The organism is Acrocarpospora catenulata (assembly GCF_018476525.1).
GTDB lineage: Bacteria > Actinomycetota > Actinomycetes > Streptosporangiales > Streptosporangiaceae > Acrocarpospora > Acrocarpospora catenulata.
On the sequence record NZ_JAHCST010000054.1, the window covers coordinates 1 to 56,617 of the forward strand.

Consider the following 56,617-nt stretch of genomic DNA (forward strand, 5'->3'; position numbering starts at 1 on the left):
GGTCCGACCGAAGGTCAAAACGGGCGGGTGGGTGGGACGACCACCGCAATCGGGCGGGTGGGGGGAACAACCAACCCGCTGAGCGATGTCTAGGCCTCGATGCGGTCGATCACCAGGGGCAGCAGGTTCGGGTCTCCGGCGGGGGTGACCGCGTAGCCGTTTTCCAGGGCCTCCAGGGCTCGGGTGAATCTGGCTGTTTCGTCGGTGTGCAGGGTGAGGAGGGCCTGGCCTTCGCGGATCAGGTCGCCGGGCTTGGCGTGGAGGGTTACTCCGGCGCCGAAGGAGACCGGGTCCTCCTTGCGGGCCCGGCCGGCGCCCAGCCGCCAGGCCGCCACGCCCACCGCGTACGCGTCGAGGCGGGAGAGCACGCCAGAGGCGGGCGCGGTGAGCGTCATGGACTCGGCGGCCCGGGGCAGCAGGGCGTCCGGGTCGCCGCCCTGGGCGGTGATCATGCGACGCCAGGCGTCCATGGCGGAGCCGTCCTTCAACGCCTCCTCGGGGTCCTTGCCGGACACCCCGGCGGCCGCCAGCATCTCGCGGGCCAGCCGCACGGTGAGCTCGACCACGTCGGACGGCCCGCCACCGGCCAGCACCTCGACCGACTCCTCGACCTCCAGCGCGTTGCCGATCTTGCGGCCGAGCGGGCGGTCCATGGCGGTGAGCAGGGCGACCGTGCGGACGCCCGCGTCGGTGCCGAGGGCCACCATGGTCCTGGCCAGCTCGCGGGCGTCCGCCACGTTCTTCATGAACGCCCCGGAGCCCACCTTGACGTCCAGGACCAGCGAGCCGGTGCCCTCGGCGATCTTCTTGGACATGATCGAGGAGGCGATCAGCGGGATCGACTCGACCGTGCCGGTGACGTCGCGCAGCGCGTACAGCTTCTTGTCGGCGGGGGCCAGCCCGGCGCCGGCCGCGCAGACCACCGCGCCCGCGGCGCGGAGCACGCCGAGCATCTCCTCGTTGGAGAGGCTGGCCCGCCAGCCCGGGATGGACTCCAGCTTGTCCAGCGTGCCGCCGGTGTGCCCGAGCCCGCGCCCGGACAGCTGCGGCACGTACGCGCCGCAGGCGGCGACCAGCGGGGCCAGCGGCAGCGTGATCTTGTCGCCGACCCCGCCGGTGGAGTGCTTGTCGGCGGTGGGCCGGTCAAGCCCGGACCAGTCCATCCGCTCGCCGGTGCGGATCATGGCCTGGGTCCAGTCCGCGATCTCCCGCCGGTCCATTCCGTTCAGCAGGATGGCCATGGCCAGCGCCGACATCTGCTCGTCGGCCACGTCGCCCCTGGTGTAGGCGTCGATCACCCAGTCGATCTGGGCGGTGGACAGCTCGCCCCGGTCCCGCTTACGGCAGATGACGTCGACGGCGTCGAATCCCATGCTCTCCCCCACTTACCTGGACAGGTCCTCGGGCCCGAACGCGAACGGCAGGATGTCCGCCATGCGCCAGGGCCCCTCCGGCGTCTCCACCAGCAGTTCGGGCCCGCCGTGCTCGTACAGCAGCTGGCGGCAGCGCCCGCACGGCATCAGCAGCTCGCTGTGGCCGTCCACACAGGTGAAGGCGACCAGCCTGCCGCCGCCCGAGGCGTGCAGCGCCGACACCAGCCCGCACTCGGCGCACAGGCCCACCCCGTAGGAGGCGTTCTCCACGTTGCAGCCGACCACGATCCGCCCGTCGTCCACCAGGGCGGCGGCCCCGACCGGAAACATCGAGTACGGCGCGTACGCGCGCGTCATCGCCTCGGCCGCGTGCGCCCGCAGCCCATCCCAGTCGATCGTCATTTGGCCTGTCCCCTCCGGTACGGCAATCCGTCCGCAGCGGGCATCCGGAGCCGCTGCGAGGCCAGGGACAGTACCAGCAGCGTGGCCAGGTGCGGCGTGAACGAGGTGAACTGCTCGGGCACCGTGTCGGTGAGCATGAACACCACGAGCACGGCCACCGCGGCCACCCCGGTGAACAGCGCCGCCCGGTTGCGGGACAGCCGGACCAGCTGGTAGACGGCCACGGCCGCCAGCAGCAGGGCGACCACCAGCAGCAGCGCGTGCACGGACACGCCGCCCTGGCGCAGCTGCAACGCGTCGGTGTAGCCGAACAGGCCGGCCCCCGCGGCGAGCCCGCCGGGCCGCCAGTTGCCGAAGATGACCGTGGCCAGGCCGATGAAGCCCCGGCCGCCGGTCTGCCCTTCCCGGTAGGTTCCGGCGGCCACGATGGACAGGAACGCCCCGCCCAGACCGGCCAGCGCGCCGGAGACGATCACCGCCGCGTACTTGTAGTAGTACACGTTGACGCCCAGCGACTCCGCCGCGACCGGGCGCTCGCCGCAGGAGCGCAGGCGCAGCCCGAAGGCGGTCCGCCAGAGCACCCAGAAGGTGAAGGGCACCAGCAGGATGGCCAGGATCGTGAAGAGCGAGACGTTGGTGGTCAGGCCGCGCAGCAGCCCGGCCAGGTCGGAGACGAAGAACCAGTGCTGGCTCTCCAGCGTGCGGAGCGGGTCGACGCCTTCGAACAGCACGTACTTGTTCTGGCCGCCCGGCCCCCACAGGCCGACGGTGTCCATCTGCGGCACGCGCGGGGACTGGGTGTCGCCGCCGCCCTTCATGTCGGCGAAGACCAGCGTGGACAGGTACTTGGTGACGCCGGTGCCGAGCAGGATGATGGCGACGCCGGAGACCACGTGGTCGACGCCGAAGGTGACGGTGGCGACCGCGTGCAGCAGCGCGCCCAGCGCGCCGCCCGCCGTGCCCGCGAGCACCCCGACCCACGGGTTCCCGGTCACGATGGCGCCCCAGGCCCCGAACCAGGTGCCCAGGATCATCATGCCTTCCAGGCCGATGTTGACCACACCGGCCCGCTCGGACCAGAGGCCGCCCAGACCGGCCAGGCCGATCGGCACGGCCAGGCCGAGCGAGGCGGTCACGGTGCCGCTGGAGGTGATGTCGTTGGCCCCGGTGACCAGCCTGGCCACCGAGAGCAGCACCAGCAGCCCGGCCACGCCGAGCAGCAGGATCGGCCAGGTCAGCTTGAACTTGCGCTTGGGCGGGACGACCTCGGGCGCGGGTGCGGTGATGGTGGTCACACCCCTGCTCCTTCCACCTGAGCCTGGGCCGGGGCCGACAGCTCCCTGCTGACACGACGCTGCTCGGCCGAGATCCGGTACCGGTGCACCAGCTCGTACGCCACGACAACGCACAGCACGATGACCCCTTGCATGATCGTGATGATCTCCGGCGAGACCTTGTGGAGGTTGAGGATGTTGCTGGAGGTGTCCAGGAACCCCCACAGCAGCGCGCCGAACGCCACGCCGACCGGGTTGTTCCGGCCGAGCAGCGCGATGGCGATCCCGGTGAAGCCAAGACCGGCCGGGAAGTCGAGGCTGTAGGAGTAGGACGAGCCGAGCAACTGCGGCATGCCGACCAGACCGGCGACGCCGCCGGAGATGACCATCGCCCAGACGATCATCTTCTTCACGTTCACTCCGCTGGCCACGGCGGCGCTCTCGGACCGGCCGGTGGCCCGCAGGTCGAAGCCGAACCTGGTGCGGTTGAGGAGCAGGTGGAAGCCGATGCCGACCAGGACGGCCAGCAGCAGCAGGCCGAAGACCTTGTTGGGCGCGCCGGGAATGAGCGAGATGCCGGGCACGTGCGCCGACTCGGGGATGGGCTTGGTGCCGATGTTGTTGCTGCCCGCCACCGGGACCGCCCACTGGGTGAGCAGCCAGGCCCCGAGGCCCGTGGCGATGGTGTTCAGCATGATCGTGGAGATGACCTCGCTGACCCCGCGCCGCGCCTTGAGCAGGCCCGCGATGCCCGCCCAGGCCGCGCCCACGGCCACCGCGACCACGATGATCAGCAGGATGTGCAGCGGTCCCGGCAGCGACACCGCGCCGCCCACGGCGGCGGCGATCAGCGCGGCCAGCCGGTACTGGCCGTCCACGCCGATGTTGAACAGGTTCATCCGGAAGCCGAGCGCCACCGCCATCGCCGACAGGTAGTAGGTGGTGGCGGCATTGACGATCAGCGTGAGCGAGCGCGGCGTGCTGCCGTAGTCGATCATCAAGGTCAGGGTTTCGATCGGCGGGTTGCCGGTCACGACCAGTACCACCGCGGTGATCAGGCCGGCCATCAGGATGGCCAGGACCGGGGCGGCCAGCGACAGCAGCCCGGTCAGCTTGACCCGCCCCAGCAGGCGGTTGGTGAAGGTGTCGGGGACCGTCATGCTGCCTCTCCCGCGCCGGTCATGGCCGAGCCGAGTTGCTGCGGGGTCACGTTCGCCGGGTCGACGTCCGCGACGATCCGGCCGCGCAGCAGGACCTTCAGGGTGTCCGACAGGCCGATCAGCTCGTCCAGGTCGGCCGAGATGAGCAGCACCGCCAGGCCGGCCGCCCGGGCCTCGCGCAGGTGGTCCCAGATCGCGGCCTGCGCGCCCACGTCCACGCCCCGGGTCGGGTGGGCCGCGATGAGCAGCACCGGATCGCCGCTCATCTCCCTGCCGACGATCAGCTTCTGCTGGTTGCCGCCGGACAGCGCCGCCGCGTCCACGTCGATGCCGGGGGTGCGCACGTCGTACTGCTCGACGATGCGCCGGGTGTCGGCGCGGGCACCCTTGCGGTCGATCCAGATGCCCTTGGTGTTGGGGGCCTGGGTCTGGTGGCCGAGGATCCGGTTCTCCCAGAGGGGGGCCTCCAGCAGCAGGCCGTGCCGCTGGCGGTCCTCGGGGATGTAGCCGACGCCGGCCTCGCGGCGGCGGAGCGTGGTCCAGTCGGTGATGTCCTTGCCGCCCAGGATGACGGTGCCGGTCGAGGCACGGATGCCCATGATCGCTTCGACCAGTTCGGCCTGGCCGTTGCCCTCGACCCCGGCGACGCCGAGGACCTCGCCCCGGTGGATGGTGAGGGAGATGTCGTCCAGCAGCGGCCGCCCGCCGGTCTCGGCGGGCATGCACAGGCCCTTGACCTCCAGCGCCACCTCGTCGGTGACCGTGGACTCCCTGGTCTCCGGGCTGGGCAGTTCGGAGCCGACCATCAGCTCGGCCAGTTGCCGTGCGGTCACCGTGGCCGGGTCCACGCTGGCCACCGTGGTGCCCCGGCGGATGACCGTGATCGCGTCGGCGACCTTGAGCACCTCGTCCAGGTGGTGCGAGATGAAGATGATGGTGATGCCCTCGCGGACCAGGCCGTGCAGGTTGTCGAAGAGCTCGTCCACCTCGTGCGGCACGAGCACGGCGGTGGGCTCGTCCAGGATCAGGATGCGGGCGCCCCGGTAGAGGACCTTGAGGATCTCGACCCGCTGCCGCTGGCCGACGCCGATGTCCTCCACCAGCACGTCCGGGTCGACGCCCAGGCCGTACGCGTCGGAGATCTGCTTGATCTTCTTGCGGGCGGCGCCGAGGTCGAGCGCGACCAGCGCTTTGCGTGGCTCGCTGCCGAGGACCACGTTCTCCAGGACGGTCAGGTTGTCGGCGAGCATGAAGTGCTGGTGGACCATGCCGATGCCGGCGGCGATGGCGTCCGCGGGGGTGTGGAAGGAGACGGGGGAGCCGTCGACGCGGATCTCACCCTCGTCCGGCCGCTGCATGCCGTACAGGATCTTCATGAGGGTGGATTTGCCTGCGCCGTTCTCACCGACGATGGCGTGGATGTGACCTTTGGTCACGCTCAGATGGATGTCGCGGTTGGCGACTACGCCGGGGAATCGTTTGGTGATTCCCTCCAGCGCGACCGCGGTCTGGGTGCTGATCTCGGCCTCCCTGCTGGAATGGCCCCGATTAGGACATGGCCGTGGACCCAAATCAGGCCATGTCCTAATTACATACAGTGATGGGGACAGTAAACCAAGGGCCCGGGGCTGACGCCACCGGGCCCTTGCGCGTCATCGTCAGGCGCCGGTCGGAACCGTGATCTCACCGCTGATGATCTTGTTCTTGTACTCGTCGATCTGGGCCTTGATGTCGTCGATCTTGCCCCCGGTGAGGGAGTAGTCGACGCCGCCCGCCTTCAGGTCGTAGACGGTGGGGCCGGCCGTGGCCGAGCCGGAGGTGGCGTTCTTGATGAAGTCGAACACCGCCACGTCGACCTTCTTCAGCATCGAGGTGATGATGACGTCGGCGACGGTCGGGTCGGCGGTCTTGGCCTGGTCGGAGTCGACGCCGATGGCCATGGCGCCCGCGGCCTTGGCGGCCTCGAACACACCGGCCCCGGAGCCGCCCGCGGCCTGGTAGACCACGTCGGCGCCCGCGTCGTACATGCCCTCGGCGGCCGTCTTGCCCTTGGCCGGGTCACCGAAGCCACCGAAGTCCGGCGGCTGGGTCAGGTACTTCTTCTGGATGGTGATGTCCGGCTTGACGGCCTTGGCGCCGGCCTCGTAGCCCGCGTAGAACTTCTTGATCAGCGGCACTTCCACGCCGCCCACGAAGCCCACGTTGTTCTTGGTGGACTTGAGCGCGGCGGCCACGCCCACCAGGAACGAGCCCTGCTCCTCGGCGAAGAGCAGGTTGGAGATGTTCGCGCCCTTGGCGTCGGCGTCGTCCACGATGGCGAACTTGACCTCGGGGAACTCCGCGGCGACCTTGCTGATCGCGCCGGAGTAGGCGAAGCCGACCGCGATGACCGGGTTGAAGCCACCGGAGGCCAGCAGTCGCAGGCGCTCCTCCTTCTGCGCGTCGGTCTCGCCGTTGGCGGCCTCCACCTCGTTGACCTCGACGCCCAGCTCGGCCTTGGCCTTGTCCAGGCCGGCCGCGGCGGAGTCGTTGAAGGACTGGTCACCCCGGCCGCCGATGTCGTACGCCAGGCCGACCTTGGCCGCGGTGGCGGCCGGAGCGGAGGAGGCGGCGGAGGACGGCGCGCCGCTGGGCGCGGCGCCGGTGTCGTCACCACCACAGGCAGCGGCGGCCAGCAGCATGGCGCCCGCCGCGGACCCGGCGACGAACCTGCCAAATCTATTGCGGAGCAAGTGGAACTCCCCTTCCGTGACGTCCAACTTCCGTCGCACGCGCGAAAGGAACGCACGGCAACCCTGCACGGAAGATAGTTCTTTGACCTGCAAGAACCCAAGCCGCGAACAAGTCCGCAACAGGTCCGTTATGCAGCTCACGCCACCTTGTGACCCGATGGTCAGTGCGTGGGGACCTTGATCCGGCCGTCGATGATCTGCCGCTTCAGCTGGTTGAGCTGGGGGACGATGTCGGTCAGATGTCCGCCGGTGGTGGCGTAGTCGACGCCCCCGGCCTTCAGGTCGTAGACGACCGGGCCGGAGCGGAAGTCGCCCTTCACCACGCCGTGGATGAAGTCGAAGACCGCCACGTCCACCTTTTTCAGCATCGAGGTGAGGATCGACCCGCGGACCTCCGGGTCGGCGGTCTTGGCCTGGTCGGAGTCCACCCCGATGGCCCAGTCGCCCGTGTCCCTGGCCGCCTCGAACACGCCGCTCCCGGAGCCGCCGGTGGCCTGGAAGACCACGTCGACGCCGGAGTCGTACATGCCCTGGGCGGCGGCCCTGCCCTTGGCCGGGTCGGTGAAGCCGGACAGGTCCGGCGGGTCGCTCAGGTACCTGCTCCGCACCTCGGCCGGTTTGACATGCTGGATCCCGGCCCGGTAGCCGGCCTCGAACTTGTGCAGCTGCGGCACGTTCACGCCGCCGACGAAACCCAGCTTGTTGGTCCTGGACTTCAGCGCGCCCGCCGCGCCGACCAGGAAGGAGCCCTCGTTCTCGGCGAAGAGCAGGTTGCTGATGTTGGGGCCGCGCGCCCCGGGGTCGTCCACGATGGCGAACTTGACATCGGGGAACTCCGCGGCGACCCTGCTGACCGCGCCGGAGTAGACGAAGCCCACCGCGATCACCGGGTTGTGGCCCTCCTTGGCCAGCGCCCGGAGCCGCTCGGCCCGGTGGCCGTCGGTCTCCCCGTTCCCCGCGGGCATCTCCGTGGTCTCCACGCCGAGCTCGGCCTCGGCCCGGTCCAGGCCGAAGGCGGCCGAGTCGTTGAAGGACCTGTCGCCGCGGCCGCCGATGTCATAGGCCAGCCCGACCCTGGTGGGGGGTCCGTGGGTGGGGATCTCCACGGGGTCGTCCTCGATCGCGCACCCGGCCGCGACCAGCGCGGCCAGCAGTGTGGTCGACGCAGTCGCTCCGATCGGGCGCACCTCACCACTCCTTCGCGGGCTCTCCTGTCCAGCGTCGCCAGCCGGAGACCATGGCGAGCCCGCGTGGAGTCAAAGTTTCGGACTACCCCCGGGTCCCCGCGGTCACATCGCGGTGAGGGCGGTGAGCGCGGTGGCGGCCACGACGCGCACCCCCACCCCGATCGCGCGTTCGTCGATGTCGAAGGCCGGGTGGTGGATGTCGCGGATCGCGCCCACCCCGGGCGGGGTCACGCCCAGCCGGGCCAGCGCGCCCGGCACCGACTCGACGTACCAGGAGAAGTCCTCGCCGCCCAGGCTCTGCGGGGTGGGCACGGCGGCGCTCTCGCCGACGTACTTGCCGACCGCGTCGCTCAGCATCTGGATGCTCTTGGCCTCGTTGACCGTGGCCGGAGTGCCCCGGCGGTAGTCCAGCTCCACCTCAAGCCCGTACGGCGCGGCCACCGCGTCCACCAGGGACCTGATCAGGTCGGGGGCGGTGTGCCAGGCGTCCTCGTTCAGGGCACGCACGCTGCCCTGGGCGTACCCGACGTCGGGGATGGTGTTGAAGGCCGAGCCCGCCGAGATCTGGCCCCAGACCAGGCTGAGGCTGGAGCGCGGGTCCACCCGGCGGGAGAGGATGGCGGGCAGCTCGGTGACGATCTTGCTCAGCGCGTACACCAGGTCCACCGTGAGGTGCGGCCGGGCGGTGTGGCCGCCCGGTCCGGAGACCTTGAGCTGCACGTTGTCGCAGGAGCCGGTGATGGCGCCGGTGCGCAGGCCCACCTTGCCGACCTCGATGCGGGGGTCGCAGTGCACGGCGAAGATCCGCTCGACCCCGGAGAGCCCGCCGTCCTTGATGACCTCCAGCGCGCCCCCGGCGATCTCCTCGGCCGGCTGGAAGATCAGCCGGACCCGGCCGGGCAGCAGCCCGGCCTCGGCCTGGTTCTGCAGGAACAGCCCGGCGCCCAGCACGATCGCGGCGTGCGCGTCGTGCCCGCAGGCGTGGCAGGCGTGCGGGTACCGCGAGCGGTAGGGAACGTCCTTCTCGTCCTCCATCGGCAGCGCGTCGATGTCGGCGCGCAGCGCGATCAGCGGCCCGTCGCCCCGCCCGAGGTCGGCCCAGAGCCCGGTGCCCCGGGAGAGCCGCCGCGGCTCCAGACCGGCCTCCTTGAGCCGCTGCGCGATGGCGTCGGTGGTCCGGTGCTCGTTGAACGCGGTCTCCGGGTGGGCGTGCAGGTCGCGCCGGAACTCGATCAGTTCCTCGTCGTGCTTGACGAGGAACCGGGCCAGCTGATCAGCGAGTTCGGTCCCCTCCGCTAGTGAGGTCGTCACGGGCGTTCCCTTTCACGTTCCTATGTGGTCAGACGGTTCACGGGAGGAGTGGCGGCCGGACGTCACGAACCGGTTCTCGGCGAACTCGGTGATGGTGGCGTCCACGACGTCCTCCAGGGTGCCGCCGTCGGCGCGGACGGCTCGCTGGCGCTCGCAGGAGCTGCCCTGCTCCAGCACGTCGGTCAGCACGGCCAGCTCGTCGGCGCAGCCGAGCCGGTCGGCGACGGGCTCGAGTTCGCGGCCCAGCTCGTAGAGCATGTCGCGCATCGGCGCGGTCGACCCGCGGTCATCGGTGATCACGATGGCGTCCAGGCCGTACCGGGTGGCCCGCCACTTGTTGTCCCTGACCACCCAGGCGGCCGGCTGCGGTAGCGTGTAGCCGCGGTCCAGCTGCTGGTCGAACTGCTGCACGAGGCACTGCGACAGCGCGGTCACCATCCCGACCTCCCGCAGGGTGGGGATGCCGTCGAACATCCTGATCTCGATCGTGCCGAAGTCGGGGTGTGGCCGAACGTCCCACCACACCTCTTTGATGCTCTTGATGGTGCCGGCACGCACCAAGGTGTCCATGTACTCCTCGAACTCCGCCCAGCCCGCCAGCAGATGCGGCGGCCCCGCCGTGGGCAGTGCGCCAAAAACGATGGCCCGGCTGGAGGCGAGCCCGGTGTCTTGGCCGCCCCAGTACGGGCTGGAGGTCGTCAGCGCCAAAAAATGCGGCAGGTAGGCCGCAAGTGCGTTGACTATGGGAATGACTTTATCTCTTTCCCGGACCCCCACGTGGACATGTACGCCAAATGTTTGGATGCGCCAGGCCAGCCACTGCAACTCTTCCACCAGCTCGGCGTAGCGCTGCATGGGCGCGTAGTCGGCGTCCCGCCACTCGCTGATCGCGTGCGTGCCCGTGCAGGCAAGCGCGATTCCCCTGGGCTCCACCACGCTGCGTAACCGCCGGATGCTCTTCTCGAGGTCCTGTACGGCCTCGGCCGCGGTGTGGCAGACGTCGGTGACGATCTCGATCTGTGACTGCATGAGCTCGTGCATGGCCTTGGGCCGCGGCCCCTCGCTCAGGTCGGGGACGTCGGCGAGCACGTCACGGGCATCCTGCCGGAGGCGCCGGGTACGGGTGTCGACCAACTGAAGCTCCCATTCGACACCAAGCGTAGCGCCGCGCGACGGATTAAACTCAATCGCCACAACTACCTCCAGAGTCCATCGTCTCAGGCACTGTCACTCCACGTGGCAAAAATCGGTCATCCCGAATCCCTCACCACGCTCGATGACCTTTAGTGCATGGTCACTCAACGCCTAACAACGTCCAATAGCCGCAAACGTTGACACAACGCTCAGACACCTATGCCCGTCCCAGACGGGACTGCACCGGTATGGTCGGCGTGTCGAGATGCGTACGAGTGAGTGCTTTGGGGGATGTGTCGCGACATGCGAATAGGGACGCGCGCCCTCGGGGTCGCGGCACTGACATGTGCGCTGGTCACCGGCCAGGTGACCCCTGCCAGAGCGGAGACCGTGGGCGGTGAGCGGCTGGCCGGGCGCGGCTTAGTGCTGCCGGACGGGGTCAAGGCGCCGGAGAGCAAGGCCGCCGCGTTCGTGATCGCCGACGCCGACACCGGCCAGGTGCTGGCCGCCAAGAACCCGCACGGGCGCTTCCTCCCGGCCAGCACGCTCAAGGCGCTGACCGCCCTGACCCTCATCCCGAAGCTGGACCGCAAGAAGCTGGTCCGGCCCAGCCAGGAGGCGTGCAACATCGAGGGCAGCGCGGTCGGGCTGGTGCCCGAGCCGATCTACAAGGTGGACGACCTGTTCCGCGCCCTGCTCATGGTCTCCGGCAACGACGCCGCGCACGCCCTGGCCGAGGCCAACGGCGGCCTCACGGTCACCCTGGCCGACATGAACGCCGAGGCCCGGCGGATCCAGGCGCTGGACACCGTGGCCAAGACGCCCAGCGGCCTGGACGAGCCCGGCCAGAGCAGCTCCGCCTACGACCTGGCGCTGATCGCCCGGGCGGGCCTGAAGATCCCCGCCTTCCGCTCCTACATCTCCACCAAGACCGCGCACTTCCCCGCACCCGAGGGCTACTACGAGATCGGCAACCACAACAAGCTGCTCTGGAAGTACGACGGCATGGTCGGGGTCAAGAACGGCTGGACCTCCAAGGCGCTGGGCAGCTTCGTCGGCGCGGCCCGGCGGGACGGGCACACCGTCATCGTCGCCATCATGCGCCACGAGGGCTACTTCTGGGAGGAGGTGGCCGGGCTGCTGGACTGGGGCTTCGCGAACCGGGGCAAGGTCACCCCGGTCGGCACCCTGGTCGACCCGGTGCCGCCGCCCGCGCCGACCCCGCAGCCCAAGCCGAAGCCGGCCCGCATCCCGGCCTCCGGCGCCGCCGCGGCGGCCAAATCCACCGAGAGCGGCAGCGGCATGCCCCTGGTGGCCACGCTGGTGCTGGGCGCCGGGCTGGCCGGCGGCCTGATCTGGCTCGGGATCGGCCTGCGCCGCCGGAGCCGCCGTCAGTAGGCGCCCGTCGAGGGCATGGGGCTGGGTTCCGGCGGCGGCCCGAGGCCGGCGGTCGCCGTCCAGGACGCGGCGTAGAGGATCACCCGGGCGGACAGGTTGATCCACACCAGCAGCCCGACCACCACCGCGAACGCGCCATAGATCGGATTGTGCAGGGTGCCGGCGAGCACCAGCGCGGCCAGCTGCTTGAGCACCCCGAACAGCACGGCGCCCAGCAGCGCCCCGCGCAGCAGCACCCGCGGCGGCTGGTCCAGGTTGGCCACCCAGCCCAGCAGGATCAGGAAGAGCAACACGTCCGCGCCGAGGCTGACCAGCAGGCCCACCACGGCCACGCCGAACCCGGCCGGTGCGGAGCCGGCCAGGCCCAGCCAGCCGGTGACCGTGGCGGTGGCCCCGGTGGCGAAGCCGGAGACCAGCACCGAGGCGAGCATGGTGATCCCGCCCAGCAGCAGCGCCACCAGGTCCCGCAGCTTGGCGACGAAGAAGTTGGGCTGTGGCTCGGCGGTCATCCAGATCCGGCGGAACGCGGTGCGCAGCGCGTCCATCGCCCCCAGACCGGCGTAGAGCAGGCCGAGCAGGCCGATGGCGCCGGCGCCGGCCCGGGCCTCGGCCAGGCGGTCGAGCTGGAGCTGGTCCGCCAGGCCGGGCAGCTGCTGGTTGATCGCGGTGGAGATGGTGGCCTTGGCGCCGGGGGTCAGCCAGCCGAAGCTCACCGCGTACCCGAACAGCGCGAAGACCAGGGCGATCAGCGGGAAGAAGGACAGGAAGGCGAAGTAGGTGACCGCGCCCGCCAGGTGGTCACCGTCCTGCACCTGGTACCGCTGCACGGTGCGGATCAGGTGGTCGATCCAGTGGTACCGGATGCGGGCGCGCTCGGTGAGGTCGCGACCGCGCGCCTTGAGTGCTTCGAACCGTTCCTGGAAGCGCGCGATCACACTGCGCTCTTTACCCCGCGGTGGGCAGGAATCCCACGTTCGCCCTGACCTTCTCCATCGTCTCGGCCGCCACCGCGCGGGCCTTGGCGGCGCCGATCGCGAGCATGCGGTCCAGCTCGGCCTCGTCGCCGAGGAGCTTCTCGGTGCGCTCCCTGATCGGCTCGAAGAGCTCGACGATCGCCTCGGCCACCTCCTTCTTGAAGGTGCCGTAACCCTGGCCCGCGTACCTGGCCTCCAGCTCGGGGATCGGGGTACCGGTGATCGCGGACTGGATGCGGAGCAGGTTGGTGATGCCCGGCTTGTTCTCCTCGTCGGCCACCACCTCGCTGCCCGTGTCGGTGACCGCGCGCATCACCTTCTTACGGAGCGGGCCCGGCTGCTCCAGCACGTCCAGGATGCCCTGCGGGCTGGAGGAGGACTTGGACATCTTGGCGGTCGGGTCCTGGAGGTCGGTGATCTTCTCGACCTCCTTGAGGATGAACGCGCTGGGCACCGTGAAGGTCGGCCCGTACCGGGTGTTGAAGCGCTGCGCCAGGTCGCGGGTGAGCTCCAGGTGCTGCTTCTGGTCGGCCCCGACCGGGACCTGGTCGGCCTGGTAGAGCAGGATGTCGGCGGCCTGGAGGATCGGGTAGGTGAACAGGCCGACGCCGGCCGCGTTCTCCCCCGCCTTGGCGGACTTGTCCTTGAACTGGGTCATCCGCCCGGCCTCGCCCATGCCGGTCTGGCAGATCAGGATCCAGGCCAGCTCGGAGTGCTCCCGCACGTGGCTCTGCACGAAGACCGACGAACGCTCCGGGTCCAGGCCGCAGGCGAACAGCTGCGCGGCGGCCACCCGGCTGCGGCGGCGCAGCTCGGGCGCGCTGGGGTGCACGGTGAGCGCGTGCAGGTCGACCACCATGTAGAAGGCGTCGTGCGAGTCCTGCAGCGCGATCCACTGGCGCACCGCGCCCAGATAGTTGCCGAGGTGGAAGGAATCGGCAGTGGGCTGGATACCGGACAGTACGCGAGGACGGGCCATGACACCTGATTCTGTCAGGAGTCGCCGGGCGGTAGCGACTTGGAATCGTCAGCGAGGGGTCGAGGAGTGACCCGGACCAGGGCGACCCGGCGGCCGTCCAGCTCGGTCACGGTCAGTGTGGCCCCGGGGCCGTCCACCGACTCGCCCACCGCGGGCAGGTGGCCGAGCACCGCCATCATGTAGCCGCCGAGCGTCTCGTACGGCCCCTCGGGCAGGCGGATGCCGGTCTCCTCGGCGAAGTCCACCAGCCGGACCAGGCCCTCCACCTCGATCTCCCCGGCGATCCTGCGGACCGAGTGGTCGTCCACGTCGTACTCGTCGCGGATGTCGCCGATCAGCTCCTCGACCAGGTCCTCCAGGGTCACGATGCCGGCGGTGCCGCCGTACTCGTCGACCACGATGGCCAGGTGGTGGCCCTCGTCGCGCATCTCGGAGAGGGTGATCAGCACCCGCTTGCTGCCGGGCACCAGCTTGACCGGCCGGATCGGGACCACTTCGCTGATCGGGTCCACCCGCCCGGTGAGCACCGGATCGAGCAGGTCCCTGACGTGCACGAACCCCACCACGTCATCGTATGACCCGCGGAACACCGGGAACCGTGAGTACGGCATGCTGGCCGCCAGCACCGCCGCCTCGGCCAGCGTGGTGTCCGCGGCCATGAACTCCACCTCGGTCCTGGGCAGCATGACCTCGCGGACCTGCCGTTTCCCCGCCGCGAAGACCTCGCCGACGATGCGCCGCTCGTCGTCGGTGAGGTCGGTGTGCCCGGCCACCATGTCGCGCAGTTCCTCGGTGGAGACCTGCTCCCTGTCGGTCTCGGGGTTGCCGCCGAGCAGCCGGACCACCCCATCGGTGGATTTGGAGAGCACCCAGATGACCGGCCGGGAGAGCGTGGCCACCAGGTCCAGGAAGGGGGCGACCACCAGCGAGAGCGACTCGGCCCGCTGCCTGGCCAGGCGTTTGGGGGCGAGCTCCCCGAGCACCAGGGAGATGTAGGAGATGGCCAGGGTGACCAGCGCCAGCGAGATCACGGGGGTGGCCTGGCCGGCCAGCCCCCACTGTTCCAGCACCGGGTCCAGCTCGCCGGTAAGCCGGTCGGCACCGAAGGCGGCCGAGAGCACGGTGGCCACGGTGACCCCGATCTGCACCGCCGACAGGAACCGGTTGGGGTCGTGGGCCAGCTTGGCCACCCGGGCGCCGCGCCGGCCCAGCGTGGCGAGCCGGCGCACCTGGCTCTCCCGTAGCGAGACCATGGCCATCTCCGCCGCCGCGAAGAACCCGCCCACCAGGATGAAGAGCAGCACGATGGCGATGTTGACGAGAACTGTGTTCACGGGATGCTTCCGGCGCCGACAGATCGATTGGTTGCCAGCCTACTCAGCTAGGCTGGGTCGTACAGATTCAAACACAAACGAACAGGACCAAACATGAAGCTACTGGTGACCGGAGGGGCCGGGTACATCGGCAGCGTCGTCGCGGCCCAGCTCGTCGAGGCCGGGCACAGGGTGACCGTGCTGGACGACCTTTCGACCGGCCACGCCGACGCGGTGCCGCCCGGCGCGACCTTCGTACACGGCTCGATCACCGATCCCGGCGACCTGACCGGCTACGACGCCGTGCTGCACTTCGCGGCCAAGTCGGTGGTCGGCGAGTCGGTGGAGCGTCCCGGATACTACTGGTCCGGCAATCTCGGCGGCACGCTGGCCCTGCTGGACGCCATGCGCGGCGCCGGCGTCGGCCGCATCGTGTTCTCCTCCACCGCCGCGGTGTACGGGGAACCCGAACGCGTCCCCATCCTGGAGACCGACCCCACCCGCCCGAGCAACCCGTACGGGGCCACCAAGCTGGCCGTGGACACCGCGCTCACCACCTTCGCCGCCCTGTACGGCCTGGCCGCCGTCAGCCTGCGCTACTTCAACGTGGCCGGCGCGTACCGGGGCTACCGGGAGCGGCACGCCCCGGAGACCCATCTGATCCCCAACGTGCTCCGGGTGGCCCTCGGCGAGCGCGAGTCGATCAGCATCTTCGGCGACGACTACCCCACTCCGGACGGCACCTGCGTGCGCGACTACGTACACGTGGCCGACCTGGCCAGGGCCCATCTGCTGGCGTTGCGGGCCTGCGAGCCGGGGGTGCACCGGATCTTCAACCTGGGCAACGGCACCGGTTTCTCCAACAAGGAGGTGGTGGACGTCTGCCGGGAGGTCACCGGCCGGGAGATTCCCACCGTGGCCGCCCCCCGGCGCCCGGGGGACCCGGCGGTGCTGGTCGCCTCCGCCGAGTTGATCCGGCAGGAACTGGGCTGGAAGCCGGAGCACGCCACCTTGCACGACATCGTGGCGGACGCCTGGCAAGCGCTACTTCCGTAATTGGCCGGATTCATTGCGTGAAATATGATGAGATCTCACTATGGGTTTCCCCCTTCGCGACCTGCTCGTCAAGGTGGGGCTGGTGACGCTCATCGTGCTGGGGAGTGTGCTGGCCGCCGCCGGGGTGGTCTTCGCCACCGGCGGCGCCGCGGCGGAACAGTCCGTCAAGTGCCCCGGTTGATCGCCATACGCAGCCGGGCCTGGTTGTTGGCCGGACGCCGGTCCCCCAGGCCCCGCGAGTAGACGGTCGCCCGCGCCTGGACCGGCCGTGTCCGCAGCACGCGGGCCGGGGCCCGGAAGGCCAGCTGGAACCGGGTCTGCCCACCTGACCTGATCGGCTGCAGCGCGCAACCGACGAAACCGTTGAACGCGTGGCAGCGGGCCCCGGTCCCGGCCAGGAACTGGGCCCGGCCTGCCTGCAGGTAGACGAAGGCGTCCCGGACCACCCGGGGCCCCCGGTTGGCCACCACGGCCTCCATCGTGAAACGTTCACCCGGACGGGGCACCCCGCGCGCCGGGCGGAACCGGACCGCCAGGTCCGCGCCCTCGTCCACGTTGGTGACCGCCTCCGCCTGGTTGTCCTCGTCGTGGCCGTCGAGCACCTCGGAGGTGAGCGAGGCCTGCGCCCGGAGCGGGCCGCGCGCGCTCGGCCGGACCAGGGCGGTGATGGTGACCCCGCCGGAACCCCCGGCCAGCACGTCCCGCGGCGAGCGGCAGACCACCTCGTTGTAGCCGCGGCCGGGGCGGCACTCGCTCACGTCCACGCTCATGATCTCCACCTCGCGCGGCAGCGTGACGGTCAGCACCGGAAGCACCGCGTCGCCCGGGCCGGAGTTGTGCACCATGACCCGGTAGACCAGCGGCTGGCCCGGCTGGGCGACCTGCGGCGTGGCCTCAATCCGGACATTCAGGTCGGCGCCGCCCCACGGCGCGGTCCGCCCGTCGCCCCGTTCAGCCAATGCGGGTCTGGCCAGTACGCCGGTGAACAGGCAGACGACAACGGCAACGACCCAGCGACCCATGCAAGCTCCCCCGAACTCTCGGGAACCAATTCAACGCCGTCCCGGCAGCTAGATCGTTCCCGACACGCCGGGCTCAGCAGGCCAGCCGCTCCGGCGTGTCCCGGCCCGGGGTGAAGGCCACCTTGCCGAAGAACCGGGCCATGAGCCGCTTGGCGGTGCCGCTCTCGTACAGGTCGAGGATGGCCTTGCGGACCGGCTCGCAGGTGCGGGTGTCGCCCTTGGGCAGGCCCACCGCGTACCGCATGCCGCCGATGGCCAGACCCATCACCCGGAACTTGAGAGTCTCCTCGCGGTTGGCGAAGCCGGCCAGGATGAGGTCGTCCCCCGGGACCGCGTCCACACCGCCCCCCTTGAGGAGGTTCATGCAGTCGCCGTAGTTGCCGGCGTGGACCAGCGTCATGTTCACCCGGGCCAGCACCTGCTCGGCGCTGGTGCTGTTGTCCCGGTCGCACAGGCGCTTGCCGGTCAGCGCGCCCACCCCGTCGATCCCGGCGTCCTCCCGGACCAGCACGTCCGTCCTGGCCACGTAGTACGGCCCCGCGAAGGTGACCTCGTCGTTCTTGTAGTCGTCGTAGGAGTAGGTGGCCACCACCAGGTCCACCTGACCGGTCTTCAGGGCTTCCGCCCGGGTGAACCGGCTGACCGTCCGGAAGGTGACCCCTTCGGCGGGCACCCCGAGCTTCCTGGCGATGTACTTGGCCACCTCGACCTCGAAGCCCTGACTGCTCAGGCTCAGGTTGGGCAGGTCGTCGCGGACTCCGACCACCAGTTTCCCGGTGGCGGCGGCCTTGTCGAAGACCGAGGCGTACGCCGTCGGGGACGGCGGGGCGGTGGTGGGCACGAGGGCGCTGACCGTGACCGACGGGGAGGGACCGACGCCGGAGTTGTCCAGGGCCTGGGTGGCGTAGGCCACTCCGGCGATGACGGCCACTGCGGCCCCCACCGCAACAGCCGCCGGTATCCAGCGACGTTTCGGCCTGGCCGGGAGCAGGGTCGGAGGCACGGGCACGCCTGGGCCGATCCGGGCCTCTAACGGGGGCGGCGGACCCGAAGCGTGATTTATCCGAGGAATGGGCCCTGTTTCGGGGTTGGCGATGTGGGCGCCCTCGGTGAGCACCACCGTGGAGGCGCCCCCCACGTCGGTCCGCCCCAGCAGCCGCAGCAGCAACTGGTCGGCGGTGGGCCGGGCGGCGGACGCCTTGGCCAGGCTGGCCTGGACCACGCCGCGCAGCGGCTCGGGCAGCTCGCTCACGTCGATGTCGTGGTTGAGCACCCGGTTCAGCACGGCCGCGATGGAGTCCCCGCCGAAGGCGGCCTTCCCGGTCGCCGCGTACGCGATGGTCGCGCCCCAGGCGAACACGTCCGTGGCGGGGCCGATGGCGTCCCCGGAGATCTGCTCGGGCGCCATGTAGGCGGGGGTGCCCACCGCGCGGCTGGTGATCGTGCCGGTGGAGTCGATGATCCGGGCGATCCCGAAGTCCACCACCCGGGGGCCGTCCGCCGCCAGCAGCACGTTGTCCGGCTTGAAGTCGCGGTGCACGATGCCCGCCTGGTGGATGGCGGTCAGCGCGGTGGCCGTGCCCACCGCCAGCCGCTCCAGCATCACCCCGCGCAGCGGCCCTGAGCTCTCCACGGTGTCCCGCAGCGAGGGCCCGTCGATGAACTCGCTGGCGATGTAGGGCGTGTCGCCCTCCAGGTCGGCGGCCATCACCCGGGCGGTGCAGAAACTGGCCACCCGCTGGGCGGCCCTCAACTCGCGGGCGAACCGGGAGCGGGCGATGGCGTCACCGGTGAACCTGATGTGCAGGAGCTTGATCGCGACCTGTTCCCCGGCCTCGTTGACGCCCAGGTAGACGACGCCCTGGCCGCCCTCGCCGATGCGGCCGGACAGCGTGAAAGGACCGAGCTGGTTCGGATCCCCCGGTCCGAGCGGCACGATCATGGTTTCCCCACGTCTCTGTTTAAGTACTGACGAGGAGCACTTTACGACCAGCAGACCCAGGTGTCGGATTCCGAGACCGCGTCGTGATCAGGGTCGTGATCGAGACCATGAACGGGCCGTCGCGCGACGGCCCGTCCGGGGGATGCCATGATGTCCTGCCGCGAGGTCAGGCCATCTTCTTCTTGAGGTTCTCGTCCAGCGCCGCCAGGAAGTCCTGCGTGGTCAGCCACTCGGCGTCGCCGCCCACCAGGAGGGCCAGGTCCTTGGTCATCTGGCCGCCCTCCACGGTCTCCACGCAGACCTGCTCCAGCTTCTCCGCGAAGCCGATGACCTCCGGCTGGTTGTCCAGCTTGCCGCGGTGCTGGAGGCCACGGGTCCAGGCGAAGATGGAGGCGATCGGGTTGGTGGAGGTGGGCTTGCCCTGCTGGTGCTGGCGGTAGTGCCGGGTGACCGTGCCGTGCGCGGCCTCGGCCTCCACGGTCCGGCCGTCGGGGGTCATCAGCACCGAGGTCATCAGGCCGAGCGAGCCGAAGCCCTGGGCCACCACGTCGGACTGCACGTCACCGTCGTAGTTCTTGCAGGCCCAGACGTACCCGCCTTCCCACTTCAGCGCGGCGGCCACCATGTCGTCGATCAGCCGGTGCTCGTAGATGAGCCCCTTGGCCTCGAAGTCGGCCTTGAACTCGGTCTCGTAGATCTCCGCGAAGAGGTCCTTGAACCGGCCGTCGTACGCCTTGAGGATGGTGTTCTTCGTGGACAGGTAGACGGGGAACTCGCGGGCCAGGCCGTACCGGAACGAGGCGCGGGCGAAGTCGCGGATGGACTCGTCCAGGTTGTACATGGCCAGCGCCACGCCGCCGCCGGGGAAGTCGAAGACGTCGAGCTCGATGGGCTGGCTGCCGTCACTGGGGGTGAAGGTGAGGGTCAGCGCGCCGGCGCCGGGGACCTTGATGTCGGTGGCACGGTACTGGTCGCCGAAGGCGTGACGGCCGACCACGATGGGCTTGGTCCAGCCGGGCACCAGGCGGGGCACGTTGGACATGATGATCGGCTCGCGGAAGATCACACCGCCGAGGATGTTGCGGATCGTTCCGTTGGGGGAACGCCACATCTTCTTGAGGCCGAACTCCTCCACCCGGGCCTCGTCGGGGGTGATGGTGGCGCACTTGACGCCGACACCGTGCTCCTTGATGGCGTTCGCGGCGTCGATGGTGACCTGGTCATCGGTGGCGTCGCGGTGCTCGATGCCGAGGTCGTAGTACTTCAGGTCGACGTCGAGGTAGGGCAGGATCAGCTGGTCCTTGATGAACTGCCAGATGATCCGGGTCATCTCGTCGCCGTCAAGCTCGACGACCGGACCCGCTACCTTGATCTTGGGCATGCGTGCGGTTCCCCTTCTGGAATAACACTGGCCAGACAATCCCTTTTTGAGGTCACTGGCGGTTGAGGCTATCGAACGGGCGGGCGGGGGCGGCGACTAGGTCGGATGAAAGTCGACCAGGAACGCCAGCGATCCTGTCACCAGCAGGAATCCGAACAGGGCGAAGGTGAGGACATCAGTCCTCCTGGCGCGGATGGCCAGCGCGCCGGTGCGCCGGCCGGGCACCAGGAGCCGCAGGCCCGCGCCCAGTAACATGGACACGCCGATCACCAGACCCCCCGTCGTGGCGGGATAGTCCAGCGCGATGAGGGCAAGACCGGTAGCCGCACCCGCTGCCACGAACAGGTACGGCCACCACGAGGTCCGGTTAGCGTTCGTCGATCTGCTTCCACTTCTGGTCGCGCTCGCCGATGTACTCGCTGTCCGGGCGGATCAGCCGGTTGTCGGCGTGCTGTTCGATCACGTGGGCGGTCCAGCCGGCCATCCGGCTCACCGAGAAGACCGGGGTGAACAGGTCGGTGGGGATGCCCAGGTAGTGGTAGACGGTCGCGGCGTAGAAGTCCACGTTGGGGAACAGGCCCTTCTCGGCGAAGACGACCTCCTCCATCTCCAGCGACATGCGGAAGTAGGTGTCGTCCCCGGACGCCTCGCCCAGCTCCCTGGACATCTTCCGCAGGTGGGTGGCCCGCGGGTCCTCGGTCTTGTACACCCGGTGGCCGAAGCCCATGATCTTCACGTGCGCGGCGAGGCTGTCCCGCACCGCCTGCGCCACCCCGGCCGGGTCCAGGCTCTCCAGGGTGCGCATGACCTGCTCGTTGGCGCCGCCGTGCAGGGGGCCCTTGAGCGTGCCGATGGCGGCCACCACGGCCGAGTGCATGTCGGACAGGGTGGCCGCGCAGACCCGGGCCGCGAACGTCGAGGCGTTCATGGTGTGGTCGGCGTGCAGCACCAGGCACTCGTCGAAGATCTCGACCTCGCGCGCGGACGGCTCCCGCCCGGTGATCTGGAGCAGGAAGTTGGCCGCGACGCTCAGCCCGGGGTCCGGGTCAGTGATCTTGGTGCCGGTGCGCGCCGCGTGGTACTGGGCCACCAGGATCGGCTGCTGCGCGGTCAGCCTGGCCGCCTTGCGCAGGTTGGCGTCGGCCGCGTTGGAGTCCTTGTCCGGGTCGTCGGCGCTGGCCAGCGAGACCAGCGTGCGCAGGGCCTCCATCGGCTCCTGCTTCTCGGCGATCTCCGTGATGTTGGCCTGCACCAGATTGCCGAGGCTGCGGCCGCGGACCAGTTCGGCGCCGTATGAGGCGAGTTGGTCGCGGGTGGGAAGGTTGCCGTGCTGGAGTAGGTGGGCGGTTTCTTCGAAGGTGGTACGTCCGGCCAGGTCGTGGATGTCGTAGCCACGGTAGAACAGCCGGCCGGCCTTCCCGTCGATGTCGCTCAGCGCGGTCGACGCTGCCACCACATCGGCGAGGCCTTTGGTTGGCTTGTCCGCCATAAGTGATTCCTCCGCTTATCTACGCCCGAAGTCTACCCGTGAGCAGGTAAAGGGCTTGGCAGAGGTCCAGACCAATCGCCCGAACGATTCCGCTTATGGCAAAGGCGATTCCCCATCCCCACGTTTGGGTAAGCCGGAGGTGTAGTGAAAGTAACGGCGGGCTACCTGGGGAGGAACTGCCGTGGAGGGGCCGTTCATACGGATCGAGGACACCGGCGAGCTGGTGCCCTTACGCCCCGAGATCACCACCATCGGCCGGGGCCGAGGGGCCGACATCCGGCTGACGGATCCGAGCGTGTCACGTTTACACGCCGAATTCGTCCGCCGCGGGCCGTACCTGTACGTCGTGGACCTGGGCCTGTCCAGGAACGGCACGCGGGTGAACGGGCGGCCGATCGCCCGGAGGGTGCTCGACGACGGCGACGTCGTCTCGTTCGGCGCCGCCCGGACCAGGGTCGGCGGGGTGCCCCGCGAGGACATCGCGCCCGAGGTCGAGCTCCGGCGGGCAGCCGCCCCCGAGCTGACCCGGCGCGAGGTCGACGTGCTCACCTCGCTCTGCCGTCCGGCGCTGTCCGACGAGGCGTTCGTCGCCCCGGCCACCGCCCGGGAGATCGCCGACGACCTGGTGGTGACCGAGGCGGCGGTCAAGCAGCACCTGCTGCGGCTCTACCAGAAGTTCCGCATCCCGGAGGGCACCAACCGGCGCACCCGCCTCGCCAACGAGGTCGTCGCGCTGGGCCTGGTCCGGCCGACCCCGGTGGTCCCGCCGCAACGGGCGACCGAGGCCGGTTCCGCACCCTCCGGAGCCGCCGGAACTCCGGGCGCGCCACCGCAGTCCGCCACGGGCACATCGGCGGGCCGCCGGGCGAGCTGAGGCCGGCTTAGGAGCGCTTGCTACTCAGGAGCGCGTCGAGGCGGCCCGTTCCGCCGCCTCGACCACGTTGCTGAGCAGCATCGCCCGGGTCATCGGGCCCACCCCGCCGGGGTTGGGCGCCACGAACCCGGCCACCTCGGCGACGTCGAGCGCGACGTCACCGGCGATCTTCCCGTCCACCCGGGAGACGCCCACGTCGAGCACGGCCGCGCCGGGTTTCACCATGTCCGCGGTGATCAGGCCGGGCACCCCGGCCGCCGCGACCACGATGTCCGCGCCGCGCACGTGGGCGGCCAGGTCCCGGGTGCCGGTGTGGCAGAGGGTGACGGTCGCGTTCTCGCTCCGCCGGGTGAGCAGCAGGCCGAGCGGGCGGCCCACCGTGATGCCCCGGCCGACCACCACCACCTCCGCCCCGTTCAGCTGCACGCCGTACTCGCGGAGCAGGCGCACGATGCCGTGCGGGGTGCAGGGCAGCGGGGCCTCCACCATGTGCACCAGGCGGCCCAGGTTGACCGGGTGCAGGCCGTCGGCGTCCTTGGCCGGGGCCACCTTCTCCAGCAGCGCCATCGTGTCCAGGTGCCGGGGCAGCGGCAGCTGGACCAGGTAGCCGTCGCAGTCCGGGTCGGCGTTCAGCTCCGCCAGCACGGCCTCCACCTCGGCCTGGGTGGCCTCGGCCGGAAGCTCCCGCTGGATCGAGGTGAGCCCCACCTCGGCGCAGTCCCGGTGCTTGCTGGCGACGTAGATCCGGCTGGCCGGGTCGTCGCCGACCAGCACGGTGCCCAACCCGGGCGTCACTCCCTGCTCACGCAGCTTGGCGACCCGGGTGGCCAGCTCAAGCTTGATCTTCGCCGCGGTCGCCTTGCCGTCCAGCGTCTGTGCGGTCATCGTTCCCCCTCGGAGGTGGCTGGCATCTCTGACATCAGCGGCATCAGTGGAAGAAGTGCCGGACGCCGGTGAAGTAGAGCGTTATCCCGGCCGCCTGGGCGGCGGCGATGACCTCGTCGTCCCGGATCGACCCACCCGGCTGGACCACGGCCGTGACGCCGCCGTCGATCAGCACCTGGAGCCCGTCGGCGAACGGGAAGAACGCGTCCGAGGCGGCCACCGAACCGGCGGCGCGCTCCCCCGCCCTGGAGACCGCCAGCCGGGCCGAGTCGACCCGGTTGACCTGGCCCATGCCGACCCCTACCGAGGCGCCGTCCTTGGCCAGCAGGATCGCGTTGGACTTCACCGAGCGGCAGGCCCGCCAGGCGAAGGCCAGGTCGGCCAGAACCTGTGCGGTGGGCTCGGGGCCGGCCTTGAGCTCCCACTTGTCCGGCTGGTCGCCGGGGGCCTGGAAGCGGTCGGTGTGCTGGATCAGCAGGCCGCCGTCGATCCGGCGGAACTCGGCGGGGTTGGCGGGGCCGTTCGGGCAGGCCAGCAGGCGCAGGTTCTTCTTGGACTCCAGCACCTCCAGGGCGTCCGGGTCGAAGGAGGGCGCCACCACGACCTCGGTGAAGATGGGGGCGATCTGCTCGGCCAGCGCGCGGGTGACCGGGCGGTTCACGGCGATCACCCCGCCGTACGCGGAGACGGGGTCGCACTCGTGGGCCTTGCGGTGGGCTTCGACCACGTCCGCGCCGACCGCGATGCCGCACGGGTTGGCGTGCTTGATGATCGCGACGGCCGGGTCGGTGAAGTCCCAGGCGGCGCGCCAGGCGGCGTCGGCGTCCACGTAGTTGTTGTAGGACATCTCCTTGCCGTGCAGCTGGTCGGCGGTGGCCAGGCCGCCGGTGTCGGCGGCGTACAGGGCCGCGGCCTGGTGCGGGTTCTCGCCGTAGCGGAGCGTGGTCTGGCGGCGCCAGGTGGCGCCCATGAAGGTCGGCCAGGCGTCCTCCGCGGCGTACACGTTGGCGAACCAGGAGGCCACTGCCGTGTCGTAGGTGGCGGTGTGCGCGTACGCGCGGGCGGCCAGGCGGCGGCGGTCGGTCAGCGTGAAGCCGCCCTCGGCCAGCGCGGCCAGCACGTCCGGGTACGCGGACGGGTCGGTGATCACCGCCACCGTGCTGTGGTTCTTGGCGGCGGCGCGGATCATCGCCGGGCCGCCGATGTCGATCTGCTCCACGCACTCGGCGTCCGAGGCGCCGGACTCGACCGTCTGGCGGAACGGGTACAGATTGACCACGGCCAGCTGGAACGGCTCGATCTCCAGTTCCTCCAGCTGCTTGACGTGCGACGGGTTGGCGCCGTCGGCGAGCAGGCCCGCGTGCACCCTCGGGTGGAGCGTCTTGACCCGGCCGTCCAGGCATTCGGGGAAGCCGGTGAGGGACTCCACCTTGGTGACCGGTATGCCGTACCCCGCGATGGTGGCGGCGGTGCCGCCGGTGGAGACGATCTCCACACCCGCCGCCTCCAGACCTCTCGCCAGGTCCTCCAGACCAGACTTGTCGTATACCGCGATCAGCGCGCGGCGGATGGCGATCCGAGTCACTGGGTACTCCTCCTGTTTTGTTTCCGCCCGGGTTGTCAGGAACCGGACTTGCTCCATCGTGCCTTGCCGGCTGCCGTTCTCAGCGTCCGAAGCGCACGTGGCGGCCGTGGACCTGCCAGCCTTCGCGGGCCATCCGGCCGACCACCTCGACCAGGAGGCGGCGCTCGACGACCTTGATTCGCTCGTGCAGGGTCGTTTCGTCGTCCCCGTCCTGGATCGGCACCGCCTCCTGGGCGATCACCGGACCGGTGTCCACCCCGGCGTCGACCAGATGAACGGTGCAACCAGTGAGCCGTACCCCGTATGCCAGCGCGTCACGCACCGCGTGCGTGCCGGGGAACGAGGGCAGCAGCGCGGGATGGGTGTTGACCACCGGGAAGGCCCCCAGCACGCGCGGGCCGAGGATCTTCATGAAACCCGCCGACACCACCAGATCCGGGCCGTACCCGGCGATTCTCGCGGCCAGCGCGGCGTCCCAGGCCGCCCGGTCCGGATGATCCGCCACCGGTTCCACGAAGGTGGGCACGTTCGCCCGCTCCGCGCGGGCCAGCCCTTCGATGCCGTCCCGGTCGGCGCCGACGGCGACGACGGTCGCGCCGAAGGCATCATCTGCCACGGCGTCCAGCAGGGCTTGTAGGTTGGTTCCCGAACCCGAGACGAGAACCAGAAGCCGGAAAGACAGGACAAGCTCCTTCGGCGCCGAGCGGACGGGTGCGAGGCAAGGGTATCGGGCGCGCCGGATAACACGATTCCGGGCGTCGCGGGCGACGGGAATCTGGCAGAACGAGGCGAGGGATCGTGACCACACCACTACAGGCATCCGCCCCCGAACTGGGCGGACGCCGAGCTCTGACCCTCGCGCTGATGGCGCTGATCTTCACCTTCATGCTGCCCGCCGCCGGGCTGGCCCTGTCCGTCTTCGGCCTGGCCATCGCCGTCCGCGACGCCCGCACCCTCCGCCGGACCCGCCAGCGCACCGGGATGGCCATCAGCGCCACCGTCATCTCCGGTGTCGCGTTCCTGCTCGGCGCGGCCACCACCATCGTGCAGCTGTACTTCTCCTCCGAACTCACCGCGTACACGGAATGCCGGAAGGGCGCGGGGACGGTCACCGCCCAGCAGGAGTGCACGGACCAGCTCAGGCAGGGCCTGGAGAACAAACTCGGCATCCCCTGGCCCGCGGACATCCCATTGCCCGGCTGATCCTTCAGGTGGATCAGTCGCGGTCCCAGGCGTAGGGGTCGACGTAGATGACGTGGCCGCCCCGGTCGTCGGTTTCGTCGATGATGTCGTCCCGGTTGGGGCGGACGGGTTCGGAGCGTTTGCGGGTGAAGGGGGTGGGTTCGGGGTGTTCGTCGGGCCAGTCGTCTCGGATGACGGGGATGGGCATGGTGTCGGCTTCGGTGGCGTCCATCCAGTGGCCAGGCAGGGGCTTGACCGGCTTGACCTTCTTGGCGACCTTGCCGACCGCGGCGACGATGGGTTCCGCCGGGGAGCGGGACATCAGCCACCAGTTGGTCAGACCGGCGGAGATGCCCGCGGCCACGCCCACCTCCAGGCTGACCGAGAGCGCGACCTCCCAGGGGGAAGGACCGACGGCTGAGAGGCGCGCACCGCCCAGCGGGCCGCCGGAAAGGGCGGCGAGCAGGCCCGCGGCGCCACCGGTGGTGAGGCCGCAGACGAAGCCCCAGAGCGGGGCCGCCTCCAGCGAGGGCGTGGGCGCGATCCGCGCGACCACCACTCCGGCCACCGTGCCGGCGGCGAACGGCAGGGCGATCACCGCCATGACCCAGGGCGGCACCGCCCCCGAATCCGGCAGCGCCCCGAGCATCGGCAGCGTCGGGAGCGTGCTCAGTTTGACGCCGGTGGGCGCCACCAGGGTCCCCGTCCCCAGCGCGAATCCCGGCCCCGCGATGTACGCCATGGCCCAGATGACCGCGTTGAACAGGTACAGCCCCTGGACGAGAAGCAGCAGCAGACCGCCCACGAACCCCGGGCTGAGCACCTCCGACAGTTCCTGGATCGCGTCGAAGTTGACCACGATCGAGCCGAGCACCAGGACGAGACCGGCGGCCAGCATCATCGACATGGCGACCGCCGTGCCCACCACCACCGAGCGCGGGCGCTCCGGCAGCAGGCGCAGCATCGACCGCCAGGGGCCGATGGTCCGGGCCACCGCCACCGACCCCGCCACGAACGCCAGCAGGAAGTGGCTCAGCAGCGTCTCCCCGAGGAACGGCTGGGTGACCTCGTTCCGCGCCACCAACGCGATCATTCCCGCGAGCAGCGCGTACGGCGCCGCCAGCGAAACCCCCGCCCGGGCGATCAGCACGAACTGCGCCCGCCGCCGCCGGATGGCGAGATCCTTCGGCGTCCCCTTCGGCAACCGCGCCGGCATCCGCAACCGCAGGTCGGCGTCCCGCGCCATCCACAGCCCGGCCCGGTAGAGCAGCGTCCCCGGCAGGATCATCAACCCCAGCGGCAGCAACCCCACCCGCCCACCGGGAATGGCGAACCCCGCGTGGTGCGCCGCCAGCCACAGCTGACAGGCCGTCCGAAACACCCCCGGCAGCCCCTGCCCGAACGCGGAGCGCGGCGCCGCGATCCACCCCAGCAGGGTCAGCGTGGTCAATACGGCCAGCCCGATACCCAGCGTCAACACCGCGGCCAGCATCCCGGACACCGGCAACGGCCGCCGATCCTCGTCACCGAAGACGGCCCGGGGGACTGTCCGAATCTGGTCAAGAAGCGCCGTCACAGTAGCCGATGTTCTCAAGTCCCACCGCCAAGGTGGTCACGCCGCGCCGAAGCCCCGCCCCCTTTGCCCAAGATCGAGTACGCCTGAAAGCGTCGCGCTGTACGGCGTGCATGGCAACACCGCCCCGGGAACGGACGGCGTCCCCGGGGCGGTGTTGTGGGTGGTTTCAGCGGGACTGCATGATCTCGCGCATGAGTTGGGCGGTTTCGCTGGGGGTCTTGCCGACCCGGACGCCTACCTTTTCGAGGGCTTCCTTCTTGGCCTGAGCGGTGCCGGCGGAGCCGGAGACGATGGCGCCGGCGTGGCCCATGGTCTTGCCTTCGGGGGCGGTGAAGCCGGCGACGTAGGCGACGACCGGCTTGGTGACGTAGGCGTCGATGTAGGCCGCGGCGCGTTCCTCGGCGTCGCCGCCGATTTCGCCGATCATGACGATGGCGTCGGTGCCCGGGTCCTCCTGGAAGGCCTGGAGGGCGTCGATGTGGGTGGTGCCGATCACCGGGTCACCGCCGATGCCGACCGCCGTGGAGAAGCCGAAGTCGCGGAGTTCGTACATCAGCTGGTAGGTCAGGGTGCCCGACTTGGAGACCAGGCCGATGCGGCCGGGGGTCGTGATGTCGGCGGGGATGATCCCGGCGTTGGAGGCGCCGGGAGAGGCGATGCCGGGGCAGTTCGGGCCGATGATCCGGGTCTTGTTGCCCTTGGCCGTCGCGTACGCCCAGAACTCGGTGGTGTCGTGGATCGGCACGCCCTCGGTGATGACCACGGCGAGCGGGATCTCGGCGTCGACGGCCTCCTTCACCGCGTCCTTGGTGAAGGCCGGCGGCACGAAGATGACGCTGACGTCGGCGCCGGTGGCGGCCATCGCCTCGGCGACGGTGGCGAACACCGGCAGCCCCTCGTGCACGGTCCCGGCCTTACGCGGGTTGACCCCGCCCACGACCTTCGCCCCGGAGGCGAGCATGCGAAGGGTGTGCTTGGTCCCCTCCGACCCGGTGATGCCCTGAACGATGATCTTGCTGTCTTCGGTGAGCCAGATAGCCATTACGCACCCACTGCCGCGAGCTCGGCGGCCCGCTTGGCCGCGTCATCCATAGTGTCGACCAGTTCGACGCCGGGAAGCGCGGCGTCCCGCAGAATCTCGCGGCCGAGCGCCGCGTTGTTGCCGTCCAGCCGGACGACCAGGGGCCGCGTCACGGCCTCGCCCCGGTCACCGAGCAGCTTGAACGCCGACACGATGCCGTTGGCCACCGCGTCGCAGGCGGTGATCCCGCCGAAGACGTTGACGAACACCGACTCGACCGCCGGGTCGGACAGAATGATCTCCAGGCCGTTGGCCATCACCTCGGCCGAGGCGCCGCCGCCGATGTCCAGGAAGTTGGCCGGCTTGGGCTGGCCGGGGAACGCCTCCCCCGCGTACGCGACGACGTCCAGCGTGGACATGACCAGGCCCGCGCCGTTGCCGATGATGCCGACCGAGCCGTCCAGCTTGACGTAGTTGAGGTTCTTCGCCTTGGCCTTGGCCTCCAGCGGGTCCTCGGACGCCTTGTCGACGTAGGACTCGTGCTCCTTCTGGCGGAAGTCGGCGTTGGCGTCCAGGGTGACCTTGCCGTCCAGCGCCTTGACCTGGCCGTCGGCGGACAGGATGAGCGGGTTGACCTCGACCAGCGAGGCGTCCTCGTCGACGAAGACGGCCCACAGCTTCTCGATCAGCTCGGCCGCGCCGTCCAGCGCCCGCTCCGGCAGGCCGCCCGCCTGGGCGATCTCGCGAGCCCGCGCCCGGTCAACCCCGGTGAGCGGACTGACCGGCACCTTCGCCACCTTCTCCGGGGCGGTGTGCGCGACTTCCTCGATGTCCATGCCGCCCGCGGCGGAGCAGATCGCGAGGAAGGTACGGTTGGCCCGGTCGAGCAGGAAGGAGAAGTAGTACTCCTCCGCGATGTTGCTCGCCTCCTCGATCAGGACCTTGTGGACCGTGTGGCCCTTGATGTCCATGCCGAGGATCTGGCCCGCCTTCACTTCGGCGTCGGCGGCGTCGGCGGCCACCTTGACGCCGCCGGCCTTGCCGCGGCCCCCGGTCTTGACCTGGGCCTTGACGACCACGCGGCCGGTCAGCTGCTGCGCCGCCGCGTGTGCCTCCTCCGCGGTGTGCGCGACGATGCCGCGCGGCACCGGAATGCCGTACTCCGCGAAGAGCTCCTTCGCCTGATGTTCGAACAGGTCCACGAGGGTCCGTCCCTTTTGATGTCGCCTTTGATATCGCCTGGAGTGGGTGTCGCCTGTCGGCGCCAGGCGTGTCCTCCCGCCTGGTTTTCCGCGGATGAAGCCTAGCCCCAGCCCTGATACACCGATGTCATCGGGTCCGCTAAACCCTTGCCAACGCCAGCAGATTACGGAAAAGTTTCACAAACTGCCCAAACCGCCCGGGTCGGCCCGCTGGCACAGACTACCGTCGCCGCGGACTACGGCGAGGACGTTACCGGGGCTCCAGCCCGACCGCCGGGACCGCGCTCCGAACCCACTCCACGATCTCCTCCGTCGTGGACCCCGGTGTGAAGATTCGCGCGACACCCATGCGCTTCAGTTCTGGAATGTCGGCATCCGGGATGATGCCGCCTCCGAAGACCACGATGTCCTCGGCTTCCTGTTCGCGCAGTACCTCCATGAGCCGTGCGAACAGCGTCATGTGCGCTCCCGACAGGATCGACAAGCCGATGGCCGCCGCGTCCTCCTGGACCGCCGTCTGGACGATCTGCTCCGGCGTCTGGTGCAACCCGGTGTAGATCACCTCCATCCCGGCATCCCGCAACGCCCGAGCCACGACCTTCACCCCACGGTCGTGCCCATCAAGCCCCGGCTTCCCCAGCACCACCCGAATCCTGCTGTCCATGCCCGCACTGTAACCCTCGCCCGACCACTTCCGACCAGCTGAGAACGGGTGTGTGCCCGATGGAGGGTTACAGCTTTTCCAGCTTGGCGTAGGCCAAGATCAAGGTTTTCTGGCCTGAGGTGCCGAAGTCGATTTTGGCGCTGGTGCGTTCGGCGGTGCCCTCGACGGAGATGACAGTGCCGAGGCCGAAGGAGTCGTGGGTGACGCGGTCGCCGGGGCTCAGGTTGGGGATGGGGCGAGAGGAGGCCTTGGGGGCGCGGGATTCGCGGGTGGTCGCGGCGCGCCAGGCGTTCTTCTTGGGGTCGTTTCGCCAGTCGATCAGGTCTTGGGGGACCTCGGCGAGGAAACGGGAGGCGGGGTTGAAGGCGGGGGCTCCCCAGGAGGTGCGGACCGCGGCGCGGGAGAGGTAGAGGCGCTGTTCGGCCCGGGTGATGCCGACGTAGGCCAGGCGGCGCTCCTCCTCGAGTTCCTTGGGGTCGCTGAGCGAGCGCATGTGCGGGAAGACGCCGTCCTCCATCGCGGTCAGGAAGACGACCGGGAATTCGAGGCCCTTGGCGGTGTGCAGGGTCATCAGGGTGACCATGCCGCCGTGGTCCTCGCCTTCGGGGATCTGGTCGGCGTCGGCGACCAGGGAGACCTGCTCCAGGAAGTCGACCAGCGTGCCCTCCGGGTTGGCCTCCTCGAATTCGGCCGCGACGGAGATGAGCTCGTTGAGGTTCTCCAGGCGGCTCTCGTCCTGGGGGTCGCCGGAGGTTTCGAGTTCGGTGCGGTAGCCGGTGCCGTTGAGGACCTCTTCTGCCAGGTCGGACAGGGGAAGTTCCTTGGTCCGCAACTCGTCGAGGAGGGCGACGAAGTCCTTGATGGCGTTGAGGGAGCGGGTGGCCAGGCCGGGAGCCTCCTCGGCGCGGCGGAGGCCCTCCCAGTAGTTGATCTGCTCCCGGGAGGCGAACGCCTCGATCATCGACTCGGCCCGCTCGCCGATGCCGCGCTTGGGGACGTTCAGGATACGCCGCAGGGACACGGTGTCGGCGGGATTGGCGAGCACCCGCAGGTACGCGAGCAGGTCCTTGACCTCCTTGCGCTCGTAGAACCGCACGCCCCCGACCACCCGATACGGCAGCCCGGTCCGGATGAAGATCTCCTCGAACACCCGGGACGCCGAGTTGGTCCGGTAGAAGACGGCCACCTGACCGGGCGTGATCCCCTCCTCGTCGGAGAGCCGGTCCACCTCCTGCGCGACGAACATGGCCTCGTCGTGCTCGTTGTCCGCCACGTACGCAACGATCTTGGAGCCGGCCCCCTGGTCGGACCAGAGGTTCTTCGGCTTGCGGGAGGCGTTCCTGGCGATGACCGCGTTGGCCGCGTTGAGAATGGTCTGGGTGGAGCGGTAGTTCTGCTCCAGCAGGATGGTCCTGGCCGACGGATAGTCGCGCTCGAACTCCAGGATGTTGCGGATGGTCGCGCCCCGGAAGGCGTAGATGGACTGGTCGGCGTCGCCCACCACGACCAGCTCGGCGGGCTCGAGCGGCCCGTCCTCCCCGTCCGCGCTCTTCCCGCCTGGCGTGCCCACCAGCTCCTTGACCAGCGTGTACTGCGCGTGGTTGGTGTCCTGGTACTCATCGACCATGACATGCCGGAAGCGTCGCCGGTAGTGCTCGGCCACGTCGGGGAAGAGCTGGAACAAGGTCACCGTGAGCATGATCAGGTCGTCGAAGTCCATCGCGCCGGCCTCGGTGAGCCGCCGCTGGTAGAGCTTGTACGCCTCGGCGAGCTGCCGTTCCAGATGGGTCTGCGCCTTGTCGGCGGCCGTGTCGTAGTCGATCAGCTCGTTCTTGAGGTTGCTCACCTGCGCCGAGAACGCCCGCGGCGGATACCGCTTGGGATCCAGGTCGAGCTCCCGGCAGACCAGCGCCATCAGCCGCTGCGAGTCGGCCTGGTCGTAGATGGAGAAACTGGAGGTGAACCCGAGCCGCTTGCCCTCCCGCCGCAGGATGCGCACGCAGGCGCTGTGGAAGGTCATCACCCACATCGCCTTGGACCGCGGCCCGACCAGCCGGTCCACCCGGTCCTTCATCTCCCGGGCGGCCTTGTTGGTGAAGGTGATCGCCAGGATCTCCCCTGGGTGCACGTGCCGCTCGGCCAGCAGGTAGGCGATGCGGTGGGTGAGCACCCGTGTCTTGCCGGAACCCGCGCCCGCGACGATCAGCAGCGGCCCGCCCTGATGGACCACCGCCTCCCGCTGCTGGGGATTGAGGCCGTCTAGCAAGGGATGGGTAACGAGGCTCGACACGCCCCTAGGGTATGGCCGCCGACCGACACTTCGCGTCGCTAACCGGCCCCCGGATGCCGCTCGCCTTCGGCCCAGCGGATGAACCCCCGCCGGCTGCCCGATGTTTTGGGAAATATCGGGCGGGCGGGGCATGTTGCGGCTGGACGAGTTCAAGGAGGCGAACGTGCTGGATCCAGCGGACATCCGGACGGTGCTGGTGGTCACCGCGCACCCCGACGACATCGACTTCGGCGGGGCGGGGACGGTGGCCACGCTCACCGACCGTGGTGTGGAGGTGGTGTACTGCCTGGCCACCTTAGGGGACGCGGGAGGCCACGACCGTACGGTGAACGGGCGCGACATGGCGGAGATCCGGCGCGCCGAGCAGACCGCGGCGGCCAAGCACGTCGGCGTCACCGACATCCGCACGCTCGGCTATCCGGACGGGCTCCTGGAACCCACCCTGGGCCTGCGCCGCGACATCGCCCGGGTGATCCGCCAGGTTCGGCCGGACGTGGTGATCACCTCCACCCCGGAACGGAACTACGTCCGGATCGGGCCCAGCCATCCGGACCACCGGGCCGTGGGGTCGGCGGCCCTGGACGCCGTCTATCCCGACGCCCGCAATCCGTACGCCTTCCCCGAACTACTCGAATCCGAGGGCCTTGAGCCGTGGACGGTCCGCGAGGTGTGGTTGATCGGCTCCATGACGCCCACCGACTGGGTGGACGTCACCGCCACCGTGGACCGCAAGATCGCCGCACTGCGGGCGCACGAGTCGCAGACCGCCCACATGACCGAGCTGGACAAGATGATCAGAACCATGCTGGCGACCCATGCGGCGAACGCGGGTCTTCCCGAGGGTTCCTTCGCGGAGGCCTTCCAGGTGGTGCCGACCGGATGAACGCGCCCGGCTAACGCTTCGGACGCCTGTCGACCCTGCGGGCAATGCGCGCGGCGGCGTATCCGAACGAGTTCGTGGCGGTGTGCACCAGCGCGGGCGCGAGCAGACCGCCTCGCCGCCGCAGCTCGTGGAAGAACAATCCCGCCGCCGCCGTGGACACCACGGTCCCCGCCACCAATCGCCCGGTCTGACCCCGCGCCTCCGCCTCCCCGGCCGTGGTCAACCGGGTCAGGGACGGGTTGGCCCGAGCCATGTCCAAGGCCGGAAGCACGTGCCAGACGCCGAACAGCGCGGCCGACAGCCCTGCCCCCGCCCTCGTCCCCACCAGACGCCCCAACAGCGCCGGCAGCACCCCCCGGAACGCCACCTCCTCCAGCAGGACCGTCCCGACCGGCACCTGGATCAGCGCCTCCTCGATCAACCGCCTCCGGGACAAGGCAAGCGCCCGCTCATCCCGGAACAGCCCCCGGGTCTGCGGCATCGCCACCCCCGCCGCGTAAGCCGCCGCGACCCCACCGGCCAGCACCCCACCCACCAAGGCCCCGCGTTCCGCCTGAGCGAAGCCCATCTCCCCCCAGCCGACCCTTTGCTTCCTGGCGATCCCCACCACCAGCCCGGCGGCCACGGCCGAAGTAACCGGTGCCCATCTCTTGGCGACCAGGTTGTTCATCACATTGGCCACCCCGAGCGCCACGCAACACCCGGCAACCGCACGCCCGACTCCCACCGGAACTCCCTCCCTCGCCCTGAATACCGGAACTTCAGCAGGCGGTAACCCCCTGCTGGTAGCCGGTGATGTAAGCGTTCTGGCGGCGTTCCGGGGTGCCGTGGGCTCCTGGCTGCCACCAGGCGTCGGTGGGGTCCCCCGCGGCTTCGAGGTTGGCCAGCAGTTCGGTGTCGTCGCCCTCCTCGTCCTGGATCTGCCCGGCCCGGAGCAGAGCGCTCAGCGCGCCGCCGGCGTAGCAGTCGGCCTGGAGCTCGCGCTCCACGCTGTAGCTGAAGTCCTGCATCAACTGGGCCTGGACGGCATGCCCGAACTCATGCGGGATCACGACATACACGGCGCCGTCCCCGAGCTGCTGGTAGAGCCCCTGCAACCAGCTCGCGTCGAACGCGATGAAGTGCCCGTCCTGGCAGTAGAAGGCGTTGTTGGGCACGGCGGGCTGCCCACCGCAGGCGGGCCCGTCGTTGCCGTTGTACGCGATGAACGCCTCGACCGGCCGGTAGGTGGAGCCACCGGCCTGGAACTGGCGGGCCCAGAACTGCTCGGTCAGGCAACGCGCCAGCCGTACGTCGCTGGCGAAGGTGTCCCCCCGGTCCCGGCAACCCCAGGACTGGCCGCCGGGGCTGGCCTCGGTCGTCGGATCAACGCCGGACTCCGGCTCGGACGAGGACGATCCTGGCGGGGACAGCTCGACGATCCCGCACCCGGTGACGGCCGACAGGAGGGTGAACGCCGCGACCAGCGCGACGGCGACTCTTCGATGACCCACCCCCACATAGTGACCCGATTCCGCACCGGCAATCCCGCTAAATGACGACATCCTCATGACGGTGCGGTCACAGCGCGGGCGTCGGCCAGGTGTGCACGGGTTCGTTGGTGTGCATGTGGTCGATGTAGCGGAGGGTCATCTGGCGGAGCGCCTCGTGGCCGCCGCCCAGCGCCCGTACGGTGTCCACCTGCCAGGCGGCCCCGGTCACGCCGGTCAGGCAGCGCTGCTCGATGACGCCGAGCAGCCGGTCCCGGTGCGCGGGGGCCACCCCCCACCCGTCCAGCCCCTCGTGCGCCAGCGGCAGCAGCCGCCGCAGGATGAGCTCGGTGGCCGGGACCTCGCCGAGACCTGGCCAGTAGAGCCGCGCCTCGATGCCGTGCCGGGCGGCGGCGCGCAGGTTCTCCTCGGCCACCGCGAACGACATCTGCGTCCAGACCGGCCGCTCGGCCAACGGCAGCACCCGCATCAGCCCGTAGTAGAAGGCCGCGTTGGCGGCGATGTCGAGCACGGTGGGCCCGGCCGGCAGCACCCGGTTCTCCACCCGCAGATGCGGCAGCCCCCGGACGACCTCGTAGACGGGCCGGTTCCAGCGGTAGACGGTCCCGTTGTGCAGGGAGAGCTCCGCCATGGTGGGAACGCCGCCGCAGTCCAGCACCTCCCGCGGGTCCTCCTCCTCGCACAGCGGCAGCAGCGCGGGGAAGTACCGAACGTTCTCCTCGAACAGGTCGAAGACCGAGGTGATCCACCGTTCCCCGAACCAGACGCGAGGCCGTACGCCCTGGGCCTTCAGCTCCTCCGGACGGGTGTCGGTGGCCTGCTCAAAGAGGCTGATCCTGGTCTCCTGCCAGAGCTGCCTGCCGAACAGGTAGGGCGAGTTGGCCGCCACCGCGACCTGGGCGCCCGCGATGGCCTGGGCCGCGTTCCAGTGCGCGGCGAACGCGTTGGGGCTGACCTGCAGGTGCAGCTGCGCGCTGGTGCAGGCGGCCTCGGGGGTGATGCTGTCGGCGTAGGTGTCCAGGCGCTCCACGCCCTCGATGAGGATGTGCATGTCCTCACCGCGGGCCGCGAAAACCTGCTCGTTGAGCAGCTGGTAGCGAGGATTGGCCGACAGGGTGGCCTCGCTCACGTCGGACTCCCGCAGGGTGGGCAGGATGCCCACCAGCACCAGGTGCCCGCCCACGGTGGCGGCCCGCTCCTCGGCGCGGTTGAGCCGCCGCCGTACGGTCTCCTCCAGCTCGCCAGGACCGTCCCCGGACAGGTCCTGCGGCTCGACGTTTATCTCAACGTTGAACTGCCCCAGTTCGGCGCCCCAGTTCGGTTCCGCGATAGCCGACAGCACCTCGGCGTTCCGCATCGCGGGCTCGCCCCGCTCGTCCACCAGGTTGAGCTCGATCTCCAGTCCCGCCAGGCTCCGTTCCGGCTCGAAGCGGGACTCGCGCAACATCTCGGCGAGCACGTCCAGGGACCGCCGGATCTTGTCACGGTACCGCCGACGGTCCTCACGGCTGAAGGTCACGGCGGGTACGTCACGTCCCATGTTTCGAGCGTCGCACGCCGGGACGGTTCAGACCAGACGCCGGGCGGTGGCCCATCGGGAGAGTTCGTGCCGGTTGGACAGCTGGAGCTTGCGCAGCACCGAGGACACGTGCGTCTCCACGGTCTTCACCGAGATGAACAGCTCCTTGGCGATCTCCTTGTACGCGTAGCCGCGCGCGATCAGCCGGAGCACCTCACGCTCCCGGGTGGTCAGCGAGTCCAGCTCGGGGTCGATCGGCGGGGCCTCGGTGGAGGCGAACGCGTCGAGCACGAAGCCGGCCAGCCGGGGCGAGAACACCGCGTCCCCCTCGGACACCCGGAGCACCGCGTCGGTCAGCTCGGCGCCGTTGATGGTCTTGGTGACGTAGCCGCGCGCCCCGCCCCGGATGACGCCGATCACGTCCTCGGCCGCGTCGGAGACCGACAGGGCCAGGAAGCGGACCTGGGAGCCGGCGCCGAGCACCCGGCGGAGCACCTCCTGGCCGCCGCCCCCGGGCATGTGCACGTCCAGCAGCACCACGTCCGGCTGGAGCTCGGCGATGGTCCGTACGGCGGTCTCCACGTCCTCTGCCTCGCCGACGACCTCGATGGCGGGCCCCAGCTCGGCCCGCACCCCCGACCGGAACAGCCGGTGGTCGTCGACGATCAGCACACGTACGGTCTTCATCGCTCAGGTGGTCCTCTTCATCGTCAACATGATCTCGGTGCCCTCGCCGGGGGCGGTCTTGACCCGGGCGCCGCCGCCGTTCCGCTCCATCCGGCCGATGATCGACTGGCGGATGCCCATGCGATCCTCCGGCACGTCGTCGAGGGTGAAGCCCTTGCCCCGGTCCCGGACGAAGAGGGTGACCTCGTCCGGCTCGATCTCCAGGTAGACCGAGATGACCGGAGATTCAGAATATTTCGCCGCGTTCACCATCGCCTGCCGGGCCGCGTGGAGCAAGGCCACCAACTGCTCGTCCAGCTCGCAGTCGCCGACGCAGACGATCTCGATGGGCACGCCGTGCGCGTCCTCCTCCTCGGCCGCCACCCGGCGCACGGCCGCCGCCAGGGTGGCGTCCGCGTCCTGCCGGGGCTGGTAGAGCCAGTTGCGCAGCTCGCGTTCCTGGGACCTGGCCAGCCGGAGCACCTCGCGCGAGTCGTTCGCGTTGCGCTGGATCAGGGTGAGGGTGTGCAGCACCGAGTCGTGCACGTGCGCGGCCACCTCGGCCCGCTCCTCCTGGCGGATGCGCTCGGTCCGCTCCTTCTGCAGTTCCTTCCAGAGGCTGGCCAGCCAGGGCGCGGCGATCAGGGCGATGCCGCCGACCACCACGGCGGTGAACATCAGGCCGGTGCCGGCCTGGGCCAGCTGGTCCTGGGCGGCCAGGAAGCCGATCGCGCCGACCACCACCAGCAGCAGGCCGAGGCCGGCCCGCACCCACTTCTGCCGCACCTGGCCGACCGTGGTGGTCATCCAGCGCTGGCGGCGGCCGGGGTCGGCCTGCTGCCACATGATCAGGGAGCCGATGCCGCCGACCGCGATCGGCCAGGTGGCCACCCCGCCGGCCGCCGCCCCGGTGAGCAGGGCGACCACCGCCAGCACCAGGCCGACCAGGCCGTAGGCGGCCACCTGCCCCCAGTCCCTGCCGCGATCACGGTCGGCGGTCTCGCTGGAGGTGAACATCCACAACGCCGCGTACGCCACGATGCCGAGGCCGTTCAGCGCCGTGAGCAGCACGAAGGCGAGTCGCAGCACGACCGGGTCGAGCCGCAGCTGGGCGGCCGCCCCCTGCGCGACCCCGGCGACCACCCGGCCGTCCAGCGGCCTGGTCAGTTTGGGGAACGCCGGTGTGGCGTCAGGATTCTCAGACATCGCCTCTGCATCGTCACATGTCGCCTCAGCGTATGCATCAGGGCAAGTCCCTGAGACGGAGTTCAGGGGTTCCCCCGATGGCAGACCACCCCCGGCAACGACCACGATGGGACCATGACCGAGACACCTGCCGCGCCGGAGGCGCCCCCGGACCCGCGTGAACGCTTCCTGCAGCGCAGCGCCGAGGGCCGCATGCTCACGGGGGTGTGCGCGGGACTCGGCAGGTTCAGCGGGATGGACCCGGTGCTGTTCCGGGTGGGTTTCGCGATCCTGGTGCTCGGCTCCGGTATCGGGATTTTTCTGTACATAGCGGCGTTCTTGCTGATGCGCGAGACCGACGGCCGCCCCGGCTACCTGGAGCAGTGGACCCGGCGGATCTTCGACGCGGAGACCGTGCTGGCCCTGCTCACCGCGGTGTTCGCGTTCGGCCTGATCATCAACATGGCCTCCGGCGGCATCGGCCGGGGCACCATCGTGGTCGGCACGCTGCTGGCCGTCGCGCTGCTGGCCGCGCACGCCCGGGGCGTCGACCTGGTCTCCCTGGCCCGCTCCCTCCCGGACCGGATGACCGGCCGCCGGGGCATGAGCCGCGCCCCGGAGAGCGCTTTCACCCGTCCGAGCCCGTTCCCGCCACCACCGCCGCCGTTCCGGCCGGAACCGGCCATGCCGCCCACCCCGGGCCCGTACGGCGCCGCCCCCCAGCCGGAGGGCTACCGCAGCCTGGCGGACCTGGCCAGGGAGGCCAGAGGGGCGGCCTTCACGCAACCCTCCCAGGCGTACGGATCGGCGGAACCTTTCGCCCCTCGGGGGCCGTACGCACGTAAACCGATGCAGGAGCCGGAAAAGAAGCGGCCGCGCGAAGTCAAGCAGAAGCGGCCGAAGTCGTTCGTCGGGGGACTCACGATCTGCCTGGCGCTCATCGTTGGAGGCATCATGGTGGCGGTCCAGCAGTCCGGGACCGGCACGATCAGCCTGCCGATCATCGGCGGGGCCGTCCTGGTCACCATCGGCGCGGGGCTGCTGGTGGCCACCTGGTTCGGCCGTGGCGCGGCGCTGATCGCGGCCGGCACGATCGTCTCGCTGGTGCTGGTCGCGGGGGCGAGCGTCAGCGGACTGCCGAAGAAGGTCGGCAGTTACACCTGGCATCCGGTCGACGTCGCGCAGGCGGCCAAGACCTACACGGTCGGCATCGGCGAGGGCCGGCTCGACCTGAGCGACCTGAAACTGCCCGAGGGGAGCAGGACCAGGTTCGACGCCTCGATCTCGCTGGGACAGCTGATCGTGCTGCTACCGCCGGACGCCCGGGTGGAGGTCTTCGGCTACACCCGGCTCGGCGACATCAAGATCGACCACCAGGTGGAGGACGGCACCGACGTGACCTTCAACCGGGTGCTCGACCCGGAGGTCCCCCCCAAGGGCGACGCCGCAGTCATCGAGCTGTACGTCAAGGCGGGCATCGGCGACGTGGAGGTGCGGCGTGCGGCCTGAGCGCGACCTCGACAAGGACCTCGCCGAGGACCTGGGCGAGGACTTCGACGAGGACCCGGACAGGGCGCACAACCCGTGGGCGAGCCCGACGGTCAGGAAACCACGGGAGCCGGCGAAACGGCGACACCGGACCGACTGGATGGCTCTGCTCTGCGGGCTGCTCTTCATCGGCTTCGGCATCCGCTACCTGACGGGCCCGCTCCCCGACCCGCTCATCATGGTCCCCATCCTGCTGGCCGGACTGGGTTTCGCGGGGTTCATCGGGATCCTGGCCAAAGCCATCAGGAGGCGATGAAAGGGGCAGCCCGGAACCAGGTGATGAGTGTGACGGGTTGACCGGGGAAGCCACGGGCGTACGTTCAAATTGTCCGTTATCACTTCCACCTGCGGCGTGGAGGAACAATGCCCCGGATCACCGTCACCGTCGACGGCACCAAGTACGAGGAAGAGGTCGAACCCCGCCTGCTCCTCGTGCACTTCCTACGAGACCGGCTGGGCCGCACCGGGACCCCGGTCGGCTGTGACACCACCAACTGCGGGGCCTGCACGGTCCTGCTGGACGGCCTGAGCGTCAAGAGCTGCTCGGTGCTGGCCGTACAGGCGGACGGCGGTGACGTCGTCACCGTCCAGGGCCTGGCGGACGGCGGTGAGCTGCACCCGATGCAGCGCGCCTTCCACGAGGAGCACGCGCTGCAGTGCGGGTACTGCACGCCGGGCATGATCATCGCCTCCATCGACCTGGTCAACGGGAACCCCGACCCCACCGAGACGGAGATCCGGGAGGGGCTGGAGGGCAACCTCTGCCGCTGCACGGGCTACTGCAACATCGTGCGGGCCGTACGGCGCGGCGCCGAGCTGATGCGGGCCGAGCCATGACCGAGACCGAAATCGGCCGGGCCCGACGCCGCAAGGAAGACGCACGCCTGATCACCGGCCGCACCCAGTGGACGGACAACATCCAGGTCCCCGGCCTGCTGCACGTGGCCTACCTGCGCAGCCCGCTGGCGCACGCCCGGATCACCCGGGTGGACGTGTCGGCGGCCAGGTCCCGCCCCGGGGTGGTGGCCGCCTTCAGCGGGCAGGACTTCGCCGCCGAACAGGGCAGCCTGCCCTGCGCCTGGCCGGTCAGCGACGACGTGGTGATCCCCGACCACCCGCCGATGGCGGTGGACACGGTCAGGTACGCCGGGGAGGCGGTGGCCTGTGTGATCGCCACCGACCGGTACAAGGCGGCGGACGCGCTGGACGCCATCGAGATCGACTACGACCCCCTGCCCGCCGTGACCGACATGCCCTCGGCGCTGGCCGACGGCTCCCCGCTCGTACACGAAGCCGGTAACAAGGCGTTCACCTGGACCTTCGCCCAGGGCGACATCGAGGCCGCGTTCCGCGACGCGCCGGTCGTGGTGGAGCGCACCTACGTGCAGCAGCGGCTGATCCCGACCGCGATGGAGCCGCGCGCGGTGGTCGCCCAGACCGACGGCGACTCCTTCACGTTGCACACCTCCACCCAGATCCCGCACGTGCTCCGGGTCATGCTGGCGGCCACCACCGGCGTCCCCGAGCACAAGCTCCGGGTGATCGCCCCCGACGTGGGCGGCGGCTTCGGCTCCAAGCTCCAGGTCACCGCGGAAGAGGTGCTGGGGCTGCTGATCGCCCGGCGGCTGGGACGGCCGGTCAAGTGGACCGAGTCCCGCTCGGAGGGCAACCAGACCGTGCACCACGGCCGGGACCAGATCCAGCGCATCGCGCTCGCCGCCTCGGCCGAGGGCGTGCTGCGCGGCGTGAAGGTGGACCTGCTGGCCGACATGGGCGCCTACCTGATGCTGGTCACCCCCGGCGTGCCGCTGCTCGGCGCGTTCATGTACACCGGCATCTACAAGATGGACGCCTACGACTTCGCCTGCACCGGCGTCTTCACCACCAAGATGCCCACCGACGCCTACCGGGGAGCCGGCCGCCCCGAGGCCACGTACGCCATCGAACGGGCCATGGACGAACTGGCCAAGGAGATCGGCGTCGACCCGCTGGAGATCCGCCGCCGCAACTGGATCAGGCACGAGGAGTTCCCGTACGCCACGGCGGCCGGCCTCACCTACGACTCGGGCAACTACGAGGCCGCCACCGAGCGGGCGATGGCCCTGTTCGGCTACGACAAGCTCCGCGCAGAACAGGCCGACCGCCGGGACCGGAACGATCCCGTACAGCTGGGCATCGGCGTCTCCACCTACACCGAGATGTGCGGCCTGGCCCCGTCCCGGGTGCTGGGCAGCCTGCGGTACGGCGCCGGAGGCTGGGAGCACGCCACCGTGCGCATGCTGCCGACCGGCAAGGTGGAGGTGGTCACCGGGACCAGCCCGCACGGCCAGGGCCACGAGACCGCCTGGTCGCAGATCGTCGCGGACGCGCTCGGGGTGCCCTTCGAGGACGTGGGCGTGCTGCACGGGGACACCGCCTCGGCCCCGCGCGGCATGGACACCTACGGCTCGCGTTCCCTGGTGGTCGGCGGTATCGCCGTGCTCCAGGCCTGCGAGCGGGTGAAGGAGAAGGCCAGGACGGTGGCCGCGCACCTGCTGGAGTGCGCGCCGGACGACCTGGAGTTCACCGACGGCGCGTTCAAGGTGCGCGGCACCGGCGCGGCCAAGACCATCCAGGAGGTGGCGCTGGCCGTCTTCGCCGCCCACGACCTGCCGGAGGGCTTCGAACCGCAACTGGACGCGGGCAGCACCTTCGACCCGGAGTCGTTCTCCTTCCCGCACGGCACCCACCTGTGCGCGGTGGAGGTGGACACCGAGACCGGGATGACCACGATCCGCTCGTACGTGGCGGTGGACGACGTGGGCAACGTGGTCAACCCGATGATCGTGGAGGGCCAGGTGCACGGCGGCATCGCCCAGGGCATCGCGCAGGCGCTCTTCGAGGAGGCCGTCTACGACGCGGACGGCAACCTGCTCACCGGCACCATGGCCGACTACCTCGTGCCGTCCGCCGCCGACCTGCCCACCTTCGTGACCGATCGCACGGTCACCCCGGCCACCTCCAACCCGCTCGGGGTCAAGGGCGTCGGCGAGGCCGGGACCATCGCGTCCACCCCGGCGGTGGTCAACGCGGTCGTGGACGCGCTCCGGCCGTACGGGGTGCGGGACGTGCCCATGCCGTGCAGCCCGGAACGGGTCTGGCGGGCGATTCAGGGAGGTGTCGCATGATTCCCGCGAGCTTCGACTACGTGCGGGCGGAGTCCCTGTCCGAGGCGTTCCAGGCGCTGGGCGCGGACGAGGACGCCAAGGTCCTGGCCGGCGGGCAGTCGCTGCTGCCGCTGCTGCGGCTCCGGCTGGCCTACCCGGCCACGCTGGTGGACATCGGGCGGCTGCCCGAGCTCAGGGGCGTCAGGGACGAGGGCGACCACCTGTTCATCGGGGCCACCACCACCCACGACGAGGTGCTGAAATCACCCCTGGTCCAGACGTACTGCCCGCTGGTGGCCCAGGCGACGGCCACGGTCGCCGACCCCGCGGTACGGCACCGCGGCACCTTCGGCGGGTCGCTGGCGCACGCCGACCCCGCCGGGGACCTGCCCGCCGTCGCGCTGGCCCTGGACATGGACCTGGTGGCCGGGTCGGCGGAGGGCACCAGGACCATCCCCGCCGCCGAGTTCTTCCTCGACTACCTGGAGACGGCGCTGGCTCCGGGCGAGCTCCTGCTCGGCGCCCGGGTGCCCAAGCTGGGGCCCGGCTGGGGATTCCACTACACGAAGTTCCACCGGGTCGCCCAGGCGTGGGCGATCGTCGGGGTCGCCGCCGCGGTGCGCCACCAGGACGGCGTGATCGCGGAGGGCCGGGTGGCGCTCACCAACATGGGCGCGGTCCCGGTCCGGGCCCGGGCGGCCGAGGCGGGCCTGCCCGGGGTCGCCCTGGACGACCGTACGGCCCTGCGTGCGGCGACCGCCTCCGCAGACGACGCGACCGACCCCCCGTCCGATCTGCACGCCCGTCCGGACTACCGGCGCCATCTGGCCCGGGTCCTCACCGAACGGGCGATCAGGTCAGCCGCCGCATAGGGTAGACAATTACGGAGAGAAACGGAGTCGAGCGATGGCGATGCGGTTCGAGCACGAGTTCACCGTGCCGGTCCCCGTCGAGCAGGCCTGGGCGATCCTGCTCGACGCCGAACGGGTGGCGCCCTGCCTGCCCGGGGCCTCGCTCGACTCGGTGGACGGGGACACCGTCACCGGCAAGATGAAGGTCAAGGTAGGCCCGATCACCGTCACCTACCAGGGCACGGCCACCTTCGCCGACGTGGACAAGGACGCCCGCACGCTCACCCTGAAGGCCTCCGGCAAGGAGGCCAGGGGCGCGGGCACGGCCAACGCCACGGTCACCGCCAAGCTGGCCACCGAGGGCGACCACACCAAGGTGACCGTGGAGACGGCCTTCAACGTCACCGGCCGCCCTGCCCAGTTCGGGCGGGGCGTGATGGCCGACGTGGGCTCCCGGCTGATCGACAAGTTCGCCGGCAACCTGGCGGCCCTCCTCCAGGAACAGCCTCAGGAACCGGAGCAGCTCCCGCCCGCCGAGGAGCCGCACCGCCACCTGACGGCCGTACCGAGCCCCCCCGAGGAGTCCCTGTCCCGGGAGGCCCACCCCGCCGGAACGATGCGCACCTCCCGCACCCCCGACGAGGAGGCCCTGGACCTACTGGAGATCGCGGGCGCACCCGTGCTCCGGCGGCTCGCCCCGGTACTGGCGGCGGCCGGCGTACTGGCCGTGGTGATCTGGCTCATCCGCAGGTCCCGGCGGGGGTGACCCCCACCGGGACGGGCAGGCCCGCCAGGCGACGTTGGCCCTCGGTGAGCAGGGCCGCCACCGGGCCTGGCTCTCTGAGGCGGTTCACGCGATCTCTGTTGAGTTTCTTCCAGCGGGCGCCGCGCCGTTTGGCCGCCACCGTCTTGTAGGCGTTGACCTGTTCTTTCGGCGCTCGGGGCGCGCCGCTCAGGGCGTACCCGGCGGTGGTCAGGCGTTCGCCGAGGACCGTTTCGCAGAGTGAGATCTCCCACGGGTCCAGGCGCTGCGACCAGCTGCCGGAGCGTGCCGTGGTGACCTCGCCGTGGGTGTTGCTGTGCCAGACCTTGTGCGCCGGCACCGCCACCTCCGCCACGTGCCGGGGTTCGCACATGGCGGGGTCGTACTCCTCGCCGAGGAAACCGCACAGCCGCTGGAGCTCGCGCTCGGGTTCCGCGGTCAGGTCCTCGTACCGCAGCTCGTGGTAGCTGCCCGCGGGGAGGCGGGCGGCGGTGCGGCGGCCGAAGTCGATCGCCTCGGCCCAGTTGGCCATGGCGTGGAAGCTGCTCAGGTGGTACCAGGGCATCTCCTTCAGCGACGCCACACAGTCCCGGCCGTCCCTGATCAGGTGCACGAACTGGGCGTCCGGGAAGAGCCTGAGCAGGATGTCCACGTGCTTGAAGTAGCTGGGCCGCTTGTCCCCCCAGCGCGGCTTGCCGAACCGGGCCGCGTAGTCGCGGAACACCGTGCCGATCACCGACCCGAGGCTGCCAGGCCCCTCGGTGGCCTCGGCGACGTAACCGGCGCGGTCGAGGCCGAGCTCGCGGAACTTGGTCTCCCGCCCGGTGGCGATCCACTCGGCCAGCGCCCGCCGGTTGCCCGGCAGCCGCATGTCGCCGTACTTGCGGCGGGAGTAGTAGGCCGGGACCAGGAACCGCGTCTCCGGCGGCACCGCGATCCGCGGGTGCGAGTGCAGCATCAGCTGGAGCAGGGTGGTGCCGGAGCGCGGGCAGCCGATGACGAAGATCGGCCGGTCCTGCCCCCGGGTGACCGGGCTCACCGGCCGATCCCCGCGGGCTGGCGCGGCCCGCCCGACAGCTGGTAGGCCACCGGGCCCGGCTCGCGGAACCGGTTGAACCACTCGGTCATCGCCACCTGCCGCCACTTGCGCTTCCACATGTTGGAGGTGCGCTTGTAGGCGGTCACGTCCTTGCGGAGCGCGGGCGCGGCGCCGCTCAGCTCGTACCCGTAGGCGCGCAGGCGCTCGCCGAGGACCGTCTCGCAGAGCGAGACCTCCCACGGCTCAAGCCGGTCCGTCCAGCTCCCGCTCCGGCTGGTGGTGACCTCCTGGCGGGTGTTGACGTGCCAGTCCTTGTGCTGCGGCACCACGTCCGCCACCTTGTACGGCTCCCGCATCGCCGGGTCGTACTCCTCCCCCAGGAAGGTGCACAGCCCGGAGAGCGCCCCGACGGGGTCGGCGGTGAGGTCCTCGTACCGCAGCTCGTAGTAGCTGTCGGCGGGCAGCTTGACCTTGCGCCCGATGTCGATGGCCTCGGCCCACCGGTGCACCGCCTCGTAGGTGTCCCCCTTGAACCAGGGCATCTCCTTCAGCGAGGAGACGCAGTCCCGCCCGTCCCGGATCAGGTGGATGATCTGGGCGTCCGGGAACATGGCCAGCACCGCGTCCAGGTGCCGGATGTACGGGGGCCGCTTGTCGCCCCAGCGCACCTTGCCGTGCCGCTCGGCGAACATCTGGTAGACCAGTCCGATGATCGAGCCGAGGCTGCCGGGCCCGTCCACGGCCCGGCGGATGAACGCGTCCGGGTCGACCTCCAGGTCCCGGAACTGGGTGCGGGATCCGAGCGCGATGCGCTTGGCCAGCGCCCGCCGGTTCGCCGGCTCCCGCATGTCGCCGAACTGGCGGCGGGCCCGGTAGACCTGGACCAGAATCCGGGTCTCCGGCGGCACCGCGATGCGCGGATGCGAGTGCAGCATCAGCTGGAGCAGCGTGGTGCCCGAGCGCGGGCATCCGACTACGAAAATCGGCCGTTCAGACAAGAACCCTCTCCCTTTTCGGTACGGCTCGCGCCGCCTCCCTGGTGGCCAGCCAGATCCGGTAGACCAGGGCGGCCTCGAAGAGCAGCAGCAGCGCCCCCGCGCCCGCTGCCGCCCCGATGACCGCCCTGGGGCCAAAGAAGGGCGCGACCACGAAGACGGCGGCGTGGAACTCGATGCCGCTCATCACGTGGGTGCGCACCCGATGCCGGACCAGGGCGATCCGGAACCGGTCGAACCAGGGGAACCGCGCGCGGAAGGCGCGCTGCAGATCCACCAGCTCGATTTCTTCGCTGAGAAGCAGATCCCGGACCCGCGCCCTGGGGTCGGCGCGGAGCCGGTCGTCGACGAAGACCACCTCGCCGCCGGCCATGGCGGCCACCTGTTCCCTGGTGGCCTCCCTGACCCGGTGCAGCTGGGGGCCGTTGACGTAGCGGAACAGGTCCAGCACCACCACGCCGACCGCGGCGGCCAGCGCGGCGTCCGTGCCCTGCCCGTAGGCGAAGGCGAACGCGCAGCAGCCCACCCGGACCCGGTCGCCCACATAGTCCAGCCAGAGGCCGAAAGGGGTTCCGGTGCCCTTGAGCCGGGCGATCTTGCCGTCCATGCAGTCCACCGTGAAGCTCAGGTAGAACAGCACCGCGCCCGCGACGAGCGCCCCGGTGGAACCGGCCGCGAAGCATCCGGCGGAGCCCAACCCGAGCAGCATGGACAGCCGGGTCAGCCCGTTGGGCGTGATCGAGGTGTGGTTGGCCACCGCCAGCGTGAGCCGGCAGGCCAGCGGATCGACCACGAAAACGGTCCACCAAGAGTCGCGCGGCTTACGTGCCGCCAGGATGTCGTCGAGCGTGAAGCCCCCCATGCACGTAAGAATGACCACGTTGGGTAGTCGGGAACGTGTTCTTCGGTGACAGCCGGTGAATCTCGTTGCCACTTCTTGACCATTGCCCTGACGTGGGCAAAGCCCCTGCCAACACGGTGAGGCGTCCGTTAGAGTCCTGAAATCTTCGGGGGGAGAGCCATGCCTGTGGAAACGTTGTACCGCCAGTTGCGGGGGCGGCTGGGCGCGCGGGAGATCTCGCCGCGCCGGGCCGCGCTGATCCGGCCGGACGCCGGCCCGCTCCAGGCGTCACGGGAGACCTTCGACCTGGTCTGCCGAACGCTGACGGAGGCGGCGGTGCCGTACTTCTGCGTACGGCCGCTGGCCGGGCGGCCGCCGGTGGTCGCGGTGCCGGTCTCGCACCGGTCCCGGGCCCTGTCCGCGCTGGCCAGGCCCGGGTTCTACGCGGCCAGGCTGCCCAGCGGGCGGCAGGGCCACCGGCGCGGCGCGCCGGACGTCGAGCGCATCCGGCCGCTGCGCCGGGCCGCGCTGGCCGACGCCCGGGTGATCCGGGTGGCGCTCTACTTCGCCAGCCCGTCCAGGACCCTGATCCTGGGTCCCGAGCTCGGCTGCGATCTGGAGTTCTGGGAGCGGGAGGGCGACCTGCTGGTGGCGCCCAGGCCCAACCGGGCCTGCGAGGCGGTGCCGGTGCACGGGCCGACCGTGCAGGCGGGCGAGGAGCTGTTCCTTGGCCTGATGAGCGAGGGGGAGCGCACCTACCCGACCCGGCCGGAGTTCGCCTGCCGCCTGGTCGGCGACGTGGACTTCCCGATCGACGCCGTCTACACCTGGGTGGACGGCGCCGACCCGGCCTGGCGGGCCCGCAGGGACCAGCGGCTGCACGGCGGGATGTGCGAGGGTCTGAGCGAGCTGGCCACCACCGAGGCCCGGTTCGCCAGCCGGGACGAGCTGCGCTACTCACTGCGCTCGCTGACCACGTACGCGCCCTGGGTGCGGAAGATCTGGATCGTCACCGACGGCCAGACTCCGGCCTGGCTGCGCGAGGGCGACCGGGTCCAGATGGTCGACCACAAGGAGATCTTCCGTGACCCGAGCGCCCTGCCGGTCTTCAACTCGCACGCCATCGAGGCCCAGCTGCACCGTATCGAGGGCCTGGCCGAGCACTTCCTTTACCTGAACGACGACTTCTTCCTGGGCCGCCCGCTGCACCCGGAGACCTTCTTCGAGGGCAACGGCATCACCAGGTTCTTCCCGTCGGTCGCCCAGGTGCCGTTCGAGCTGCACGAGGACAATCCGGTGCACGCGGCGGGCATGAACAACCGGCGGCTGCTGGAGGGGCTGTCCGGCCGCACCCTCATCCAGAAGATGAAGCACGTGCCGTACGCGCTGCGCCGGTCGCTGCTGTTCGAGCTGGAGGAGCGGTTCGCCGAGGAGTTCCGGGAGACCGCCCACAGCGCCTTCCGCACCAGCCGCGACATCTCGGTGGTGTCCTCGCTGGCGCACTACTACGGCTACCTGACCGGCCGGGCGGTGCCGGGCACGGTCGGCTACACCTACGTGGACCTGGCGCTGCGCAAAACTCCGGCCAAGCTCCGCCGCATGCTGCGCAACCGGGACCACGACACGTTCTGCCTGAACGACACCGCGCCGACGACCCCGGAGCAGGACCAGCTCCTGCTCCGGTTCCTGGAGGCGTACTACCCCACGCCCGGGGCCTTTGAGGAGGGTGTCGTCTAGCGGGCGGCCGCCTGCTCGTGGAGCAGGGCGATCAGGTGGCCGCCGAGCGGGCTGAGCGCCACCCGGGGGCCGCTGCGCACGGTGGCGCCGAAGAAGGCGAGCAGGTCGAGGCCGGCGGCGACGTCGAAGGTGACGCACTCCGCCTCGGCCGCCTTGCTGATCATCCAGTCCAGCGCGGCCACGTCCAGCTGGGCCCGGGCGGGCAGATCGGCGAGCACCTGGAGGGCGACCAGCGCGCCGCCCTCGGCGCCCTCGATGAACTCCTCGTCGTCGCCGTCCACGGTCCGGACGAAGGCGTTCCGCCAGGTCTCCAGGGCGTCCCCGGTCAGGCCCTCGCCAAGGCGGGCGCGGCGGCCACGGACGCGGACCACGTCGGCGGCCTTGGCCACCTTCCAGAAGGACATGAGCTCGGGCACCCGGGTGGCGGTGCGCACCGGCGCGGCCGGGGCCGGGATGCCGAACACGGCGCAGAGCGCGGGCACGTCCGCGGGGCGCGGCGCTCCGGTGGCGGTCACGGCCACCCCCTCGCCCAGCCATTCGGCGAGTCCGCGCAGGCCGCGCAGCACGGGCGTGGCCGCCGCGGCGCGCTCAAGCGGGGACATCGGGGGCGTGTCGCGGATCAGTGCGCGCTTGGCGGGGTGTCCGGAGATCTGCTTTCGGCGGCGGCTCACCGAGCGAGAATATCGGACCTGATCACATCAAAGCGGCACACTCAGGCGAGCAGCCGGTCAACCACGCGTCCGGCCGCGAAACCGTCGTCCCACGGGCAGAATTTGGCCTGGAAATCAGGGTAATCGGGGTGGTCCTTTTCCCGCAGGGCGTCGATCACTCCGTCGGTGTCCCGGACCAGCGGACCCGGGGCCTCCCGTTCCAGGTCGAAGTAGAAGCCGCGGACGACGTCGCGGTAGCGCTCCAGGTCGTAGGTGAAGAAGATCATCGGCTTGCCCGTGCAGGCGAAGTCGAACATGGCCGAGGAGTAGTCGGTGATCAGTACGTCCGCCACCAAGTACAGGTCCGAAATTTCGGGGTAACGGGTGACGTCGCGGGTGGGCGGGGCGACCTTGGGCCGGTGGGTGATCAGGTGGTGCGCGCGGACCAGCAGCGTGTGGCCGGGGCCCAGGGCCTCGTGCAGCCGCTCGGTGTCCAGGTGCAGGGTGAACAGGCGGCGGCGTCCGGTGTGCAGGTCGTCCCGCCAGGTCGGCGCGTAGAGGATCACCCGGTCCCCCGGCGGGATGCCCAGCCGCCGCCGGACCGCCCGGGCGCGCTCGGCCCGGTCGGGGGCGAACAGCACGTCGTTGCGCGGGTAGCCGGTGGCCATCAGCTGCCCGTCGTAGCCGAAGGCGCGGCGCATGATCGGCATCGAGAAGGGATTGGGCGCGACCAGCAGGTCCCACTGAGGGGCGTCCCGGTCCATCCACTCCAGCAGTTCGGTGCGCTGGTACGGCAGCGCCGCCAGGTCGTGGCCGAGCCGCTTGAGCGGGGTGCCGTGCCAGGTCTGGAGGTAGGTCTGGTCCGGGCGTTTGGTGAACCAGGCCGGTTGGGTGCGGTTGCCGACGACGTAGCGCGCGGCCCCGAGCGCCTCCTCGTGCGCGCGGCTGCCGAACAGCACCAGCCGGGCCCCCTCGGGCGCGGGGAAGCGCCCTTCCCTGGTGACCCAGACCAGGTCGAGGCCGGTGTCGCGGCGGCGGAGCTCGTGGTGCAGGGCCAGCGGGTTGCAGGTGGCCAGGCGCCCGCCGTAGGCGTCGAAGACGACCTGGTCACGCAGGGGCGCGCGGTGGTGGCGGGTGGTGGTGCGCAGGCGGCGCACGGCGTACCTGCCGCGTTCGTCGCCCCGCAGGTCTGGACGGGCGACCAGGGTGAGCAGGCCGTCCACGGTGGTCTGGAAGCGGTACTCGTGCAGGCCCGTGTGGTGCACCGGCAGGTCCAGGCCCTCGGCGGCGCGCAGTTGGTCGCCGTCGGGGCCGTAGAGCGGCCAGCTGCCGATCCCCGGTGGGGGCTCGATCGGGCCCCGTCGTTTCGCGCCCTTGAGGATCACGGTCTCCGGGCCGGTCACCAGCAGGCGGTTCCTGCCGTCCCAGGCCAGCCCTTTGACCAGGGTTTTCTTGGATGCTTTAGGTTCGCGGCGGGGCCGGGCGAGGGTGAGGCCCTGGTCCAGGGTCAGGGTGGGTTGCAGGTCGGCGACGCTGGGGAAGCGGCGTTCGCCCGCCTCCGGGTGGCCGGTGACCCTGCCGGCGCGGATGACTCCCCGGGCGCGTACCTCGGCGTGCAGGGTCCAGGGGCCCGGGGACGGGAGCAGGGCGGGGTCGATGGTGACGGTGAAGCCGGCCTGGTCGTGGCAGACGGCGGACTGGTCGGAGTCGGCGGTGGCGTCGGTACGGAGGGTGCGGACCGGGGTAAGCGGGATATGGCCGCCCTTGCCCTGGAGCCAGAGGCGCAGGCCGTTGCGGGTGCTCGGCAGATGCCGGATGTAGGCGTACCCGGACACGTGCACCAGATCATCGGCCACCCGGACACCGTCCACGTACGCCTGGAGGGTCAGCTCCTGCTCGGCCCGGAACACCTCATCCGGCACACCGTTCCTGAGATAGGGATAAGCGGCATACCATTTCCGATTTATCAGCCCACGCCGCACAAAACGAGCGTCTTTCAGGCCCGCACGGCGGAACCTTCGCACGTGGCGGAGTTCGGCCAGCCGGCCGTGGCCCGCCAGGTACAGCTCCAGGCGGCGGATCACCGGCTGCCGGGCGATCTCCTCCGGGTGCAGGTCGCCCACGGTGGTCGCGGCCAGGTCCAGCAGCAGGTCCACGTCGGGGCCCTCGGCGGTGTCCAGCGCGTCCAGCAGGAAGCCCAGGTCGAGTTCGGCCATCAGCCGGTGGTGGCGGCGGGCCAGGCGGGGGGCGCGGTCCTTGAGGAAGTCGGCGACCTCGGTCATCGCGCGCAGCCGCTCCACCACGTTGCCGGGCTCGGCGCGCCGCTGGGTGGTGGAGCCGGGGCGTACCCGCCAGTGGTAGACCACGTCGGCGAGCACGTCGATGCCGCTGGCGACCACGTGCGCCGGGAGGGCGACCCGGACGTCCTCGTACAGGCCGGGCGGGAAGGTGAAGCGCTGCCGGTCCCAGAAGGCGCGGCGGAACACCTTGTTGCAGACCCCGCGATCCACGATCAGATCCCGGTTCTTACGGATGTGGGTGCTCCGGACCGACTTCCGGAACGCCTGCTCGTACAGGGGCAGGCTCCGGCTCCCCCGGTCGGTCAGCCGCAGCACCTTCCCGCAGGCCAGATCGGCCCCGCTCCGCGCCAGACTGCCCACCAGCCGCGCGTACGCCTCCGGAGGCACCACGTCGTCGCCGTCGGCGAAGGCCAGGTAGGTCCCGGTGGCGGCCTGCACCCCCGCGTTCCTGGCCGCCCCGGCACCCTGGTTCTCCTGGCGCAGCACCCGGAAACGGGTGTCGTCGGCCGCCGCCTGCTTGGCCAGCGCCGCGCCGCCGTCCGTGGACCCGTCGTCCACCAGCAGGAACTCCACCCCGTCCAGGGTCTGCGCGGCCAGCGAGTCCAGGCACGCCGGCAGGTATGGCGCCACGTTGTGAAAGGGCACCACCACCGAAAGCAGGGTCATCGGCCCACCTTCGCCAGCTTCCGCCCCGCCCGGGCGATCCGCCCCAGCAGCTTCCGCCCCGGACTGACCGTGACAAGCCCGACCTCGGCCAGCCGCTGCGACCGCAGGTACCGCCGCACCTTCGGCAGCTCCCGCACGCAACTCTCGGCCACCGGCCGCAGCTGCGGGAACCGGTTCGGCTGGAGGCAGTAGGCCACCGCCTCCACCAGCGCGCCCACCTCACCGACCCGGACCGGCGGCGGCAGCAGCCCCCCTGCCGCGGTCAGCCGGGGCACGGTCGCGTCCACGATGGTGGCGGGCACCCGGTTGACGTTCCGGTACGGCCGCAGCCGCCGCAACACCAGCGGGCAGCCCACCGTGGCCACCGGCACGCCGAAGAAGTGCCGCACGGTCATCAGCCCGGTGGAGAACGCGCCCACCACCAGCTCCGGCCGGTGCGCCGCGACGCACACCTCGGCCGGCACCGTCTCCGGCGCCACGCTCAGCCGGATCCCCAGCTCCCCCGCCAGCCGGCGCAGCCCGGCCGCCTGCCGCCGCCCGGACACCGGATGGGGTTTGAAGAGCACGTGGCCGTACCCGCGGGCGGCCAGCCCGCGCAGCATCGTGGCGTGCAGCCGGTCCTCCTCCTGCCAGTCCAGGACGTGGGTGTCGGCCAGGCACTGGCCGAGGATGATCGCGTCGGCCTCCGGCACGCGCGGCACCACCTCCGCCACCTCGGCGACGACCTTCTCGAACTCCGCGTCCGGCACCGGCACCGCCGGGATCCGGCGCTCGGCCAGCAGGAGCGGGCGCAGCCCGGGAACCAGGTCCAGGTGGAGCAGCCGGGTGATCCGGGCGGCCAGCCGGGCGGGCACCGGGCTCCGGGCCGGGCCGTAGCCGCCCAGGCCCTCGGCGTACACGGTCACCGGGCAGTCGGGGAAGATCGTGGTCAGCGCGCGGGCCGGGGTCCAGCCGACCGGCTCCACCACCAGCTCGTCCACGCCGCCGGGCAGCTCCAGCTTCTCGCCGAGCAGCCGGGCCAGCAGCGGCCCCTGCTCGGGCGCCACCCGCACCCGCTCCGGGTGGTACGGGGCGATCAGCTCGTTCCACCACCACACCCGGTCGAACCGGTCGGCGATCCCGGCGAAGCCCGGAGCCTGGTGCGGGGAGCGCACGAGCTCCGGGATGAGCGCGTTGCTGGAGACCAGCAGCACCCGGCGGTCCGCGTCGCCGAACTGCCCCGCGTCGATCGCGGCGGCCAGCGTCATCGCCCCGAACAGGGTCGAGGCGGAGAAGAGCTGGGTGGTCACAGGAACCTCCTGAGCAGCGCCTCGCGGGCCGGCCCCAGCCTGGGCAGCGTCTCGGCGAGGACAGCGGGGGGAAGGGCGCGCAGGGTGGCCCGGGTGCGCTGGTCCAGCAGCTCCCTGACGTGCGGCACGAGCCGCCCGCGCAGCCGGTGGTGGTACACGGTGAGCGCGCACAGGTTGTACACGGCCTTGCCGACCAGGGCCGGGTCCTCACCGGCGAGGTCGTCGATGACGCCGAGATAGGCGTCGAAGAAGTGCAGCTGCCGCTCGTCGCCGATCTGGGTGAGCGAGGAGGGCACGCCACGCCGGTGGAAGACCCCGGCCAGGGGGGCCACCGCGTACGAGCTCGCCAGCCGGTGCAGCCGCCAGATCCAGGCCCGGTCCTCCGCCGTCTGCAGGTGCTCGGGGAAGGTGAGCACGCCCCAGTCGAGCAGCCGCCGGTGGTAGATCCCGGCCCACGGCATCGGATAGTCGACCATGCCCCGGGTGATGCCGTCCCGGGGGGCGAGCACCCGCCACCGGCGGCGTTCGGGGGCGCGGTGCACCTCCCGGCGGGTGCCGTGCACCCGGATGTGGTCCACCCGGACGAAGTCGCAGGCGGTGCGCTCCATCGCGGCGACCAGTTCCGGCAGGTAGCCGGGGGCGTACCAGTCGTCGCCGTCCAGGAAGGTGAGGTAGGTGCCGGAGGCGGCGGCCATGCCCAGGTTGCGGGCCCGGGACGGGCCGCCGGGGGTGGGGCTGGACAGCACGGTCAGCCCGGGCAGCTCGGCCTGGAAGCTCTCCGCCACCGCGCGGGTGTGGTCCACCGAGCCGTCGTCGACCACGATGTACTCGAAGTCGTCGCGCGCGTTGCGGAGCAGCGAGGTGAGCGCGTCGGCGATGAAGCGCTCGCCGTCGCGGACCGGGACGATGACCGAGAGCGTGCGGGACATCCTCGTAACTCCTAGGCGGCAGCGGATCAACCGGGCCAGCATCGCCGCGGGCGGCGGAGAAGAACGGGTTCTTGACGCATCCTTGGCGGAGAGCGCGGGCGCTCTTTCCCCAAGTGAGCCATACCGAAACCACGAAGGCGTTCAGAAAACTCCCAGGAGGTCACGTTAGTATGCCGCAATGCGCTCTCGTCACACCCTTACCGCTCTGGCCGCCTGCCTGACCCTGGCGCTGCTGCCAACGGCAGAGGCGCACGCGGCCCCCGGCAAACCCGCCAAACGCACGCCCTTCTGCAAGACGCACAAGTGCATCGCACTGACCTTCGACGACGGCCCCTCGGAGAACACCACCCGGCTGCTGGCCACCCTGAAGAAGTACAAGGCGAAGGCGACCTTCTTCGTGATGGGCTCCCGGGTCAAGAAGCACCCGGTGCTCACCAAGAACATCGCCAAGGGCGGTCACGAGCTGGGGAACCACACCTGGAGCCACCCCTGGCTGACCGACCTGGAGCCGTCGGCGATCTACAAAGAGATCAACGAGACCCAGAAGCTGATCAAGAAGCTGACCGGGAAGGCCCCCGTGCTCTTCCGGGCCCCCGGTGGGCTCACCGACGACGACGTGGTCGCGGTCGCCGCCAAGCTGAAGCTGGTGCAGATCCCGGGCACGACCTCCACCAAGGACTACATCCAGGACAACCGGAACGTCGTGTTCCTCAC

The 56,617-nt window shown here is 70.5% G+C and carries 51 protein-coding genes (1 of these 51 cut by a window edge); 14 read left to right on the forward strand and 37 right to left on the reverse strand.

What is annotated here, in order from left to right:
- Positions 1-89: 89 nt before the first annotated feature.
- From KIP79_RS35755 to KIP79_RS35795, 9 genes are all read right to left on the reverse strand, one after another.
- Complete coding sequence (locus KIP79_RS35755; protein WP_214109412.1) at positions 90-1,373, reverse strand: thymidine phosphorylase; 1,284 nt, start codon at positions 1,371-1,373, stop codon at positions 90-92.
- Between the two features lie 12 nt (positions 1,374-1,385).
- Positions 1,386-1,775, reverse strand: coding sequence for a cytidine deaminase (locus KIP79_RS35760; protein WP_214109413.1), 390 nt, complete (start codon positions 1,773-1,775; stop codon positions 1,386-1,388).
- Positions 1,772-3,070, reverse strand: coding sequence for an ABC transporter permease (locus KIP79_RS35765; protein ID WP_214109414.1), 1,299 nt, complete (start codon positions 3,068-3,070; stop codon positions 1,772-1,774). Before KIP79_RS35765 ends, KIP79_RS35760 begins: the two co-directional genes overlap by 4 nt.
- Complete coding sequence (locus KIP79_RS35770) at positions 3,067-4,209, reverse strand: ABC transporter permease (RefSeq protein ID WP_214109415.1); 1,143 nt, start codon at positions 4,207-4,209, stop codon at positions 3,067-3,069. Before KIP79_RS35770 ends, KIP79_RS35765 begins: the two co-directional genes overlap by 4 nt.
- Positions 4,206-5,729: an ABC transporter ATP-binding protein gene (locus KIP79_RS35775; RefSeq protein ID WP_214109461.1), complete on the reverse strand. Its 1,524-nt coding sequence runs from the start codon at positions 5,727-5,729 to the stop codon at positions 4,206-4,208. The genes KIP79_RS35770 and KIP79_RS35775 overlap by 4 nt, the downstream gene beginning before the upstream one ends.
- A 138-nt stretch (positions 5,730-5,867) precedes the next feature.
- The gene (locus KIP79_RS35780) at positions 5,868-6,980 is read right to left on the reverse strand and encodes a BMP family lipoprotein (protein ID WP_308170060.1); all 1,113 of its coding nucleotides are present in this window, start codon (positions 6,978-6,980) and stop codon (positions 5,868-5,870) included.
- 122 nt (positions 6,981-7,102) lie between these two features.
- Positions 7,103-8,128, reverse strand: coding sequence for a BMP family lipoprotein (locus tag KIP79_RS35785; RefSeq protein WP_214109416.1), 1,026 nt, complete (start codon positions 8,126-8,128; stop codon positions 7,103-7,105).
- A gap of 102 nt (positions 8,129-8,230) precedes the next feature.
- Positions 8,231-9,439: an amidohydrolase gene (locus KIP79_RS35790; protein ID WP_214109417.1), complete on the reverse strand. Its 1,209-nt coding sequence runs from the start codon at positions 9,437-9,439 to the stop codon at positions 8,231-8,233.
- A gap of 12 nt (positions 9,440-9,451) precedes the next feature.
- Positions 9,452-10,633 carry a glutamate--cysteine ligase gene (locus tag KIP79_RS35795; protein WP_214109418.1) on the reverse strand — a complete coding sequence of 394 codons (1,182 nt, stop codon included), beginning with the start codon at positions 10,631-10,633 and terminating at the stop codon, positions 9,452-9,454.
- A 243-nt stretch (positions 10,634-10,876) separates the two neighbouring features.
- Between KIP79_RS35795 and KIP79_RS35800 the strand changes: the two genes are divergently transcribed.
- The gene (locus tag KIP79_RS35800; protein ID WP_214109419.1) at positions 10,877-11,971 is read left to right on the forward strand and encodes a D-alanyl-D-alanine carboxypeptidase family protein; all 1,095 of its coding nucleotides are present in this window, start codon (positions 10,877-10,879) and stop codon (positions 11,969-11,971) included.
- Here the strand turns inward: KIP79_RS35800 and KIP79_RS35805 are convergent.
- From KIP79_RS35805 to KIP79_RS35815, 3 genes are read right to left on the reverse strand one after another with little or no spacing between them, the layout of a single operon-like run.
- Positions 11,965-12,906: a YihY/virulence factor BrkB family protein gene (locus KIP79_RS35805; protein WP_308170061.1), complete on the reverse strand. Its 942-nt coding sequence runs from the start codon at positions 12,904-12,906 to the stop codon at positions 11,965-11,967. The two genes, KIP79_RS35800 and KIP79_RS35805, sit on opposite strands and share 7 nt — an antisense overlap.
- 10 nt (positions 12,907-12,916) lie before the next feature.
- Positions 12,917-13,924 carry a tryptophan--tRNA ligase gene (gene trpS, locus KIP79_RS35810; RefSeq protein ID WP_214109420.1) on the reverse strand — a complete coding sequence of 336 codons (1,008 nt, stop codon included), beginning with the start codon at positions 13,922-13,924 and terminating at the stop codon, positions 12,917-12,919.
- Between the two features lie 14 nt (positions 13,925-13,938).
- Positions 13,939-15,258 (reverse strand): hemolysin family protein, encoded by a 1,320-nt coding sequence (locus KIP79_RS35815; RefSeq protein ID WP_214109421.1) that lies wholly within the window; start codon positions 15,256-15,258, stop codon positions 13,939-13,941.
- A gap of 93 nt (positions 15,259-15,351) precedes the next feature.
- Between KIP79_RS35815 and galE the strand changes: the two genes are divergently transcribed.
- Together galE and KIP79_RS35825 are read left to right on the forward strand one after the other, a co-directional pair.
- A complete protein-coding gene (gene galE / locus KIP79_RS35820; RefSeq protein WP_214109422.1) occupies positions 15,352-16,293 on the forward strand; it encodes a UDP-glucose 4-epimerase GalE in 942 nt (313 codons plus the stop codon).
- A 40-nt stretch (positions 16,294-16,333) separates the two neighbouring features.
- Entirely contained in the window at positions 16,334-16,474 is a 141-nt protein-coding gene (locus KIP79_RS35825) for a hypothetical protein (protein WP_214109423.1), read from the forward strand.
- Here KIP79_RS35825 and KIP79_RS35830 read toward each other — a convergent pair.
- From KIP79_RS35830 to KIP79_RS35850, 5 genes are all read right to left on the reverse strand, one after another.
- The gene (locus tag KIP79_RS35830; protein WP_214109424.1) at positions 16,458-17,315 is read right to left on the reverse strand and encodes a COG1361 family protein; all 858 of its coding nucleotides are present in this window, start codon (positions 17,313-17,315) and stop codon (positions 16,458-16,460) included. The genes KIP79_RS35825 and KIP79_RS35830 overlap by 17 nt on opposite strands.
- A 73-nt stretch (positions 17,316-17,388) precedes the next feature.
- Positions 17,389-19,257 carry a serine/threonine-protein kinase gene (locus KIP79_RS35835; RefSeq protein WP_214109425.1) on the reverse strand — a complete coding sequence of 623 codons (1,869 nt, stop codon included), beginning with the start codon at positions 19,255-19,257 and terminating at the stop codon, positions 17,389-17,391.
- A 166-nt stretch (positions 19,258-19,423) separates the two neighbouring features.
- Positions 19,424-20,638, reverse strand: coding sequence for an NADP-dependent isocitrate dehydrogenase (locus KIP79_RS35840; RefSeq protein WP_214109426.1), 1,215 nt, complete (start codon positions 20,636-20,638; stop codon positions 19,424-19,426).
- Between the two features lie 96 nt (positions 20,639-20,734).
- A complete protein-coding gene (locus KIP79_RS35845) occupies positions 20,735-20,977 on the reverse strand; it encodes a DUF3017 domain-containing protein (RefSeq protein WP_214109427.1) in 243 nt (80 codons plus the stop codon).
- A 28-nt stretch (positions 20,978-21,005) separates the two neighbouring features.
- Positions 21,006-22,127 carry a citrate/2-methylcitrate synthase gene (locus tag KIP79_RS35850; protein ID WP_214109428.1) on the reverse strand — a complete coding sequence of 374 codons (1,122 nt, stop codon included), beginning with the start codon at positions 22,125-22,127 and terminating at the stop codon, positions 21,006-21,008.
- 181 nt (positions 22,128-22,308) lie between these two features.
- Between KIP79_RS35850 and KIP79_RS35855 the strand changes: the two genes are divergently transcribed.
- Positions 22,309-23,001: an FHA domain-containing protein gene (locus tag KIP79_RS35855; protein WP_214109429.1), complete on the forward strand. Its 693-nt coding sequence runs from the start codon at positions 22,309-22,311 to the stop codon at positions 22,999-23,001.
- A 24-nt stretch (positions 23,002-23,025) separates the two neighbouring features.
- Here the strand turns inward: KIP79_RS35855 and KIP79_RS35860 are convergent, their stop codons facing one another.
- From KIP79_RS35860 to purN, 3 genes are all read right to left on the reverse strand, one after another.
- Complete coding sequence (locus KIP79_RS35860; protein WP_214109430.1) at positions 23,026-23,886, reverse strand: bifunctional methylenetetrahydrofolate dehydrogenase/methenyltetrahydrofolate cyclohydrolase; 861 nt, start codon at positions 23,884-23,886, stop codon at positions 23,026-23,028.
- 43 nt (positions 23,887-23,929) lie between these two features.
- A complete protein-coding gene (gene purH / locus KIP79_RS35865; protein WP_214109431.1) occupies positions 23,930-25,471 on the reverse strand; it encodes a bifunctional phosphoribosylaminoimidazolecarboxamide formyltransferase/IMP cyclohydrolase in 1,542 nt (513 codons plus the stop codon).
- 79 nt (positions 25,472-25,550) lie between these two features.
- Positions 25,551-26,153, reverse strand: a complete 603-nt coding sequence (gene purN, locus KIP79_RS35870) for a phosphoribosylglycinamide formyltransferase (protein WP_214109464.1) — start codon at positions 26,151-26,153, stop codon at positions 25,551-25,553.
- A 116-nt stretch (positions 26,154-26,269) separates the two neighbouring features.
- Here purN and KIP79_RS35875 point away from each other — a divergent pair, with 116 nt between their 5' ends.
- The gene (locus tag KIP79_RS35875) at positions 26,270-26,674 is read left to right on the forward strand and encodes a hypothetical protein (RefSeq protein WP_214109432.1); all 405 of its coding nucleotides are present in this window, start codon (positions 26,270-26,272) and stop codon (positions 26,672-26,674) included.
- Between the two features lie 13 nt (positions 26,675-26,687).
- Here KIP79_RS35875 and KIP79_RS35880 read toward each other — a convergent pair whose 3' ends face one another.
- The 5 genes from KIP79_RS35880 to pcrA all read right to left on the reverse strand — a co-directional run bounded on the left by KIP79_RS35880 (position 26,688) and on the right by pcrA (position 33,406).
- Positions 26,688-28,229 carry a cell division protein PerM gene (locus KIP79_RS35880; RefSeq protein WP_214109433.1) on the reverse strand — a complete coding sequence of 514 codons (1,542 nt, stop codon included), beginning with the start codon at positions 28,227-28,229 and terminating at the stop codon, positions 26,688-26,690.
- A 166-nt stretch (positions 28,230-28,395) separates the two neighbouring features.
- Entirely contained in the window at positions 28,396-29,271 is an 876-nt protein-coding gene (sucD, locus tag KIP79_RS35885; RefSeq protein ID WP_214109434.1) for a succinate--CoA ligase subunit alpha, read from the reverse strand.
- Positions 29,271-30,452, reverse strand: coding sequence for an ADP-forming succinate--CoA ligase subunit beta (sucC, locus tag KIP79_RS35890; RefSeq protein ID WP_214109435.1), 1,182 nt, complete (start codon positions 30,450-30,452; stop codon positions 29,271-29,273). Before sucC ends, sucD begins: the two co-directional genes overlap by 1 nt.
- Before the next feature lie 250 nt (positions 30,453-30,702).
- A complete protein-coding gene (gene icmB, locus KIP79_RS35895) occupies positions 30,703-31,116 on the reverse strand; it encodes a coenzyme B12-dependent isobutyryl CoA mutase small subunit (RefSeq protein WP_214109436.1) in 414 nt (137 codons plus the stop codon).
- 67 nt (positions 31,117-31,183) lie between these two features.
- Positions 31,184-33,406 carry a DNA helicase PcrA gene (pcrA, locus tag KIP79_RS35900; RefSeq protein ID WP_308170062.1) on the reverse strand — a complete coding sequence of 741 codons (2,223 nt, stop codon included), beginning with the start codon at positions 33,404-33,406 and terminating at the stop codon, positions 31,184-31,186.
- A gap of 130 nt (positions 33,407-33,536) precedes the next feature.
- Between pcrA and KIP79_RS35905 the strand changes: the two genes are divergently transcribed.
- Positions 33,537-34,289, forward strand: a complete 753-nt coding sequence (locus KIP79_RS35905) for a PIG-L deacetylase family protein (RefSeq protein WP_214109437.1) — start codon at positions 33,537-33,539, stop codon at positions 34,287-34,289.
- Between the two features lie 10 nt (positions 34,290-34,299).
- On the opposite strand, the gene KIP79_RS35910 is transcribed toward KIP79_RS35905, so the two are convergent.
- From KIP79_RS35910 to KIP79_RS35930, 5 genes are all read right to left on the reverse strand, one after another.
- A complete protein-coding gene (locus KIP79_RS35910) occupies positions 34,300-35,016 on the reverse strand; it encodes a CPBP family intramembrane glutamic endopeptidase (RefSeq protein ID WP_214109438.1) in 717 nt (238 codons plus the stop codon).
- Positions 35,017-35,050: 34 nt separating this feature from the next.
- Positions 35,051-35,782 carry a neutral zinc metallopeptidase gene (locus tag KIP79_RS35915; RefSeq protein ID WP_308170063.1) on the reverse strand — a complete coding sequence of 244 codons (732 nt, stop codon included), beginning with the start codon at positions 35,780-35,782 and terminating at the stop codon, positions 35,051-35,053.
- A gap of 67 nt (positions 35,783-35,849) precedes the next feature.
- The gene (locus tag KIP79_RS35920) at positions 35,850-37,319 is read right to left on the reverse strand and encodes a glutamate-cysteine ligase family protein (protein WP_214109440.1); all 1,470 of its coding nucleotides are present in this window, start codon (positions 37,317-37,319) and stop codon (positions 35,850-35,852) included.
- Positions 37,320-37,346: 27 nt separating this feature from the next.
- Entirely contained in the window at positions 37,347-37,985 is a 639-nt protein-coding gene (locus KIP79_RS35925) for a response regulator (protein ID WP_214109441.1), read from the reverse strand.
- Positions 37,986-37,988: 3 nt separating this feature from the next.
- Positions 37,989-39,170, reverse strand: coding sequence for a PspC domain-containing protein (locus KIP79_RS35930; protein WP_214109442.1), 1,182 nt, complete (start codon positions 39,168-39,170; stop codon positions 37,989-37,991).
- 114 nt (positions 39,171-39,284) lie between these two features.
- Between KIP79_RS35930 and KIP79_RS35935 the strand changes: the two genes are divergently transcribed.
- From KIP79_RS35935 to KIP79_RS35960, 6 genes are all read left to right on the forward strand, one after another.
- Complete coding sequence (locus KIP79_RS35935; protein ID WP_214109443.1) at positions 39,285-40,658, forward strand: PspC domain-containing protein; 1,374 nt, start codon at positions 39,285-39,287, stop codon at positions 40,656-40,658.
- On the forward strand, positions 40,648-40,953 hold the full coding sequence (locus tag KIP79_RS35940; protein WP_214109467.1) for a tetraspanin family protein: 306 nt from the start codon (positions 40,648-40,650) through the stop codon (positions 40,951-40,953). The genes KIP79_RS35935 and KIP79_RS35940 overlap by 11 nt, the downstream gene beginning before the upstream one ends.
- Positions 40,954-41,060: 107 nt before the next feature.
- A complete protein-coding gene (locus KIP79_RS35945) occupies positions 41,061-41,534 on the forward strand; it encodes a (2Fe-2S)-binding protein (RefSeq protein WP_214109444.1) in 474 nt (157 codons plus the stop codon).
- Positions 41,531-43,864: a xanthine dehydrogenase family protein molybdopterin-binding subunit gene (locus tag KIP79_RS35950; RefSeq protein ID WP_214109445.1), complete on the forward strand. Its 2,334-nt coding sequence runs from the start codon at positions 41,531-41,533 to the stop codon at positions 43,862-43,864. The genes KIP79_RS35945 and KIP79_RS35950 overlap by 4 nt, the downstream gene beginning before the upstream one ends.
- Positions 43,861-44,715, forward strand: coding sequence for an FAD binding domain-containing protein (locus KIP79_RS35955; protein ID WP_214109446.1), 855 nt, complete (start codon positions 43,861-43,863; stop codon positions 44,713-44,715). Before KIP79_RS35950 ends, KIP79_RS35955 begins: the two co-directional genes overlap by 4 nt.
- A gap of 34 nt (positions 44,716-44,749) precedes the next feature.
- Positions 44,750-45,460: an SRPBCC family protein gene (locus tag KIP79_RS35960; RefSeq protein WP_214109447.1), complete on the forward strand. Its 711-nt coding sequence runs from the start codon at positions 44,750-44,752 to the stop codon at positions 45,458-45,460.
- Here the strand turns inward: KIP79_RS35960 and KIP79_RS35965 are convergent.
- Genes KIP79_RS35965 through KIP79_RS35975 form a run of 3 tightly spaced genes read right to left on the reverse strand, consistent with a single transcriptional unit; the run spans position 45,435 to position 48,353 of the window.
- Positions 45,435-46,496, reverse strand: a complete 1,062-nt coding sequence (locus KIP79_RS35965; RefSeq protein ID WP_214109448.1) for a sulfotransferase family protein — start codon at positions 46,494-46,496, stop codon at positions 45,435-45,437. The genes KIP79_RS35960 and KIP79_RS35965 overlap by 26 nt on opposite strands.
- Positions 46,493-47,494, reverse strand: coding sequence for a sulfotransferase family protein (locus tag KIP79_RS35970; RefSeq protein ID WP_214109449.1), 1,002 nt, complete (start codon positions 47,492-47,494; stop codon positions 46,493-46,495). The genes KIP79_RS35965 and KIP79_RS35970 overlap by 4 nt, the downstream gene beginning before the upstream one ends.
- Positions 47,487-48,353 (reverse strand): CDP-alcohol phosphatidyltransferase family protein, encoded by an 867-nt coding sequence (locus KIP79_RS35975; protein ID WP_214109450.1) that lies wholly within the window; start codon positions 48,351-48,353, stop codon positions 47,487-47,489. Before KIP79_RS35975 ends, KIP79_RS35970 begins: the two co-directional genes overlap by 8 nt.
- A 159-nt stretch (positions 48,354-48,512) precedes the next feature.
- On the opposite strand from KIP79_RS35975, the gene KIP79_RS35980 reads away from it, so the two are divergent.
- On the forward strand, positions 48,513-50,069 hold the full coding sequence (locus tag KIP79_RS35980; RefSeq protein WP_214109451.1) for a stealth family protein: 1,557 nt from the start codon (positions 48,513-48,515) through the stop codon (positions 50,067-50,069).
- Here the strand turns inward: KIP79_RS35980 and KIP79_RS35985 are convergent.
- The 4 genes from KIP79_RS35985 to KIP79_RS36000 are packed head-to-tail and all read right to left on the reverse strand — an operon-like array spanning position 50,066 to position 55,903.
- A complete protein-coding gene (locus KIP79_RS35985; RefSeq protein ID WP_214109452.1) occupies positions 50,066-50,740 on the reverse strand; it encodes a hypothetical protein in 675 nt (224 codons plus the stop codon). The genes KIP79_RS35980 and KIP79_RS35985 overlap by 4 nt on opposite strands.
- Before the next feature lie 41 nt (positions 50,741-50,781).
- Complete coding sequence (locus KIP79_RS35990) at positions 50,782-53,685, reverse strand: bifunctional glycosyltransferase/CDP-glycerol:glycerophosphate glycerophosphotransferase (protein WP_214109453.1); 2,904 nt, start codon at positions 53,683-53,685, stop codon at positions 50,782-50,784.
- Positions 53,682-54,974 (reverse strand): polysialyltransferase family glycosyltransferase, encoded by a 1,293-nt coding sequence (locus tag KIP79_RS35995; protein WP_214109454.1) that lies wholly within the window; start codon positions 54,972-54,974, stop codon positions 53,682-53,684. Before KIP79_RS35995 ends, KIP79_RS35990 begins: the two co-directional genes overlap by 4 nt.
- Positions 54,971-55,903 (reverse strand): glycosyltransferase family 2 protein, encoded by a 933-nt coding sequence (locus KIP79_RS36000; RefSeq protein ID WP_214109455.1) that lies wholly within the window; start codon positions 55,901-55,903, stop codon positions 54,971-54,973. Before KIP79_RS36000 ends, KIP79_RS35995 begins: the two co-directional genes overlap by 4 nt.
- Positions 55,904-56,081: 178 nt before the next feature.
- On the opposite strand from KIP79_RS36000, the gene KIP79_RS36005 reads away from it, so the two are divergent.
- Positions 56,082-56,617 carry the 5' portion of a polysaccharide deacetylase family protein gene (locus tag KIP79_RS36005; protein ID WP_214109456.1) on the forward strand. 241 nt of this gene lie beyond the right edge of the window, so only the first 536 of its 777 coding nucleotides appear in the window; the start codon lies at positions 56,082-56,084; its stop codon lies off the right edge, out of view.

What these genes read in the sequence shown, in the direction of transcription:
- KIP79_RS35755 (WP_214109412.1), bottom strand. Translation starts at nt 1,373, where the DNA reads ATGGGATTCGACGCCGTCGACGTCATCTGCCGTAAGCGGGACCGGGGC.
- KIP79_RS35760 (WP_214109413.1), bottom strand. Translation starts at nt 1,775, where the DNA reads ATGACGATCGACTGGGATGGGCTGCGGGCGCACGCGGCCGAGGCGATG.
- KIP79_RS35770 (WP_214109415.1), bottom strand. Translation starts at nt 4,209, where the DNA reads ATGACGGTCCCCGACACCTTCACCAACCGCCTGCTGGGGCGGGTCAAG.
- KIP79_RS35800 (WP_214109419.1), top strand. Translation starts at nt 10,877, where the DNA reads ATGCGAATAGGGACGCGCGCCCTCGGGGTCGCGGCACTGACATGTGCG.
- trpS (WP_214109420.1), bottom strand. Translation starts at nt 13,924, where the DNA reads ATGGCCCGTCCTCGCGTACTGTCCGGTATCCAGCCCACTGCCGATTCC.
- galE (WP_214109422.1), top strand. Translation starts at nt 15,352, where the DNA reads ATGAAGCTACTGGTGACCGGAGGGGCCGGGTACATCGGCAGCGTCGTC.
- KIP79_RS35825 (WP_214109423.1), top strand. Translation starts at nt 16,334, where the DNA reads ATGGGTTTCCCCCTTCGCGACCTGCTCGTCAAGGTGGGGCTGGTGACG.
- KIP79_RS35830 (WP_214109424.1), bottom strand. Translation starts at nt 17,315, where the DNA reads ATGGGTCGCTGGGTCGTTGCCGTTGTCGTCTGCCTGTTCACCGGCGTA.
- KIP79_RS35835 (WP_214109425.1), bottom strand. Translation starts at nt 19,257, where the DNA reads ATGATCGTGCCGCTCGGACCGGGGGATCCGAACCAGCTCGGTCCTTTC.
- KIP79_RS35840 (WP_214109426.1), bottom strand. Translation starts at nt 20,638, where the DNA reads ATGCCCAAGATCAAGGTAGCGGGTCCGGTCGTCGAGCTTGACGGCGAC.
- KIP79_RS35850 (WP_214109428.1), bottom strand. Translation starts at nt 22,127, where the DNA reads ATGGCGGACAAGCCAACCAAAGGCCTCGCCGATGTGGTGGCAGCGTCG.
- KIP79_RS35860 (WP_214109430.1), bottom strand. Translation starts at nt 23,886, where the DNA reads ATGACCGCACAGACGCTGGACGGCAAGGCGACCGCGGCGAAGATCAAG.
- sucD (WP_214109434.1), bottom strand. Translation starts at nt 29,271, where the DNA reads ATGGCTATCTGGCTCACCGAAGACAGCAAGATCATCGTTCAGGGCATC.
- icmB (WP_214109436.1), bottom strand. Translation starts at nt 31,116, where the DNA reads ATGGACAGCAGGATTCGGGTGGTGCTGGGGAAGCCGGGGCTTGATGGG.
- KIP79_RS35905 (WP_214109437.1), top strand. Translation starts at nt 33,537, where the DNA reads ATGTTGCGGCTGGACGAGTTCAAGGAGGCGAACGTGCTGGATCCAGCG.
- KIP79_RS35920 (WP_214109440.1), bottom strand. Translation starts at nt 37,319, where the DNA reads ATGGGACGTGACGTACCCGCCGTGACCTTCAGCCGTGAGGACCGTCGG.
- KIP79_RS35925 (WP_214109441.1), bottom strand. Translation starts at nt 37,985, where the DNA reads ATGAAGACCGTACGTGTGCTGATCGTCGACGACCACCGGCTGTTCCGG.
- KIP79_RS35930 (WP_214109442.1), bottom strand. Translation starts at nt 39,170, where the DNA reads ATGTCTGAGAATCCTGACGCCACACCGGCGTTCCCCAAACTGACCAGG.
- KIP79_RS35935 (WP_214109443.1), top strand. Translation starts at nt 39,285, where the DNA reads ATGACCGAGACACCTGCCGCGCCGGAGGCGCCCCCGGACCCGCGTGAA.
- KIP79_RS35945 (WP_214109444.1), top strand. Translation starts at nt 41,061, where the DNA reads ATGCCCCGGATCACCGTCACCGTCGACGGCACCAAGTACGAGGAAGAG.
- KIP79_RS35950 (WP_214109445.1), top strand. Translation starts at nt 41,531, where the DNA reads ATGACCGAGACCGAAATCGGCCGGGCCCGACGCCGCAAGGAAGACGCA.
- KIP79_RS35955 (WP_214109446.1), top strand. Translation starts at nt 43,861, where the DNA reads ATGATTCCCGCGAGCTTCGACTACGTGCGGGCGGAGTCCCTGTCCGAG.
- KIP79_RS35960 (WP_214109447.1), top strand. Translation starts at nt 44,750, where the DNA reads ATGGCGATGCGGTTCGAGCACGAGTTCACCGTGCCGGTCCCCGTCGAG.
- KIP79_RS35975 (WP_214109450.1), bottom strand. Translation starts at nt 48,353, where the DNA reads ATGGGGGGCTTCACGCTCGACGACATCCTGGCGGCACGTAAGCCGCGC.
- KIP79_RS35980 (WP_214109451.1), top strand. Translation starts at nt 48,513, where the DNA reads ATGCCTGTGGAAACGTTGTACCGCCAGTTGCGGGGGCGGCTGGGCGCG.
- KIP79_RS35990 (WP_214109453.1), bottom strand. Translation starts at nt 53,685, where the DNA reads ATGACCCTGCTTTCGGTGGTGGTGCCCTTTCACAACGTGGCGCCATAC.
- KIP79_RS36000 (WP_214109455.1), bottom strand. Translation starts at nt 55,903, where the DNA reads ATGTCCCGCACGCTCTCGGTCATCGTCCCGGTCCGCGACGGCGAGCGC.